Origin of the sequence: Vibrio sp. Vb2960, from assembly GCF_033337665.1 — a bacterium.
Classification (GTDB): domain Bacteria; phylum Pseudomonadota; class Gammaproteobacteria; order Enterobacterales; family Vibrionaceae; genus Vibrio; species Vibrio alginolyticus.
This window is the reverse complement of sequence record NZ_JAWORD010000003.1, coordinates 115,343-173,013: the sequence shown is the minus strand read 5'-3', so window position 1 is coordinate 173,013 and position 57,671 is coordinate 115,343. Positions and strand designations below refer to the sequence as shown.

At 45.1% G+C, this 57,671-nt stretch carries 50 protein-coding genes (2 of these 50 running past the window's edge); 25 read left to right on the top strand and 25 right to left on the bottom strand.

The genetic code is table 11. The annotated features are described in order from the left end of the window. Positions 1-1,768 carry the 3' portion of a methyl-accepting chemotaxis protein gene (locus R7O03_RS04095; protein WP_318131525.1) on the top strand. Its footprint begins 104 nt before the window's first position, so 1,768 of the gene's 1,872 nt are visible here — the last part of the coding sequence; the start codon falls outside the window, past its left edge; its stop codon occupies positions 1,766-1,768. A 138-nt stretch (positions 1,769-1,906) separates the two neighbouring features. Here the strand turns inward: R7O03_RS04095 and R7O03_RS04090 are convergent, their stop codons facing one another. The 3 genes from R7O03_RS04090 to R7O03_RS04080 all read right to left on the bottom strand — a co-directional run bounded on the left by R7O03_RS04090 (position 1,907) and on the right by R7O03_RS04080 (position 4,667). After that, positions 1,907-2,242 carry a hypothetical protein gene (locus tag R7O03_RS04090; RefSeq protein WP_080996217.1) on the bottom strand — a complete coding sequence of 112 codons (336 nt, stop codon included), beginning with the start codon at positions 2,240-2,242 and terminating at the stop codon, positions 1,907-1,909. A 232-nt stretch (positions 2,243-2,474) separates the two neighbouring features. Next, positions 2,475-3,632, bottom strand: coding sequence for an amino acid permease (locus R7O03_RS04085; protein ID WP_053307848.1), 1,158 nt, complete (start codon positions 3,630-3,632; stop codon positions 2,475-2,477). A 723-nt stretch (positions 3,633-4,355) separates the two neighbouring features. Further along, positions 4,356-4,667, bottom strand: a complete 312-nt coding sequence (locus tag R7O03_RS04080; protein ID WP_005375472.1) for a hypothetical protein — start codon at positions 4,665-4,667, stop codon at positions 4,356-4,358. A 141-nt stretch (positions 4,668-4,808) separates the two neighbouring features. On the opposite strand from R7O03_RS04080, the gene R7O03_RS04075 reads away from it, so the two are divergent. After that, positions 4,809-5,141 carry a helix-turn-helix transcriptional regulator gene (locus R7O03_RS04075; RefSeq protein WP_005375470.1) on the top strand — a complete coding sequence of 111 codons (333 nt, stop codon included), beginning with the start codon at positions 4,809-4,811 and terminating at the stop codon, positions 5,139-5,141. A 109-nt stretch (positions 5,142-5,250) separates the two neighbouring features. Here the strand turns inward: R7O03_RS04075 and R7O03_RS04070 are convergent, their stop codons facing one another. The 3 genes from R7O03_RS04070 to R7O03_RS04060 all read right to left on the bottom strand — a co-directional run bounded on the left by R7O03_RS04070 (position 5,251) and on the right by R7O03_RS04060 (position 7,163). Further along, positions 5,251-5,631, bottom strand: a complete 381-nt coding sequence (locus tag R7O03_RS04070) for a hypothetical protein (protein ID WP_005375467.1) — start codon at positions 5,629-5,631, stop codon at positions 5,251-5,253. A 167-nt stretch (positions 5,632-5,798) separates the two neighbouring features. Beyond that, the gene (locus R7O03_RS04065; protein WP_042521512.1) at positions 5,799-6,185 is read right to left on the bottom strand and encodes a GlcG/HbpS family heme-binding protein; all 387 of its coding nucleotides are present in this window, start codon (positions 6,183-6,185) and stop codon (positions 5,799-5,801) included. Between the two features lie 9 nt (positions 6,186-6,194). Beyond that, positions 6,195-7,163 carry an aldo/keto reductase gene (locus R7O03_RS04060; RefSeq protein ID WP_115386740.1) on the bottom strand — a complete coding sequence of 323 codons (969 nt, stop codon included), beginning with the start codon at positions 7,161-7,163 and terminating at the stop codon, positions 6,195-6,197. A 154-nt stretch (positions 7,164-7,317) separates the two neighbouring features. Here R7O03_RS04060 and R7O03_RS04055 point away from each other — a divergent pair, with 154 nt between their 5' ends. Next, entirely contained in the window at positions 7,318-8,193 is an 876-nt protein-coding gene (locus tag R7O03_RS04055; RefSeq protein ID WP_213965120.1) for a LysR family transcriptional regulator, read from the top strand. Positions 8,194-8,202: 9 nt separating this feature from the next. Here the strand turns inward: R7O03_RS04055 and R7O03_RS04050 are convergent, their stop codons facing one another. After that, entirely contained in the window at positions 8,203-9,960 is a 1,758-nt protein-coding gene (locus tag R7O03_RS04050) for an SgrR family transcriptional regulator (protein ID WP_064369142.1), read from the bottom strand. Between the two features lie 565 nt (positions 9,961-10,525). On the opposite strand from R7O03_RS04050, the gene R7O03_RS04045 reads away from it, so the two are divergent. Further along, positions 10,526-11,065, top strand: a complete 540-nt coding sequence (locus R7O03_RS04045; protein ID WP_005385152.1) for a redoxin domain-containing protein — start codon at positions 10,526-10,528, stop codon at positions 11,063-11,065. 512 nt (positions 11,066-11,577) lie between these two features. Continuing rightward, on the top strand, positions 11,578-12,267 hold the full coding sequence (locus R7O03_RS04040; protein ID WP_053307852.1) for a hypothetical protein: 690 nt from the start codon (positions 11,578-11,580) through the stop codon (positions 12,265-12,267). 189 nt (positions 12,268-12,456) lie between these two features. On the opposite strand, the gene R7O03_RS04035 is transcribed toward R7O03_RS04040, so the two are convergent. Together R7O03_RS04035 and R7O03_RS04030 are read right to left on the bottom strand one after the other, a co-directional pair. After that, the gene (locus tag R7O03_RS04035; RefSeq protein WP_005375456.1) at positions 12,457-12,822 is read right to left on the bottom strand and encodes a winged helix-turn-helix transcriptional regulator; all 366 of its coding nucleotides are present in this window, start codon (positions 12,820-12,822) and stop codon (positions 12,457-12,459) included. Positions 12,823-12,989: 167 nt separating this feature from the next. Then, on the bottom strand, positions 12,990-13,574 hold the full coding sequence (locus R7O03_RS04030) for an NAD(P)H-dependent oxidoreductase (RefSeq protein ID WP_017635228.1): 585 nt from the start codon (positions 13,572-13,574) through the stop codon (positions 12,990-12,992). A 270-nt stretch (positions 13,575-13,844) separates the two neighbouring features. Here R7O03_RS04030 and R7O03_RS04025 point away from each other — a divergent pair, with 270 nt between their 5' ends. Next, on the top strand, positions 13,845-14,186 hold the full coding sequence (locus R7O03_RS04025) for an ArsR/SmtB family transcription factor (protein WP_005375451.1): 342 nt from the start codon (positions 13,845-13,847) through the stop codon (positions 14,184-14,186). Positions 14,187-14,271: 85 nt separating this feature from the next. Then, a complete protein-coding gene (arsB, locus tag R7O03_RS04020; RefSeq protein WP_005385145.1) occupies positions 14,272-15,327 on the top strand; it encodes an ACR3 family arsenite efflux transporter in 1,056 nt (351 codons plus the stop codon). 36 nt (positions 15,328-15,363) lie between these two features. On the opposite strand, the gene R7O03_RS04015 is transcribed toward arsB, so the two are convergent. Together R7O03_RS04015 and R7O03_RS04010 are read right to left on the bottom strand one after the other, a co-directional pair. Next, complete coding sequence (locus tag R7O03_RS04015) at positions 15,364-16,143, bottom strand: helix-turn-helix domain-containing protein (RefSeq protein WP_285398780.1); 780 nt, start codon at positions 16,141-16,143, stop codon at positions 15,364-15,366. Positions 16,144-16,162: 19 nt separating this feature from the next. Continuing rightward, positions 16,163-16,696 (bottom strand): YbhB/YbcL family Raf kinase inhibitor-like protein, encoded by a 534-nt coding sequence (locus R7O03_RS04010; RefSeq protein WP_017635230.1) that lies wholly within the window; start codon positions 16,694-16,696, stop codon positions 16,163-16,165. Between the two features lie 187 nt (positions 16,697-16,883). On the opposite strand from R7O03_RS04010, the gene R7O03_RS04005 reads away from it, so the two are divergent. The 4 genes from R7O03_RS04005 (at position 16,884) to R7O03_RS03990 (ending at position 20,861) form a co-directional block, all read left to right on the top strand. Further along, positions 16,884-17,675 carry a PhzF family phenazine biosynthesis protein gene (locus R7O03_RS04005; RefSeq protein ID WP_285398783.1) on the top strand — a complete coding sequence of 264 codons (792 nt, stop codon included), beginning with the start codon at positions 16,884-16,886 and terminating at the stop codon, positions 17,673-17,675. A gap of 207 nt (positions 17,676-17,882) precedes the next feature. Further along, entirely contained in the window at positions 17,883-18,833 is a 951-nt protein-coding gene (locus tag R7O03_RS04000) for an HlyD family secretion protein (protein ID WP_373417492.1), read from the top strand. Between the two features lie 4 nt (positions 18,834-18,837). Further along, positions 18,838-19,764 carry an ABC transporter ATP-binding protein gene (locus R7O03_RS03995; protein ID WP_041056887.1) on the top strand — a complete coding sequence of 309 codons (927 nt, stop codon included), beginning with the start codon at positions 18,838-18,840 and terminating at the stop codon, positions 19,762-19,764. Then, positions 19,764-20,861 carry an ABC transporter permease gene (locus tag R7O03_RS03990; RefSeq protein ID WP_017635233.1) on the top strand — a complete coding sequence of 366 codons (1,098 nt, stop codon included), beginning with the start codon at positions 19,764-19,766 and terminating at the stop codon, positions 20,859-20,861. Before R7O03_RS03995 ends, R7O03_RS03990 begins: the two co-directional genes overlap by 1 nt. 109 nt (positions 20,862-20,970) lie before the next feature. On the opposite strand, the gene R7O03_RS03985 is transcribed toward R7O03_RS03990, so the two are convergent. Beyond that, entirely contained in the window at positions 20,971-21,342 is a 372-nt protein-coding gene (locus tag R7O03_RS03985; protein WP_248486213.1) for a hypothetical protein, read from the bottom strand. Between the two features lie 433 nt (positions 21,343-21,775). Next, positions 21,776-26,014, bottom strand: coding sequence for a formate dehydrogenase subunit alpha (gene fdhF / locus R7O03_RS03980; protein ID WP_318131521.1), 4,239 nt, complete (start codon positions 26,012-26,014; stop codon positions 21,776-21,778). A gap of 315 nt (positions 26,015-26,329) precedes the next feature. Between fdhF and R7O03_RS03975 the strand changes: the two genes are divergently transcribed. From R7O03_RS03975 to R7O03_RS03945, 7 genes are all read left to right on the top strand, one after another. Then, positions 26,330-26,752, top strand: coding sequence for a hypothetical protein (locus tag R7O03_RS03975; protein ID WP_285398789.1), 423 nt, complete (start codon positions 26,330-26,332; stop codon positions 26,750-26,752). A 135-nt stretch (positions 26,753-26,887) separates the two neighbouring features. Then, positions 26,888-28,279, top strand: coding sequence for a TolC family protein (locus R7O03_RS03970; RefSeq protein WP_318131519.1), 1,392 nt, complete (start codon positions 26,888-26,890; stop codon positions 28,277-28,279). 164 nt (positions 28,280-28,443) lie between these two features. Beyond that, on the top strand, positions 28,444-30,162 hold the full coding sequence (locus R7O03_RS03965; RefSeq protein ID WP_318131517.1) for an efflux RND transporter periplasmic adaptor subunit: 1,719 nt from the start codon (positions 28,444-28,446) through the stop codon (positions 30,160-30,162). Between the two features lie 2 nt (positions 30,163-30,164). Continuing rightward, positions 30,165-33,374: an efflux RND transporter permease subunit gene (locus R7O03_RS03960; protein WP_170893347.1), complete on the top strand. Its 3,210-nt coding sequence runs from the start codon at positions 30,165-30,167 to the stop codon at positions 33,372-33,374. 76 nt (positions 33,375-33,450) lie between these two features. Beyond that, positions 33,451-33,951 (top strand): copper-resistant cuproprotein CopI, encoded by a 501-nt coding sequence (gene copI / locus R7O03_RS03955; RefSeq protein ID WP_170893348.1) that lies wholly within the window; start codon positions 33,451-33,453, stop codon positions 33,949-33,951. Between the two features lie 327 nt (positions 33,952-34,278). Beyond that, a complete protein-coding gene (locus R7O03_RS03950) occupies positions 34,279-35,130 on the top strand; it encodes a carbenicillin-hydrolyzing class A beta-lactamase CARB-42 (protein WP_005375420.1) in 852 nt (283 codons plus the stop codon). Positions 35,131-35,412: 282 nt separating this feature from the next. Then, positions 35,413-36,462, top strand: coding sequence for a sensor domain-containing diguanylate cyclase (locus R7O03_RS03945; protein WP_025998663.1), 1,050 nt, complete (start codon positions 35,413-35,415; stop codon positions 36,460-36,462). Between the two features lie 112 nt (positions 36,463-36,574). Here R7O03_RS03945 and R7O03_RS03940 read toward each other — a convergent pair whose 3' ends face one another. After that, the gene (locus R7O03_RS03940) at positions 36,575-36,727 is read right to left on the bottom strand and encodes a hypothetical protein (protein ID WP_005375418.1); all 153 of its coding nucleotides are present in this window, start codon (positions 36,725-36,727) and stop codon (positions 36,575-36,577) included. 246 nt (positions 36,728-36,973) lie between these two features. On the opposite strand from R7O03_RS03940, the gene speG reads away from it, so the two are divergent. Continuing rightward, positions 36,974-37,513 (top strand): spermidine N1-acetyltransferase, encoded by a 540-nt coding sequence (gene speG, locus R7O03_RS03935; protein ID WP_005375417.1) that lies wholly within the window; start codon positions 36,974-36,976, stop codon positions 37,511-37,513. Between the two features lie 47 nt (positions 37,514-37,560). Here speG and R7O03_RS03930 read toward each other — a convergent pair whose 3' ends face one another. From R7O03_RS03930 to R7O03_RS03900, 7 genes are all read right to left on the bottom strand, one after another. Continuing rightward, a complete protein-coding gene (locus R7O03_RS03930; protein ID WP_005385112.1) occupies positions 37,561-38,358 on the bottom strand; it encodes a hypothetical protein in 798 nt (265 codons plus the stop codon). A gap of 176 nt (positions 38,359-38,534) precedes the next feature. Further along, complete coding sequence (locus R7O03_RS03925) at positions 38,535-39,644, bottom strand: OmpP1/FadL family transporter (RefSeq protein ID WP_256896123.1); 1,110 nt, start codon at positions 39,642-39,644, stop codon at positions 38,535-38,537. Between the two features lie 120 nt (positions 39,645-39,764). Continuing rightward, complete coding sequence (vmeQ, locus tag R7O03_RS03920; protein WP_213968298.1) at positions 39,765-42,905, bottom strand: efflux RND transporter permease subunit VmeQ; 3,141 nt, start codon at positions 42,903-42,905, stop codon at positions 39,765-39,767. A gap of 10 nt (positions 42,906-42,915) precedes the next feature. Further along, positions 42,916-44,058 carry an efflux RND transporter periplasmic adaptor subunit VmeP gene (gene vmeP, locus R7O03_RS03915; protein ID WP_005385108.1) on the bottom strand — a complete coding sequence of 381 codons (1,143 nt, stop codon included), beginning with the start codon at positions 44,056-44,058 and terminating at the stop codon, positions 42,916-42,918. Between the two features lie 90 nt (positions 44,059-44,148). After that, the gene (locus R7O03_RS03910; RefSeq protein WP_005385107.1) at positions 44,149-44,940 is read right to left on the bottom strand and encodes a hypothetical protein; all 792 of its coding nucleotides are present in this window, start codon (positions 44,938-44,940) and stop codon (positions 44,149-44,151) included. A 527-nt stretch (positions 44,941-45,467) separates the two neighbouring features. Then, positions 45,468-47,627, bottom strand: coding sequence for a prolyl oligopeptidase family serine peptidase (locus R7O03_RS03905; RefSeq protein ID WP_258480878.1), 2,160 nt, complete (start codon positions 47,625-47,627; stop codon positions 45,468-45,470). Positions 47,628-47,833: 206 nt separating this feature from the next. Beyond that, positions 47,834-49,405, bottom strand: a complete 1,572-nt coding sequence (locus tag R7O03_RS03900; RefSeq protein WP_137283091.1) for an ATP-binding cassette domain-containing protein — start codon at positions 49,403-49,405, stop codon at positions 47,834-47,836. Between the two features lie 445 nt (positions 49,406-49,850). Here R7O03_RS03900 and R7O03_RS03895 point away from each other — a divergent pair, with 445 nt between their 5' ends. The 3 genes from R7O03_RS03895 to R7O03_RS03885 all read left to right on the top strand — a co-directional run bounded on the left by R7O03_RS03895 (position 49,851) and on the right by R7O03_RS03885 (position 53,021). Further along, positions 49,851-50,276 carry a universal stress protein gene (locus R7O03_RS03895; protein ID WP_005375398.1) on the top strand — a complete coding sequence of 142 codons (426 nt, stop codon included), beginning with the start codon at positions 49,851-49,853 and terminating at the stop codon, positions 50,274-50,276. A 166-nt stretch (positions 50,277-50,442) separates the two neighbouring features. After that, a complete protein-coding gene (locus tag R7O03_RS03890; protein ID WP_005375391.1) occupies positions 50,443-51,060 on the top strand; it encodes an NAD(P)H-dependent oxidoreductase in 618 nt (205 codons plus the stop codon). Further along, positions 51,057-53,021: a monovalent cation:proton antiporter-2 (CPA2) family protein gene (locus R7O03_RS03885; RefSeq protein ID WP_005375390.1), complete on the top strand. Its 1,965-nt coding sequence runs from the start codon at positions 51,057-51,059 to the stop codon at positions 53,019-53,021. Before R7O03_RS03890 ends, R7O03_RS03885 begins: the two co-directional genes overlap by 4 nt. 92 nt (positions 53,022-53,113) lie before the next feature. On the opposite strand, the gene R7O03_RS03880 is transcribed toward R7O03_RS03885, so the two are convergent. Continuing rightward, positions 53,114-53,407 (bottom strand): hypothetical protein, encoded by a 294-nt coding sequence (locus R7O03_RS03880; protein ID WP_005375389.1) that lies wholly within the window; start codon positions 53,405-53,407, stop codon positions 53,114-53,116. A 245-nt stretch (positions 53,408-53,652) separates the two neighbouring features. Here R7O03_RS03880 and R7O03_RS03875 point away from each other — a divergent pair, with 245 nt between their 5' ends. Continuing rightward, a complete protein-coding gene (locus tag R7O03_RS03875) occupies positions 53,653-53,946 on the top strand; it encodes an ArsR/SmtB family transcription factor (protein WP_005375388.1) in 294 nt (97 codons plus the stop codon). Between the two features lie 108 nt (positions 53,947-54,054). Here R7O03_RS03875 and R7O03_RS03870 read toward each other — a convergent pair whose 3' ends face one another. Next, positions 54,055-55,404 carry an alpha-amylase family protein gene (locus R7O03_RS03870; RefSeq protein ID WP_053350526.1) on the bottom strand — a complete coding sequence of 450 codons (1,350 nt, stop codon included), beginning with the start codon at positions 55,402-55,404 and terminating at the stop codon, positions 54,055-54,057. A 520-nt stretch (positions 55,405-55,924) separates the two neighbouring features. Here R7O03_RS03870 and R7O03_RS03865 point away from each other — a divergent pair. After that, positions 55,925-56,281, top strand: a complete 357-nt coding sequence (locus R7O03_RS03865; RefSeq protein ID WP_318131513.1) for a MerR family transcriptional regulator — start codon at positions 55,925-55,927, stop codon at positions 56,279-56,281. Between the two features lie 58 nt (positions 56,282-56,339). Continuing rightward, positions 56,340-56,717: a carboxymuconolactone decarboxylase family protein gene (locus R7O03_RS03860; RefSeq protein ID WP_005375385.1), complete on the top strand. Its 378-nt coding sequence runs from the start codon at positions 56,340-56,342 to the stop codon at positions 56,715-56,717. A 77-nt stretch (positions 56,718-56,794) separates the two neighbouring features. Here R7O03_RS03860 and R7O03_RS03855 read toward each other — a convergent pair whose 3' ends face one another. Further along, positions 56,795-57,025 carry a PAS factor family protein gene (locus R7O03_RS03855; protein ID WP_005375384.1) on the bottom strand — a complete coding sequence of 77 codons (231 nt, stop codon included), beginning with the start codon at positions 57,023-57,025 and terminating at the stop codon, positions 56,795-56,797. Between the two features lie 282 nt (positions 57,026-57,307). Beyond that, a protein-coding gene (locus R7O03_RS03850; RefSeq protein ID WP_318131511.1) for a M9 family metallopeptidase crosses the window boundary here: on the bottom strand, positions 57,308-57,671 show its 3' portion. It continues 2,063 nt past the right edge of the window; only the last 364 of its 2,427 coding nucleotides appear in the window; the start codon falls outside the window, past its right edge; it ends in the stop codon at positions 57,308-57,310.

The following is a 57,671-nucleotide window of genomic DNA, read 5'->3' as shown; positions in this document are numbered from 1 at the left end:
GGAGCAAATCGACTCAAGTGTAAACGAGATATTGACCAGTGTTGGTAACACTGTGCAATCAGAAATGAATGCAAAGAAGGATCTCGCTCGCTCCATTACTGAAGTGATTGAGCTTGATCCCAGTTCACATAGCTATGTTCAAAACATACTTGAAAGACCGACGCCAAAAAGCAGCTTCCTTGCCATCGGTTTTGGTTATGAAAGTAATGGCTTTGTGATTGAAAATGACGACGGCTGGGATGCGGGTCCAGACTACGACCCACGTCAGCGTCCTTGGTTTATTGCAGCTAAGAGCAAAGGCGATTTGGTCGTAACCGATCCGTACGTCGATGCGTCTTCGAAAAACGTTATCATCTCTGTTGGTACGCCAGTAAAAGAAAATGGCCAGTTTTTAGCCGGTATGTTTTATGACCTCGAATTAACTACCCTTTCTGATCTGGTCAACCAAGTGAATCTGTTTGATGCTGGTTACTTATTTCTTATCACCGCTGATGGCACAACTATTGCTCACCCTCAAAGTAAGTATAACGGCGAGAAGGTCGGTAGCTACCTCCCGCAAATCGAACTTACGCAATCAGCACAACATGTTGAGATTGATGGCAACCGCTACATGGTTAACCTGACTCACATTCCTGGCGAGAACTGGTACGTAGGTTCGGTGATCGATGAAGCTATTGCCTATTCTGCCGTAGGAGAGCTTCGTAACAACGCTATTATTTATTCAATCATTGCCGTGATTGCATCTATTATCGCCCTAACTCTGTTGATTCGCACTCTCATGCGTCCTTTGGACACGCTAAACAATGCGATTAAAGATGTAGCATCAGGGAAAGGCGACCTTACACAACGCCTCGAAACAGATACTGACCAAGAGTTTTCTGAGCTTGCCACAAACTTCAATACGTTCATGGAGAACTTACAACAGCAAATCATTGAGTCGAAACGTATTTCTGATCAAATTTTAAACGGAACTCAAATCACCGCTGAGGGCGCAAAAGACTCGGCAGGCGCAATTCACACTCAGCTGCAAGAGCTAGAACAACTTGCTACCGCGATGCATGAGATGTCTGTCACCGCGACAGAGGTTGCTAATAATGCGCAAGGTGCGGCAAGTGCAGCCAAAGAAGCCGACCAAGCAACGGTTGAGGGGTCTTCTATCGTTGGTGAATCGACACAAACGATAAACATGCTTTCCGATAGCATTGACCTTGCAGTCGAAGAAGTACAAGTGTTGGAATCTGCTACCGCCAATATCGAAACGATTCTAAAAGTCATCAACGATATTGCGGACCAAACGAACTTACTCGCGTTGAATGCCGCAATCGAGGCTGCACGTGCGGGAGAATCTGGCCGAGGCTTCGCCGTTGTTGCAGATGAAGTACGTACACTGGCACAACGAACTCAAGAGTCGACAACAGAGATTCGTACTATGATTGAGCAACTACAATCTGGCGCTTCATCTGTGGCAAATGCCATGCATCAAAGCAAAGGTAGTGCTATAGAGGCCGTTGAAAAAGCGGGTTTAGCAAATAGTGCGTTACAACGCATTCGTGACGCGATTCAGCGTATTTCCGATATGAACTTGCAAATTGCCTCAGCAGCGGAAGAGCAAAGCCTTGTCGCTGAAGAGATCAACAACAATACGGTGAATATTAAAGACCTATCGACTCAAGTCGCCGAATCAGCAAATCGAACCAACGACGCGATGCAGGCGCAACAAGAAGATGTACATAAACAAGATCAAATCTTAAATAGATTTACTGTCTAACACTCATCTAAGCAAAAACAGCGAGCACCGGCTCGCTGTTTTTGTTTTTAACCCTAGTATTGGTCGATGTTACATGTGCCATGTTGGTGCTATTAAGCTTCAACATTACAAGAACGCCGACTATGTACCCTTTCAAGTTTAATTGAACTCGACATGGATATAGCGATCATTAGAACGACGATAATAACGGTCGTCCACTTTTAGATAAGTGAAATCTCCAATCTTTATGTAGGTACTATTCCGAGGAATTCGGTCATGGTAATAGTAACTGCGCCTTGGTCGTCGGGTCTCCACATAAATAACGTCACGATGTTTGTGTTTATGCTTGCGCTTGTGTTTATGATGGTGGTGATGCGCATGATGGTGATCGTACCGATGTCCATGCTTATGCTTCGGGTCAGCCACCGCTTCTGTACTCAACACACCTAAAGACAACATAACGCCAACCATGGCAAAAGATAATTGCTTTGACACAACAGAGCCTCTTATTCATATCAACATCGATATAATAGAAGGGTGAATCACTGTACATGTCAGCCTTTCGCTAAGGAGTTTTACTAAAAAGTCAGCGCTAACCGTGATTATCAGAGAAACGTCAAACACCACAAATGCTGATGACTTCGAGTGGCCTGGGTTCGGCTATGAATACAAAAAAGCCGCCCGTTTGACTACGAGCGGCTCAGTTTTTAAATAAGCTAGCGTGATTTTATACTGCTTGGGCAAACAGCAAGAAACAGCCGAATAGGAAGATCATGCTCATTCCCATTGCGCCGCCACCAGCTTCATAAATATTGTCATCTTCTACCGGCACTCGGCGCACTTTCATGGTCATTGATAATGGAACAAAGACCGCGAGAAACACAAGAATAATCCCCGCGTAGCTAAGAATAGCTAGGAAGTGTTCTGGCGCAAATACAGCACCTAATAGTGGTAGCACAAAAGTAGTAACAAAAATCACTGGCCTACTTGCTTTCAGTAGGTCTGCATTTTGATCGTATAGCGCCATTGCAACACCTAAGAACGACGTTAGTAGTGCCAAACCAGTAAACATGGATAGGATGAACTCTAAGCCCTCGTATTGCTGACCTAGTACCGAGATCAACTCTGTTACGTTGGAGTATTGAACAAGCTCATGAGGTGGTAGATTGCCGACAACCGCTAACAACCATAATAGGTAACAAACAAGCGGAATAGTTGAGCCCACGATAATCATATTACGCAGCTGTGTTTTACTCGCTTCTTTGTTGTAAGTTACAAGCGATGGGATCACGACCATAAAACCGAAACTGGTGAAAAGCACCGAACTGGTTTTGATAAGTGCCATTTTATCGTCGCTCACAACCTCATCAAGTCCTTCAAACGAGACGCTTGGTGCAAGCGCAAAAAGTGTCAGGATCAGCGCTACGATCATGCCTAGGAACAAACCGCGATTCAGCTTATCTACTACCCCTGTACCTGCCGAAACAATGATACCAACTAAAAGAGTAAAACCGACTTGGCTTGAGATCGTAGATGTTGGAAGCCCAATTGAGGCTGTTACTTTTTGTACGAGATCACCCGCACCAATGATGTAAGCCATTAATAGACAAACTAACAGGGCGTAAAGCAAGCTGTTGGTTACCAACTGGCCTCCTTTACCAAGCGTTTCGCGAGCAATTGCATTCATGCTCACACCACCACCTACTTTACAACTGGCTTCAAGAAGGAGCAGCGCAGCATAAGTTGTTCCAGCCCAGATGAACAACATAAGAAGAGTGCCCCAAAGGAGGCCAAATTGAGCAAGCACCATTGGTATAGCAAGCATACCAGCGCCAAGAGCAGTACCTGCAACGATCAGGGAGCTGCCGACAAGTTTTAGGTTCACGGTTAATACCTCTAAATTCAATCCGTTAATTTCTCACCAGTTGTGCTTTATCTAAAGCACACAACAAAACGCTCCGACTTAGTCAAAATTTGGTTACAAGAGCACTATGTTACAAGAGCCCTGTATGGCTAAGAAAACATGCAACAAAAGGTGGTTAATCATTTGCACATGAACACTTGAGAGTCATTTTTGGCGATGTCATCGCTGATGAAATGTGCGCAACTTTGGGTTCGAAGCAAAATTGTTCATCTTAATTCATCAACCCCATTCGTTATGAATGGATTTGGTTCGAAAAGATTGTAAGGCATAAGCAGGACGATTGAAAAGCAAAAGGTCAATCTTATAGCGATATATTTTAACAACTCTTATCTTTTACCTAAGATGTGTTGTTTTTTTCGTCACTAATTAGTCTTTTATCGCTTAAAAAGAAGGCAGAACGTGCTCAATGGCTCAATTTGGCTGGGTGTACAGATTAATTTACAGTTTAAGTGAAGGTGTTAGATTCCAAGGACGTAGCCTAGATCGGACAATATCGCTATTATTCGCTGCGTACCGACACTGTTCGGTTCACATACCTCTAAACACTGATTTACGGTTCGAAAATATAGGTAAATGAGTGTCCGAATGCTGGGTGTGGTTCCCCAGCATTTGCATCCTTTCTTTTAGATGTCATCAATTGATCGAAATTGCGTAAATCTTGTATCGCCCGACTTTACGACTGTGTTAATACGCTTTATCTAGCGCGCCAATGATATAAGTTAACACTGGAATACCCATATCGGCGACCTGCTTCTCAGTCTCACTCATATTTTCATGCGCCATCCGCAGCTCTACTTCACTTATCGATTCTTTGTGAAGGTAAAGCTCTTTGTAGTTCATCAATCGCTGTTGTGACTGTTGAATCAGTGTCACAACATTCTCTTTAGTCTCACGATGTTGCTGATCAATTTCACTAAATAAATGATCTAAAATGCGTTGCATTTTGCGAATAGAAGCTTTCGTTTCTATTGATTTGTATGATTGATACTTTTCCATTGAGTTAATAACTGACTAAAATATTTACGTTTTTATAAGACAGTTATTTTTATACTGATTGCAAAGCAGGTAAATATGTGGTGGTTAAACTGGTCCACTTCTTGCTCCGTTTAGGTCAAAACTGTCCTTTCAGGAGAGCACATGCAGGTAGACCCTATAATTCAAGCACTGATCGCAAGACGAAAATCGAATGGCCTCTCCCGTGAGCAAATGGCAAACATCGCTGGAATGAGCGTAAAAACATATCAAAGGATCGAGCGCGGAGAGTCCGATCTTAAACTCTCACAATATCGTGCCATATTGCGTTCGCTTCATTTGACTGACCTAGATATTGCCTTAGATGTACGTGATGTTCAGCATGTCACAGCAAATGACTTAACAGCCGTGGCGCGATTGCTCTCACCGGAAGCTCAGTCCCTGCTCGTTCGCCTGTTATCGTTAATCCTTGAACAAAAGAACAAGAAAGGTGATTAACGACATTGCTCATACCCAAACGATGAATGCCCTGTTGAGCGTTGAAACATGAACCGTTTAGACAAAAAAAACTCGTCAAATGACGAGTTTTATTCTTTATATCAGTCCGTTACTCTAGGCTTTTCAATTCCGATGTATCAACGCCTTTTATTGCATCTTTCGCCACTTTATCAGGATCAAAGACATCACGTTCTTCATACGAATTATCAATCATGCCTTGTCCTATCGCGGTCGCCTGCTTTTGTAACTTGTTACCCTCTACCTCACCAGCATCCCAGCCTTGTCGATAATCTGAGTCGGTTTGATACCTTGTTTCGTCCTTAATATAGTGTTCAAAATCATTCCCTGCCTCTTGCATACCACTATGCCGACCGTCATGAAAGCCTTGGATATAAGCTTCATCATAACCGCTCTCTTTTAACGCGCTGTCACTCGTACCACAGCCTGAGAGGAGAACAAAAAATAGCGAAACGAATACCTTATGAAACATATTTAGGCCTCAAAGCTTTCAAATAAATTAATCATAGTTCGCGATTTCAACTTCTGCTTACTTCAGGCTATTAGATAGCATTGTGACTCGACGAAGCCTGTGAACTTGAGTCCCTACAGTGAGTACAAAGCTGGACAAAGCATCACACCTACTGATAAACATTATACTCAACGCGCGTTTAATACTTCCATCGCAAGTGCTTCATCATCTTGCTCAGCCAAACCGCTAATGCCAATTGCACCGACGATTTTCCCCTCTTGTTCTATAGGCACACCACCCATAAAGCCTGTGATCTTCGGGTCAGTCCAATAACTCAACTGCTTACCCGTCTCACGAGCCCAAGCACCCAGATTGCCGCTAGGCTGACGGTCTCTAGCCGAGGTGTAAGCTTTGTTCTGTGCCAACAAACCTGCTTGCACACTCACATCATCCATTCGGGCAAAACCGAGCAATTCTCCATGTGTATCAACCACGGCAACCGCAATGTTTTGCTTGCGAGCAGTCGCAATTTCCAATGCCGTTTGAATTAGAGTTTGAACTTGTACGTATTTCATTTTTCTCTCCTACGGGATCTCATGACCAAGGGTTTTCTCGAACAAGCCATACCAATGGCTACGTGATAGCGTGACGCTCTCTACTTGAGCACAAGCGCGAATACGTTGTGGGTTTGCAGTACCAATAACAGGTTGAATTTGGCTTGGGTGACGCGTTAGGAAGGCTAAAACAATCGCCTCTGACGGCACGCCATATTCAGCTGCTAGCGCCATCACCATCTCCGCAATCTGTCTGGTGTTGTGATCATCAGAATGTAAACCACGCTCTGAGAATCTTCCCTGCGCCATACTGCCCCACGCTTGCAGTTGGATATTGTGCTTACGGGCATGTTCCAGTATTCCTGCAACGTAGTCAGATGCAGACGAAGGAAGCCCCATGCCTTGCTTGATGAAGTCAGACTTAGCCAGACTCATTTCCAACTGGTTCGCCACAACAACTTCGCCCGTAGCTTGTTGAAGAAGATCAATTTGAGCACTGTTCATGTTAGAAACACCGAAGTGGTTAACTTTGCCAGCTTGTTTCAGAGCTTTTAGCGCTGTGCCCAGTTCTTCAAATTCAACCAAAGGATCAGGACGATGCAGCATCAAAACATCAAGGTTTTCCACGCCAAGGCGTTCAAGAATGCCCTCAACAGAAGCCGTCACCCATTTAGCAGAGAAGTCATACTGCTTAACACCTTGCTCATCTCCTAGACGGATGCCGCACTTGGATTGCAAATAAATTCGTTCTCGTAAGGTTGAGTCATTGGCTAAGATGCGCCCAAACACTTCTTCTGCCTTACCGAATTTGTAGATATCCGCATGATCAAAGAGATTGATGCCCACCTCTAATGCTACCTCTACAGCGGCATAAGCTTGGTTTTCATCTTGGGCGGTTAATGGGTTGCGATTCCACTCCCCTCCAAGCCCCATGCAGCCGAAGACCAAGCGGCTAACGTTAGGTAAGGTTTTGGCGAGCGGTAGTGTTGGATTGTTCATCGTTATTCTCACTTTTCCGATTTCTGCATCTTCAATTTCTTAAGTTAACTCTAACCATCTTACCGTTCGTAAAAATTAGTTTAATACCGTAAAATCGAATTCATTATCCTCGTTACCGAACAATTAAAGCGAACAATAAAGACGAGCAATCAAGATGGCAGATTATAAGAGAATCGAAAAACTGATGCTGTTTGCCGAAGTGGCTCAAACACTTAACTTTTCTAGGGCAGCGGAGCAACTTGGCATTTCTAAAAGTTACCTGTCAGAACAAATCAAGCGATTGGAATCGGAACTCGCCACGCCTTTGATTGTTCGAACTACACGCAGCGTGAGATTGACGGCAGAAGGTGAATCGATCTTTGCACAAGCGGAAGATCTCAAACGCCGCGTAATGGAAATGGAAAAGAGTTTAAGTCAGCGATCTGAACAAATAGACGGTCTGATTCGGCTTACTGCTCCCAAGATGTTTGCCGAAGCGGTGCTGCATGATTTGTGTGTGGCGTTTCGCGCTTTACATCCAAACGTAGAGTTCGAGATTCTTTCTAGCTATCAAGCGTTTAATCTGACGGAAACCAGCGTCGACTTTGCGTTTCGAGCAACAAGAACGCCGCCCGAGAATATGATTGCGCATCACCTGCTGGACTACCACCACTGGCTGGTTGCCTCACCTCTATATCTGCAAGAAGAAGGTACGCCAGAGACGTTAGCGGATTTAAAACAGCATCAATGCTTAACCACGTTGCATCAAAAAGAATGGCCTTTAAAAACGGGAACAGTTCAAACCCAAGGCTGGCTTTCAAGCAATGAAAACCGCTTACTCAAAGAATCAGCCCTGTCTGGCAATGGCATTGCTCGGTTAGCAAGTTACTTTGTCGAACAAGACGTTGAACATGGTCGTCTAATGCAGGTTTTATCGGAAGAAACCGACCACCAGCACAACGCGGTTTACTTGGTGTACCCACAACTTATCTATCAATCGGCGAAAACCAGAGCCTTCATTGAATTCGTGAAGCAGCACTTTGCTAAATAACTAAGGTAGTTAATCTGCCGACCACACCGAGCGAATATCTGGCCAACCCCAGTTAGTGAGAGCGACGTCTTCTAAAACACCTTGGAAACGCAAAGTTTGTGTATGGTGGAACATGGGTGCAATCCAGTATTCGCTGATCAACGTCGATGCAATTGGCTCCAATGCATTAAGGTAGTCCTCAAGTGGAACGAAAGATCTGACTCTCTGTAGTTGTTCATCTAACCATTGTGCGTTCTTCTCTCCCAAAGTGTGGAATAGCACAGCGTTGCTGAAGAAGTTCGTGAACGCTGAGGCATGACGATTATCATCTAGGTTTATGTTCGTTACGACCATTGTCTCATTTAGCTCACCGTTCTTAGCCTTCTCGTTCAGCTCACGGTAGGAATACATAACAATTTCTACTTTACTGCCAACACTCGCCAAACGATTAGAAATAGCCCGCGCACAGCGACGCAACGCGGTATAGTTATATCCTGCTATCGTAATGTGTTTAGGTAACTTAAGCGGCTCACTGAACGGACGGAGCACTGGCTTCCAACCTGGTAGCAGGTTATAAGCGGGTATACTCCCAAATACAATATTCTCGCGGCGCATCACTTCGGCCAAGTGCTCAGGTTGAATTAGCTCACTAATATAACGGCGCTGCGCTAAAGAGAGTTTGTGCTTAGCGTGCTGATTAAATAAGGCGAATAAGCAACCATCTTCTATTCGACTACGCTTGCTCGCCGATGAGTTTTCTCGGTTTTGCGTCGACATATAGTGTCCACACAAATCCTCCTCGGGCGAAGTATCCCTTTGCAACGTATTTGCTGCCAATGACGGGTTCTCCATTTGCTCGTCATTAACAATCCAGATAGTCACCAAATCCGTTAGAACTCTACATGCATAGTAACCATTAAATGCTTGCAGTTTTAAACGACTTTCATTGTGCTCGACAACAGAGAATGGGCCACTTCCGACCACCAGCTTGTTATTCGCTACGTTAACTTGGCTTACTGGTTGAATGCCGTATTTCACACCAGAAATAAGTCCAGCAAAGCCCAAGTCAGCTCGATTAAGCTTAAAAACAACCTTCAATGGCGTTGGCGCAGTAATGTTAGCAACATGTGCCAACTCTTTTTCGTAATACTGTAGTGAACTCAATTTTGCAAACAAGCTAACCACTGTTTCTGCATCAATGGAATTACCATTATGAAAAGTCAGACCTGGACGAAGGTAGAAAGTCCATTCGTAGGTGTCTTCGTCATAACGCCAGTGATGTGCGAGTTCTGGTTGCACTTTCCCATTGTGATCACTCGAAACTAAGCAACAATAGATTTGCCTTAATAAGAAACGTTCGCTGCTACGCTGAAGTTGATGTGGAACGACGCGCTCAAACATTCGCTTATAGGTTAATTGAATATTGAGCTGTCCTTCTTGAACAGAAGCACCAGACGTTGTTTTTAACAAACGGCCAAATGCCATTTCGTCTTCATCTAATATCGCCAGTGCTTTTTCATACTTGCCTAACTTGATACGTTCAAGAGCCAAGCTCTCTTTTAAAACGTCTAACTCCATATTCAGAATAAGAGTCGATCGTTGATTCCGCCCAGCTTTCGGGTGCCAGCTCAACCACGCCTTCTGCTGCATCTGCGTTAGCAGGCTACGAGCATGCCGAGAAGAAGTGAACATGATGTCGGCAATGTCCTGTAACGTGGTTTTTGTTTCATCACCAACGCTAAACGAGAGTAATCGTTGGTAATAGCGAAACAAATTGAGATCAGACACTGAATCAACCTTAGATCTGTGAAGTTTGTGGATAGGAATAGTTTACTTAAGTTGGCGGTAATAAAATAAGAAAACTTCCTAATTATCTGTTCCCCTTTTCCACAATTAACCTCCAAATTCGGCTTTAAAGCCCCATATATTTACGTTATTAGGAAAAAAGCCAACAAAAGCACTCTCTTTTTTATATCCCCTTTTATACACATAATTTACTCGTCAGCGTAAAGGAGGAAGAAATGAAGAAGCCAATGATGGCGTACTTTTTTCAGCAACGCCTAGCTCAATCGAGTAATAAAATAGAAGTGATGACTCTGGTCTATCTTAACGATATGTTCCAGTGGTCATAGCCTAACCTCAAGCAGAACTTAGCTCCTGATACTACACCCCCACTTCGTTGTATCTTAAGTTCTGCTTTTTCATCTTTTGCACTCTACTACCTTATTGCAGGTTACTAAAAGTTAACTAGTTGAAACACCGCAAAACAGAGTCTACATTGAAGTCTCATCCCCCAATCGCTTTGTTGAGAAAGGGGCATTCATGGATATACACCACCAATTCGGGAGTCAATATGGCAACTTCAGTGAAACTTAAAGCGGGCGACAGCTTCCCTCATCTTCAAGCCACTTTGCTAGATGGTTCAAGCGTAACGTTGGGTCAGCCGCAAGGTGATGCGACTTGGCAAGCAGTATTCGTTTATCGTGGTAAACACTGCCCTCTTTGTACTAAGTACCTCAACGAGCTTGAGAGTTACAAACAGGCTTTCGCTGATGCTGGCGTCGATATTCTTGCCGTTTCTGGCGATTCAAAAGCACAGCTAGAGGGGCATCTAGAGAAACTCGAAATCAGCTTCCCTATCGCTTACGGCCTGACCGAAGAACAAATGAAAACGCTAGGCTTGTATGTATCTATTCCTCGATCTGAACAGGAAACCGATCATAATTTCGCAGAACCAGGTCTGTTTGTGGTGAATGAACACGGCGACTTACACGTGGTGGATATTTCAAACAACCCGTTTGTTCGCCCTGAGCTTGGCGCACTATCACGCGGATTGGCATGGATTCGCGATCCAAACAATAACTACCCTATCCGTGGCACATTGGATTACTAATATCTTCTACACCCAAGTAAACTTTCTATCCTTAAATAAGCTAGGATTCTTGCCTTGGTGAGAATAACTTAGAATGCATATCAGATCCGTGAGATCTGATATGTATCAACAAGTTGGAAATAGAGTCCTTGTTCATTATACAACGCCTTGATGAAAAACAAGATCAGTGAAGCCCAGGCTCCCCTCAAACAACGTTAGTTATTTACTTCTAAGTCACTTTCACGATAAATACATGAAATTAAGACTAAAAACTTAGACTTAACGGATATATAAATCATAACGGTACCTACACAAGTAGTTGGCTAGCGATTATTATCCTATTGCAACTCAAAATTGTGCAATTCTAATAATTCATACCATAAATGAAAACATAGATACCGTAAGAGACAAAATAAAAGCAAACGATTAAATTACTAATAAAACACCGTTCAATTAAAATAAAAAACATTTCACTTTATAAAAATGTAATTAATCGTTATTTGCAATCACACATCTTAATTGAGAAATACAGTATGAATAAAATCTCTTTGCTTTATATGGCCGTTTGTATCGGATTAGTTGGATGCGGTTCAGGAGGAAGCGACAACGATCCAGCAAAAGATATACATCCCACCATTTCAAATCCGGAACAAGTCAACGCAATGACGGTGGACAAAGGTCATTTCTATTGTTCTGTAAACCAACAAAAACTGGAACACGGAGGGACATCTGCAACTATGTCCTACCTGATTGAAAAGAAAAGAAATTCTACGGTTGTCGACGATTATGAATGTACCGAATACGGTTTAAAGAAAGGTGAGTCAATTATCGTCACTAAAAGTGCAATTGAAAACTTTTCATACTCAAAACATTATAAAAGCACGAAGAAGAATGACATTAATGGGTTTAAAATCATCTACCCTACAGGGCTTACGACTCCGATTAATAAAGATTATGAAAAAATTACGATCACGTATAATACGGAGAGACCTGACGTTAACATTAAGATAATTCAATATTTTGACGAAAAGTCTAAATTATATACCATCAAAAAATATGAAAGCCACGTTAACGACAACTCACCAATAGGTTTAGTTGAGAAAGAGGAATTCGATAAATATTCCGATTTTGAAAAGAAACTGGAATTAAATAGTGTTTTTTTAAATTCAACTGAAGTGAGTGATTTATTCTACAACTTACTAAGTATGACAAATAATAACTAAAAAATCAAAAAATTAAAAAGTACGATTATGCTCAAGTAGCCTCGATATGCCTGACTAGAAAGAGTACGTTGTTTTACGAAACAAATTACGATTTGAATGAAGCACATCTAAGTTACTTGGGTATAAACGGCGATGTATTGTTAATCAGCTTTCAAAAGAGAGTAACGTTTGCGATTAACTACTTTGGTCTTAACGAAGCTCAATTTGATGCTTTTCAGACCAAATTCGCAAATCATCAAGAATCTTAAGTGCGGTACGGCCGAACTCTGTTAGTTCATAGCTGACTGCAATTGGGCGGTCGCTGATCACTTTACGCACCACCATACCTTCCGCTTCTAGCTCTTTCAGGCGTTGGTCGATCATCTTTTTACTTGCACCGCCTAGCATGCGTGCTAAGTCATTGAAACGAACTGGGCCGTCTTTCAAATGATAAATCAGAGAACCTTTCCATTTACCACCAATTAAACGCATCCCTTTCTCGATAGCACATGGCTCCGCACATACGTTCGCCACTGACTTACGACCTTTGCTATCTACACTAATTCTGCTTTCCACAATACACCTCAAGATACGCACCTAATCTAGGTAACGAAAAGTAAGCTAGATACATTTAGTGCTTTAGAGTAATAAAAACGTCACCTCGCCGCAAACAAATAAAAATGGACCGCATGTAGCAGTCCATCTCAATTCATCATTCAGTTCGCACTATCTTTCTAAAAGGATTAGAAGTTTTCGTTAATGTGCGCTTCGAAACGAACAAAATCGTTTTCGATATCTGCGTTCTTCATCACGTCGTAACAAGCGAATGTAGGTAATGCTGACATACCAAAGAAGCGGAAGTTAGCGTGCATGTGGAACATCAAATCGTCCACGCCTTTACCTTGGAATAGGTATTCGCTCTCATCATCAAACGATTCTTCTGGCGCGTTGAATGTCAGTGAAAGCATGTATTTGCTGTTGGTTTGAGTACCGCCTGTACCATAGTTTTTCTTTGGTTCTTCTGCGCTACGGCCATCAAATGCACACAGTGCGCCGCCCATACCCGCAGTAAACACGTCGTCCATGTATTTTTTGAATGACCAAGGCACAGACATCCAGTTGATTGGGCTTTGGATGATCACGCGATCAGCCCATTCAAAGTGTGCGAGTTGCTCATCTACGTTGATCTCATCTTGCATTGTCACAACGCGAACTTCATGGCCTTTTGCTTGCAGAAGCGTCTGTGCTTTGTCGACAAGAGAAGCATTTAGACGACCTTCTGAATATGGTGATGGTTCGTGTGCATTGATGATCAGTACGTTGCTCATGGGATTACCTTTAAATAAGTTCACAAGATGACGCAGTAACCATTGTGCGTCGGATGTGGTTTATTATGGTAACCTAGAAATATAGTGCAATTAGTTAACTTTTAGTAACCTACTTAATTTTTAATTATATCACTGTTTTTAAAAGATATATTTTTTCAACTTTTTATCCATCGTTATTTCACGATTAATTTTTTCTTCGACTTGTTGCATCTTCCACAGAGCAGGCGTACACTTTATCGCAATTCGACGATTAACTATTAAGGCCAGCGAATGAGTGATAAGTGCAAGGACACGTGCGAAGTCGTTTTTCAGACAACGCAACAACAGCTCGAGAAAGAACAAACTCTAGCAGCGCAAGCAAAAGCTTTGTCGCATCCAGCACGTTTGCGCATTCTGCATATCCTGCACACGCTCGATACCATGGGCGGTTGTTTGAACAGTGATTTGGTTTCTGAACTGGGTCTTGCGCAATCTACTGTTTCCGAGCACTTGCGTATTCTAAAGCAAGCAGGCTTTATCAGCGCCGAGCCAAACCCACCTAAGGTGTGTTACCGCATTCAACGCGACGCGTTTGATCAGTTCAATCTAGGATTTTCCAAGTTATTTGATTAATGCCCTTTGCACGCTGTTCAGGCGTGCAGAGATAAACTATACCTTTAACTATCGCCTTTCGACGATAAACGAATAAGAGAACACTATGACTACTCAAGTTTTAAATAGTGCCAGCGACAAAATGAGCTTCTTGGACCGTTACCTAACGGTGTGGATTTTTGTGGCAATGGCAATCGGTGTAGGTATTGGCGCAGCATTCCCTCAAGTTGCTGAGTGGAACGAGTCAATGTCAGTTGGTAGCACAAACGTACCGCTCGCGATTGGTTTGATTTTGATGATGTACCCGCCACTCGCAAAGGTGAACTACAACTTGCTAGGCACAGTGACGAAAGATAAAAAAGCGATCACGCTGTCTTTGGTCATGAACTGGATTGTCGGCCCTATTTTGATGTTCATCCTTGCATTGACTTTCCTAGGTGATCATCCGGGTTACATGGTTGGTATCATTCTGATTGGTCTTGCTCGTTGTATTGCCATGGTATTGGTATGGAACGATATCGGTGGCGGTAACAAAGAATACGGTGCAGCCCTAGTTGCACTAAACAGCGCTTTCCAAATCGTGACTTACAGTGTGATGGCATGGTTATTCATCACTGTGTTGCCACCAGTCTTTGGTTACGAAGGTTTCGTGGTTGATATCTCGATGATGGACATCGCGGAAAGCGTTCTGATTTACCTTGGTATCCCATTCCTAGCGGGCTTCCTAAGCCGTAAATGGCTGGTCGCTGCGAAAGGTGAGCAATGGTACAACGACGTATTCATCCCACGCATTTCACCAATTACGCTTATCGCCCTGCTTGCGACCATCGTACTGATGTTCAGCTTGAAAGGTGAAATGATTCTTGAACTGCCAATGGATGTATTCCGTGTAGCAATTCCACTGGCTATCTACTTTGTGTTGATGTTCTTTGTCAGCTTCTTCGTTGGTAAGAAAATGGGCATCGACTACGACAAAAACGCGTCAATTGCTTTCACGGCAACAGGCAACAACTTTGAATTGGCAATTGCGGTTTCTATCGCGGTGTTTGGCCTAAACTCAGACCAAGCTTTTGCTGGTGTCATTGGTCCGCTGATCGAAGTGCCTGTGTTGATTGCTTTGGTGAATGTAGCATTGCGAATGAAAGCCAAATATTATGGCTAACCTAAAAAGCACAAAAAATACAAAAGCGGTAAAACATTAACTCACTACCGTTTTAATATACTCGCTGGGCGTTAGGCCGAACTTACTTTTAAAGCGTTGGCTAAAACGCCCCTCTGACTGATAACCACACAACTGTGCGAGCATAGCAACGTTATACGAGCCATTTTGCATCAAGTAAAGTGCGTGATTTAAGCGCACTTCTGCCAATACTTCACGATACTGGGTACCTTCTTGTTTCAGTTTTCGTATCAATGTTGCTCGGCTCATAGCAAAGTGCCCCGCGACCATATCTAATGGATGCTCCTCCCCTGGAGAGCGCGATAAGTAACGACTAAGTTTCTGACTAAAAGAGATATGTGAACTCGAGAACAACCGATGCAATAACCCTCTCTCAGCTAGCTGCTGATATAGGCCCATAATCCAATAGCGTTGTGTCGCTTCACTTAAGCTTTCCCGCTCAAACGAAAACAAAGCATTTAACGTCGCTTGCAATGCTTTATCTGTCTCAACAACGGGTACATAGTTTCCTAATGCGTTGCTCATGCTTAGCTCCAACATTTCATCGCTAGGCACACAGTGAAAACTGAACATTCGAGAAAGAAATCGCCCTTGTAGAGGAAGATTTTCAAAATTTAGGGATGCATTTGCTTCACAAAGCATGATATTTGGATGATGGATGTCGAGTACTCCATCTTTCCAGAAAAGATGTTTACTCCCCTTAACAATCTGAATAAGGCTTGGGGAGTGAATCCTGACATTACGAAGCTTCTGCTGCTGCTCCGCACGAAACAGCGTAACCTGATATTGGTGAGCCATTCTCTCCCCTTATATTCAATTATCGCGTGTAAGTCGTGGTTAATGTCGCTTTACCCAAAGCAACACTATTCAAAGTAAACCCTACAATGGCTGGTGGCGTGTTTTCATCCAAATTCAGTTCTTCAGTTGGCAATGCCCACACCGTAAACTGGTAACGATGCATCCCATCATTCTTTGGAGGACACGCGCCGCCGAACCCCGTTGTGCCGTAGTCAATACGAGATTCTTTGCCGCCTAACTTGTTCATATCAATGCCTCGAGGCAGCTCGCTAACGGTGGATGGAATATTAAACGCTATCCAATGCCAAAAACCACTGCCTGTTGGTGCATCGGGGTCATACACGGTGATCGCAAAACTTTTTGTGCCCTTTGGAGCTTCTTTCCACATCAATTGTGGTGATTGATTCCCGCCATCACATCCCCAACCAGAGTATTCAAATGTCTTCGCCATCGGGTGGCCTTCTTGAATATCTCTACTCACGAGTTCAAATGCATGGGCAGAACCGACCGCAAAAACACTCAATACCAAAACTGACTTGTATATCGCTTTCATGTTTTTCTTCCTTTCAATGAATTCAACACTAGTCTAAATACCCAGCAGTCCGAATCCTTGTCAGTAAGTATCAAAAACCACAAAATAATCTATAATTTTGACACTTTAAGATTCTAACACAAACTTCTTACTCTCTTAATTGCACTTGGTTTATGCTAATTAATCGCTCACGGAATAAGGAAGGAAAATGGAATTGGATATCTACGTGGTGGACGCCTTCACCGATACGCAATTCAAAGGCAACTCAGCAGCGGTGATACCGTTAGAGGAATGGCTAGCCCCAGAATTGATGCAAAATATCGCGACAGAAAACAACTTGTCGGAAACGGCTTTTCTAAAATCCATTGGCGCAAACCGATATGAGATTCGTTGGTTCTCTCCGATTACTGAAATCGATTTCTGTGGACACGCAACACTGGCCTCTTCGTTAGTTCTGTTTGATGAGTTTGGCATTAATGGCACGATTGAATTTCATACTCTGGAAGTAGGGACCCTCACCGTAGAGAAGAATGCGCAAGGTAAGATCGAGATGACGTTCCCTGCTCGTCCTCCAAAAGCCGTTTCTGATATTCCCTCGGCATTGATTGAAGGCCTAAGTTGCGATGTGGAACGCGTACTGCTTAGCCCTCAAGCGTATTTCGTGGTGGTCGGCAACCAGCAGGAGGTACTTGAGGTTCAATACCGTTCAGAGCACCTCAAGACACTCGCTCCTTACGATGTGGTCGTTACCGCGAAAGGCGATCAACAAGACTTTGTATCTCGTTACTTTTGGCCTGCAAATGGTGGTGACGAAGACCCCGTAACTGGCTCGATTCACGCTGGATTAGCACCGTTCTGGGCAGAAGCGTTAGGCAAAACATCACTGATCGCTTACCAAGCTTCTCAGCGCGGAGGTATTTTGCACTGTGAAGTTACTGGCGAACAAGTAAGAGTATCTGGCGACGGCGTGCTCTACATGAAAGGCCAGATTTTTGTTTAAATGATATTCATGTAATCAACTTAAAAGAGCCAAGTAAAGCACGGCTTCAGCAGGATAAAGCCAGCTTCAATAATTAATCAATTGATGAATATTGAAGGAATTAACTTCCTAGCCGGACAAAACTGACTCACGTTACACTGAATGCAGTCCCACACTCTTCTATAGCTTGATACGATTTCGAGCTCACCTTCTTAGAGGAAGCGTCGCATGATGAAGCGAATCATTCTTTGCACCCTAGCCCTGACTCTTTTAACTGCCTGTTCCAAAGATGACGGACAGCAAGCCCTTGGTACGCTTGAGCGTGACCGCGTAACTTTTACTGCAACCTCTAGCGAGATAATTCGTGCCCTACCCATTAAGGAAGGCAGCCAAGTCACCGAAGGAGAAGTGCTGGTTCAGCTCGATACAAAGAACCAAGAAGCCGTTTTAGCTCACGCCGTTGCCGAACAAGCCAAGGCTGACGCCTATCTTTTGAAATTGACCAATGGTGAGCGACCAGAAGACATTGCCGCAGCGCAAGCTCGCGTTGCCAGAGCGGAAGCTCAATTGATTGAAGCGCAAAAGAACTACCAACGTAAAGCGGAATTAGTTCGTAAAAAGCTCATCAGCCAATCAGAAAAAGACACCGCTTTAGCAGCCAGAGATTCTGCCCGTGCAGAGCTAGACTCCTCACAAGAAGAGTTCAGCAAACTGACCGCTGGCTCTCGTCCTGAAGATATTGAACAAGCGAAAGCCGCACTCATGGCAGCAAAAGCCGATGTGGCACTGCAAGAACAGAAACTGGCAGAACTCACCATCACGGCCACGCGAGATGGCTTGTTAGATAACCTACCGTTTAACCTTGGCGAACGCGTTCCTGTGAATGGTGTTGTTGCTGTAATACAAGCAAGCCGCGTCCCATACGCTCGTGTTTATGTTCCTGCCAACTATCGAGTCAACTTTGTGCCGGGTAAAACGGTTAACGTGCATGTAGATGGCGTTGAGCAACCGTATAGCGGCACCGTTCGTTGGGTAGCAACTGAGCCTTCATTCACGCCTTATTTCGCGCTTACCGAGGAAGAACGCTCGCGTTTGATGTACCTAGCAGAAGTCGACCTACAAGACTCCGCACAATCCTTGCCTTCGGGTATTCCAGCGCAAGTGGATTTGGTGGAGTAAGCCAATGACCGAATACGCGATTCAAGCTGAAAATGTGGTGAAAAAGTTTGGTGACTTCACCGCCATCAACAACATCACGCTCAATGTGCCCAAAGGCAGTATTTATGGTTTTCTTGGCCCGAACGGCTGCGGTAAATCGACAACCATTCGTGTGTTGACGGGTTTGCTTAGCCCAAGTGAGGGCAACGTGGACGTGCTTGGGTTAGAGATCCCAAAACAATCGGAACTGCTGCGCCTCAAGATTGGCTACATGACACAAAAGTTTTCCCTCTATGATGACCTGACGGTTCAAGAGAATCTTGAGTTTATTGGACAAATCTTTGGTATGGAAACCAAGGCCCTAAAGGCTCGCATCGAAGAACAACTAGCCACCTACGGTCTCGACCAACTGCGTAAACAGCGCGTCGGAGGAATGAGCGGCGGCCAGAAACAACGCTTGTCTCTCGCCGCAGCCACCATGCATAAACCAGAACTGTTGTTTCTCGATGAACCCACGTCTGCGGTTGACCCAGAGAACCGACGCGATTTCTGGGAGCAATTGTTTGACCTCTCTGACCAAGGCACGACGATTTTGGTCACTACGCACTACATGGACGAAGCCGAACGCTGTCATCGTCTGGCGATTATGGAAGCGGGCGAAATCCGCGCCGATGGTGAGCCAGAAGAACTCATGGCGCAAATGGGCGTTAACATCGTCGAAGTCAAAGCGGACAACCTACGCGAGCTAAAAGAGAAAGTCATTCAGCGCGAAGAAGTACGCTCAGCCGCACAGCTCGGCATTCGCTTACGCATTTTGATCCACCAGCACATCGAACAACCGATCGAATGGTTAACCCAAACCTTTCCTGAGCTTGAGGGCTGCGAGATGAACATTGCTCGCCCGAGCTTGGAAGATGTGTTTGTCAGTGTTACGGGAGAAGGTCGCCAATGATGAAATCTATTGCCCGTATGAAAGCGGTGATGATCAAAGAGATCCGTCAGCTTTCACGTGACCGTATTACCTTTGGCATGGTCGTGATGATCCCGCTAATTCAGCTTCTGCTGTTCGGCTTCGCTATTAATACCGATATTCGCAATATTCCCGTTGGTGTCGTTGATCAAAGTGGCAGTACCGCCGGGCGCGTGATTACCGAGTCCGTTAAAGTAACGCAAGTGGTCGATGTGGTTGAAACCTTTGCTACCGCTTCAGAAGCCGAGCAAGCCATTCAAGACGGTTTGGTGCGAGCGGCTTTAATTCTGCCTAGCGACTTAACCCAACGTATGGTGCAAGGTAGAGAGCTTGGACAATGGATTGTGGATGGTTCAGACACCATGATCAGCTCGGCAATTCTCTCACTACAAACCATGCCATTAACAGATTTTGATTTTGAGATACGCCCTGCTCCAACCAAAACCTTTGAAGTTGCGCTGTATTACAACCCGAGTCGGCGCTCGGCGGTGAACATTGTCCCCGGTTTATTGGGCGTGATTCTGACCATGACGATGATCTTGTTCACCAGTGCAGCCATTGTTCGAGAACGAGAACGCGGCAATTTAGAGTTACTGATTACTACGCCAATTCACTCCATCGAACTCATGGTGGCGAAGATCATTCCCTACATCTTTGTTGGTCTGATTCAGGTGTTTATCATTTTAGGATTGGGGCACTGGATATTTGGCGTGCCAATAAACGGCGCCATTAGTCAGATACTGTTTGGCACGCTGCTGTTTATCGCCGCGAGTTTAACCTTAGGTTTGGTGATATCCACCATTGCGACGACACAGCTTCAGGCCATGCAGATGACGGTGTTTATTCTTTTGCCATCGATTCTTCTGTCCGGATTTATGTTCCCTTATGAAGGAATGCCCGTCGCGGCACAATGGATATCAGAAGCCCTGCCTGCTACCCACTTTATGCGAATTATTCGTGGCGTGGTGCTGCGTGGTGCAGACCTAATGGAGCTATGGCGAGATACAGTTTGGTTACTTGGATTCACCGTTATCGGCCTTATTGTCGCTTCATTTCGCTTCAAAAAATCACTCGACTAATCCCACGATATTGCGTTCATTCCTTAAAAACAAAAATAGCCCCAACGAAGGGCTATTTTTTGTTTGTGTATTCATACACTGTGCTATCGAGCTCAACTCTCAGACAATATTAATAGTACTCACCGTAGGAACAATCTCGTAAATCGGAAATATCGTAGTTTTTCAAAGAGTTTATTTTAAAGTTGAACACTACCTGTTTACAGACAACGCCTTCGCGATCCGTGTACGTGATAATACCTTCACTGTACGCACGCTGACCATCAGAGGATGTCACGTCAGCAACAAGTTCCAAATGGCCCTTATGCGCGTCTACGCGATTCATCATCTCAAACACATCTACCCACTCTTCGCGATTTGCCATTTGTATTAGCATGGACTTCGCCTGTGTTTCCAACTGCTGGGGGTATACATAATAACGGTTGTAACCAAAGTATGCGCACATAAGTAATAAAACGAGTGCAAATGAGGTTGTTCTTGTCATACAAGCTTCCTCTTGTTGTTATAAAAATCTTGCTTCGTTAATTCAGTATAGGAAGCGAGCAAAGTTTAGGTTATAGAACTTGCCCAAATAACAGAGGACAGTCAGAGACAGTCAATTCTATGACAAGCTCAACAACAAACTTTATTGAACTCTCATCATGGGCTTGAACAAAAATACGCCACAGAGACAGCAAGAAGTAAGAAGTAAGAAGTAAGAAGTAAGAAGTAAGAAGTAAGAAGTAAGAAGTAAGAAGTAAGAAGTAAGAAGTAAGAAAGGAAAACTAACCGGAGCGCGGTGATAACAGAAAAGTAAAAGGAGTTTGAAGAAAAAGCCCCCCCGAGTGAATGTAGTGAGAGCGGAAATCAAGATTAGATTATCCGCCCATCAACTAGGCTCAAATTGTCAGTGACCACAACAACGTGACTCGCCGAATTTAAACGTGTTGGTAACTATCTTCGAGAGACTCTGTCTGCGTTGTTTTTTCGCTCACTTCCACTTTAACCGCAGCGACCTTGAACTCAGGGATCTTCGCATGCGGGTCAGTTGCCATTGTCGTTAGGCGGTTGACTGGCGATTCAACAAAGTGGAAAGGAATGAACACCACACCTCTTTGAATCCGCTTAGTCACAAAGGCATCAATCTCAATGCTGCCACGACGTGTAGACACCGTCAGACGCTGACCATTACTGATGCCAAGTGCTTCTGCGTCTTCCACGCTCACCATTGCGCGAGGGCCAGCAAGATTATCCAACCCTTTGGTTTTGCGCGTCATGGTTCCAGTATGGAACTGCTCAAGTACGCGACCCGTCGTTAACACAAGTGGGTACTCTTCATCTGGCAGCTCAGCCGCATAACGGAACGGTACACCCACCATTTGCCCTTTACCACGAGTAAACTGGGTTTGGTGCATGATGCGAGTACCTGCTGGGTTGTTCTTGTTGCTAGGCCATTGCACACCGTTTGGCGTAATCGCATCCCAACGAAGACCTGCGTATTGAGGCGTCACTCGTGCAATCTCGTTAGTGATATCAGACACGCAGTGGTAATCCCAATCACTGCCCATTGCATTGGCGATTTCTTGAATAATCCACCAATCTTCTTTCGCTTCACCCGGTGCAGTTACAACCGGATTCACGCGCTGAACACGACGCTCCGTATTGGTGAAGTGACCCGCTTTCTCTGCAAACGAGCAAGAAGGCAGGACCACATCCGCGTATTGTGCAGTCTCCGTTAGGAAGATGTCTTGAACCACCAAGAAGTCGAGTGCTTCTAAACCTTCAATCACATGCGCTTGGTTCGGGTCACTCAACACTGGGTTCTCACCCATGATGTACATACCACGAACGTCACGATGGCAAGCCGCATCAATGATTTCTGTCAGGGTTAGACCTTGCTCAGAAGGCAGATTTGGTGCGTTCCATTCAATAGCAAACTTCTGTCGCACAATTGGGTTGTATACCTTTTGATAGCCCGGGAAGCTGTTTGGCAACGCGCCCATATCACACGCGCCTTGCACGTTAGATTGACCACGTAGCGGGTTAATACCACCACCTTCAATACCGATGTTGCCACACAGTAATTGCAGGTTAGCGATAGAACGCACGTTGTCATGACCTGTCGTGTGCTGAGTAATACCCATCGAGTAGTACACAGCGGTACGATCTGCCGTGCCAATCATGCGCGCCATTGCTTGAATGTCTTCAGCTTTAACACCCGTAACCAACTCCACTTTATCGAGGTTGTAAGCTGGCGACATCACTTCTTGCAATAAGGTATCAAAGCCGTCGACACGTTCTTCGATGTACTCTTGATCGTACCAACCGTTCTTGATGATCTGCTGCATGACACCATTTAGGAGCATCACATCTGTACCCGGACGGTGCGCCATATACAGCTCTGCATGCTCTGCCATATCGACACGTTTCGGGTCAGCCACAATCAAGCGAGCGCCGTGGTGACGAATGGCTTGTTTGATATGTGAAGCGATGATCGGGTGTGCTGATGTAGTATCCGAACCGATAATAAAGATCACATCCGAGTGCTTAATGCTTGGAATGTCGTTGGTCATTGCACCACTACCCAGTGATGCCTCAAGACCGGTTACACTCGATGCGTGGCACAAACGCGCACAGTGGTCGACGTTGTTAGTGCCCAGTTCACGACGGACAAATTTTTGGAACGCGTAGTTGTCTTCGTTAGTGGTTTTCGCTGAAGAGAAGCCCGCCAATGCGTTGCTGCCAAAATCTTGCTTGATGCCAGAGAACTTACTCGCAATCAGTTGAATCGCCTCTTCCCAGCTTGCAGGCTGCAACCAACCATCTTTACGGATCAATGGCGTGGTAAGACGCTCTTCACTGCCAATGAAGTCAAAACCAAAGCGTCCTTTCACACACAGCATGCCTTGGTTCACTGGCGAGTCACCGCCCTTCACGTAACGAATCGTATTGGTTGCTTCGTCCACGAACATGGTCAACTTACAGCCCACACCACAGTATGTACAAATGGTGTCGACCGCTTTCAGATCTTCAGTACGACCTTGTGAACGGTCACGACTATCGACCATCGCGCCCGTTGGACACACTTGAACACACGCGCCACATTGTACGCAGTTCGAATCGCCCATTAGGGTTAAGCCATTCTTATTACTTCCAAAGTGTGGACGATCATCAGGACGTAATGCCGGACGACCTTGTTTATCGCACACGAAGTTCAGTACACCGTGTACGGCTTTGTCGCGGCACGCTTGGATGCACTGACCGCAGCTAATACAGCGGTTAGCATCAAACTCAATAAACTCAGAACTGCGGTCAACTTCGTACTTATGACGCAAGTCTTTAGCACGAAGATCTAACCAATCTTGATGCGATTTAATCTGCAAAGAGAAGTCAAAGCTTTGCTCAGCTTCATATTCGGTGGAGTAATCACGCAACGCACAGTCGGTATTTGCCTGACAACCACATTCTAGACAGCGCGCAGCTTCCTTCATCGCTTCTTCGTTATCAAAGCCCAACTCCACTTCAGCGAAGCTTTGCTCGCGTTGTGCTGGAGTCAGTTCAGGCATGATAGAACGAGCGACTTTTTGGATGTTCTCGAAGTGAAGCGGATCGACTTGAGAAAGTTTCTTCTCTTTTCGTGAGTTGAACGCCGCCTTTGGCATGTCTGCCATATCGCCATTCAAAAACAGATCAATGGCTTTTGCCGCAACGCGACCATCACCCACGGCTTCAACTGCCGTTGCTGGACCACGGCGGAAATCACCAATACTGAAGATGTTACCCGTGCCTGTGTGCATGGTCTTTTCATCTGCATCGGAGGTGTTCCAACGCGTAAGTGGAATCGACAAATCTTCGCCTTCGAGGAAGCTCAGATCTGGCTTTTGCGATACTGCCGCAATCACGGTGTCGAACTCTTCGGTAAAGAACTCGCCGGTTGGTTTAGGGCTTCGACGACCAGATGCATCCGGATCACCCAACGCCATGCGCTCTAGACGAATCGCACTCACGCGTCCGGTTTCATCGGCAAGGTTTTCTGCAGGGTTGGTCAAGAAGTGGAATTTCACCCCTTCGTGTTCCGCTTCGACAATCTCGTAGTCTTCCGCCGGCATTTCGTCACGTGTACGACGATAAATCAACGTGGTGTCTGCACCAGCACGACGCGCAGTACGAGCACAGTCAATTGCCGTATTACCACCACCAATCACCGCGACTTTCTGACCCGTGACGTAGTTTTGCTCAGTAACGTAATCTTTCAGGTAATCAGCGCCCAGGTAACAACCTTCAAGGTCGCTGCCTGTGTAATGCATTTCAACCGCTTGAGACGCACCGACAGCCAAACACACTGCATCGTATTCTTCGCTCAATTGAGAAAGCGTGAAATCCACACCCAGTTTTTGGTTGGTGCGAACCTGCATGCCATTGCGGCACATCAGTTCGATTTCTTTATCGAGAATGTCTTTTGGTAGGCGATATTCAGGAATACCATAACGCAACCAACCGCCCGCTTTTGGCATGGATTCAAAGACAGTGACGTCGTAGCCTTCATTCGATAAGTAGTAGCCAGCCGTTAGACCACCAGGACCACTGCCTACGACGGCAATGTTCAACCCTTTGCTTGATTTCTTTTCTGGTACATAGGCTTCATGCGCAGACAAATCCGCATCTGCGGCATGACGCTTAAGCTGACGAATTGCAATAGGCTCATCGACTAACGAGCGGCGACATTCGCTCTCACAGAATGCCGGACACACACGACCAATCGATAACGGCATAGGAAGCGTACGCTTAATCACTTCAATCGCTTTTTGATGATCGTTCTGTGCGATGTGATAAAGGTAGGATTGGATGTCTACACCCGCTGGACACGCGGTTTTACATGGCGCTTCACAATCGGCGTAATGGTCCGTCATGATGCGATTAAGTGCTTTTCTGCGGTGCTCGCTTAACTGCTCTGATTGCGTAACCACATTGAGACCACGGTAAACTTCGAGTTCACACGCACGCTTAGTACCGCCACTTTCGACTTCAACTACACACAAGTCACACGGTACTTTTTCATTACTTTTGTTCATTCCGCATAGCGATGGGATCTCGACCCCACACACTTTTGCTGCTTCTAAAAGGGTTAGACCCTCTTCTACAATTCTATATTTTCCATCGATGACAATTTCTATCATGCAACCCCCGCAGCAAAGCAAATCCAAATCTGCACAAGTAAAACCATGCATTCTATAAGGATAATCATTTGTAAGACAAGTTAGTGTGATGTAAAACTTATAAACCACATTTTTCACGTGTCATAAAAAGCGAGGGTTTCTTTCGCTAACTTTCAACACTCGGTGTTTAACAAACGTTTTACTCCCTCGAAAGTGCGAAAACTGAAGGGGTGGACTATTTTGATAATAAGAGTAATAAATGATTGACCTTACCCTTAGGTTAACCTTTAGAATCGAAGGGTTTTCATCATTTTCATCAAACACATGGGAAAGGGTATGCACTTAAAATCGCTGCATACAATCTGGTTAACTCTCTTCACGACGCTAGTACTATTGGTATCTAGTGTGGTGAACAGTGAACCGTTGATGAATATTCAAATGATGTCTACTGGCATGGCTCACCATCCTTCTATGATGAGTGACAGCGAACACTGCGGTATGCCTGACATGATGGACGTCTCCATGACTGACGGTTCTATGTCCGAAGATGGCGATGCAAGAGAAACCAGCATGAACTGTGGTGGAGGCTCCGGCATGGTTCATACCTGCTGTACTGCCGCGTGTACGATAGTTTTCGTCCCCCTACCGAATCCTGTCAATAGCCCGATGCCCGTCGTCTATCGCGCAACTATTACTCCTGAAGTTGCTTCCCCAGTCGTACACGTCAGCCGCGACCTGTACCGACCTCCTATAGCCTAAATCCGTCCTAGCATTCGACCCTGCACGTGTATCGCAGGTTGTTTTAATGCGCCTGAGCGATGAGGTAACAAGGCTTTACTGTTCCCGCAATAAAATCCGCACCTCCATCGATCCGGCGAACACTGGATTTAGATTATGGATATCAAACCATACCGCTTAGCTGCACCTATTTTTATGGTGGCTCTGGTCGCTGCGCCAACCTTGGTTAACGCCGCTGGTAAAGAGACGCACGCAGCACAAAATTCCGCATCAAGTGAGCGAGCTTCAACGACCAAGCTTGCCCAACTGATCAACGTCGCTTTGAGTAACGATGGCAATCGTATGCAATACTCAGCGCAATCTGCTGCCATGCGTGAAACGGGCGTCGCGAGTTCGACCTTAATGGACCCAAAACTGAAAGTGGGTTTTGGTGGCTTGCCTGTCGACAGCTTCAAATTCGATGAAGACCCAATGACCAACATCTCCGTTGGTTTAATGCAACAATTTGAGCGTGGCTCGACGCTTGATTTACAACAGAAGAAAGCCAATCAACAAGCTGACGGCCTTGGGCTTCAAGTCCATGCTCGTGAGCTTGAGGTAGCCAACAGCATGACTCAACTTTGGTTAGAACTTGGTTACCAGCAACGCGCGGAGCAAATCATGCTTGAGAACCGCAAGTTGATGAAGGAGATGGAAAGCTTTATTCAAACCAACTATTCGATTGGTAAGAGTGAAGCGCAAGACCTACTCAACGCTCAATTACAAGTCAGCAAGTTGGATGAGAAACTGCAAGCCAATGCACAAATGCAACGTCGTCTTATCTCTCAACTCTCCGAATGGTTGGGTTCAGATTGGTTGGCGAATGAACAGGCTCTGCACGCGAGCAACCAACTTAATTGGGACACACTGAACGGCAAACTTGCTGCTAGTCAGGGTTCCACCAAGCATTATCAACAACTCAGCCAACACCCGATGGTCAAGATGGCCGACGTCAGCATCTCTGCCAATAAAACTCAGGTGGAAATTGCTGAGCAAGCCTACAACCCACAATTTGGCGTCGAAGTAATGTACGCCTACCGCCAAGCCGACAATATGATGGGTGAGCCAGCATCAGACTTGGTCAGCGCTTACCTCACCATGGACATTCCGTTGTTTACGGGTGACCGCCAAGATCGCAATCTCGCGGCCGCTCAATACCAAGTTGGCGCGGCACAATCACAAAAGGACACCTTACTAACGCAGATGAATGCCAAGGTGAACACTTTGCTGGTTGATCGCGGCAACTTAACCCAACGCTTAGAACGTTATCAATCCACCTTATTGCCTCAAGCGAAAGCGCGCATCCAAGCCGTTGAGCGGGGTTATCAAAACAACACAGCGCAGTTTAACGATGTGATTTCCGCCACGACTGACGAGTTGGCTCTGCAATTGGAGCAACAACGTCTACTGACCGATCTCAACATCGCAAACAGCAATTTAGCCACCCTACTCGGTGGTTTCGACTATCAAGTGGCTTCACCGGAAGCTCGCTCTATTTCGACATATTAATTTGTGATTCCCCAAGACAGTTGGGGCTACAGCTAGGCGGCAAACGAGAGAATCCCATGAGCACTTTCCCTAACAAACTAAGGGATCTGCTATGTGATTTGGGTGAACGAGAGCAGGCAACAACGCTGTAGCGTCAAATGTGAAGGGGAAAATAAGGTAAAACAATGAAAACATTTAAAATTGCAACCATCGCGCTGATTGTTGGTGGTGCTTTAGGGTTTGGTGCTAATCATTTTCTTACGGGCTCGACTCACGACATGAGTGCGATGGGTGGCGAATCTGCTGCAAGCTCTAATGATCCGCTTTACTGGGTTGCCCCAATGGATCCGAATTACAAACGCGACAAGCCGGGTAAGTCCCCAATGGGCATGGATTTGATTCCGGTTTACGCAGAAGACCTATCCGGTGAACAAGACGCACCGGGTACAGTGACTATTGACCCTTCAGTAGAGAACAACCTCGGGGTTAAAACCGCAAACGCGACACTACAACAGCTATCACCACGCATCGAAACGGTTGGCTATATTGCCTTTGATGAAAGTCTGTTATGGCAAACCAACGTTCGTGTGGCGGGTTGGGTAGAAAAACTCTACATCAATGCCGTGGGTGAGAAAGTGAAGAAAGGCGATGTGCTTTTCACTCTCTACTCTCCTGAACTGGTTAAAGCACAAGAAGAATTGCTGAATGCGTACCGCACTGGCCGCAAAGGTCTGGTAAAAGGCGCGACCGAGCGTTTGGTAACGCTTGGGGTTGACCGTACTCAAATCAAATCCATTACTCGTAGTGGTAAAGCATCGCAAACCATTGAAATTAAAGCGCCTGCTGATGGTGTTATCGCGAGCTTAAACGTGCGTGAAGGTGGCTATTTGTCCCCTGCTCAAGCGGTGATCAGTGCAGGTCCCTTGGACAATGTTTGGGTTGATGCGGAGGTCTTTGAGCGTCAAGCACACTGGATGAAAGCAGGTTCTCAAGCCACGATGACCCTTGACGCGATTCCGGGCAATGAATGGCAAGGTGTCGTAGATTACGTGTACCCAATCCTCGATCCGAAAACACGTACGTTGCGTGTGCGTCTTAAATTCCCTAATCCAGATGGCGCATTGAAGCCGAATATGTTCGCCAATATTGCCCTGCAGCCTGTCACTGACGACGCAGTATTAACGATTCCTAAATCATCTGTTATCCGCTCTGGCGGTATGACTCGCGTTGTTCTGGCGGAAGGTGATGGCAAATACCGTTCTGCTCGAATTGAAGTTGGCCGTGAAGCTGGCGAACAAATCGAAGTATTACAAGGACTTAAACAAGGCGATAAGATCGTTACTTCATCTCACTTCTTGCTCGACTCTGAATCAAGCCAGTCGGCGGATCTGTCTCGCATCAATGGTGTAGAAGCAGCGGCAGAAACAGCATGGGCTAAAGGTGAGATAACAGACGTAATGAAAGATCACCGCATACTGACCATCAACCACCAGCCTGTACCAGAATGGGATTGGCCGGGCATGGTAATGAACTTCACTTTCGCAGATGGCGTTGAGATGGGTGACTTGAAAAAAGGTCAGGCTATCGAATTTGAAATGCAAAAGACGGAGTCCGGTCAGTACCAAATCATCGACTACAAGGCAGACAACAGCGTCATTGCCGCAGAGGTTTGGCTAACTGGTGACATTAGCATGCTGATGGCTGATTTTGGCATGATCACCTTAAACCACCTACCGGTTGCAGAATGGAACTGGGATGCTGGCGAGATGAACTTCTCTGTGGGTGAAGATGTTGATCTATCGGGTTTTGAAGAAGGACAGAAAGTTCGGTTTCTAGTTGAAAAACAAGGATCTGACTACGTTCTTAAACAGCTAGTTCCTGCAACAATAGCCGTCGAGGGTTAATTATGATCAATGCAATTATTCGTTGGTCACTGAGCAACCGATTCCTAGTGTTGGTCGCGACCTTAGCCCTTATATTAGGCGGACTTTACAGTGTAAAGAATACGCCTGTTGATGCGATTCCGGATCTTTCTGATGTGCAAGTGATCATCAAGACAAGCTATCCGGGGCAAGCCCCTCAAGTCGTTGAGGATCAAGTTACTTACCCACTCACCACCGCCATGCTTGCCGTGCCGGGTGCTGAGACGGTTCGTGGTTACTCCTTCTTTGGTGACTCTTACGTTTATATCATTTTCAACGATGATACCGACATGTACTGGGCACGTTCACGCGTGTTGGAGTACTTAAGCCAAGTAGCACCAAAGCTGCCACCGAATGCAAAACCAACCCTAGGTCCTGATGCAACGGGCGTGGGCTGGGTTTACAGCTACGTATTACAAGACAAAACCGGCAAGCATGATTTGGCGGATCTTCGCAGCCTGCAAGACTGGTTCTTGAAGTACGAATTGCAAACCGTGGATGGCGTTTCTGAAGTCGCTACCGTGGGCGGCATGGTGAAGCAGTATCAAGTGCAGATTGACCCTGCCAAACTGCGTGCGTACAACCTCACTCTGCAACAAGTGAACATGGCAATCCAAAACGGTAACCAAGAAACCGGCGCGTCCGTTATCGAAGTGGCCGAAGCCGAGCACATGGTTCGTACCACGGGTTACCTAACCAGCATTGAAGACATCAAGTCACTGCCGCTAAAAGTCACTGAGAAAGGCACGCCGTTGCTATTAGGAGACATCGCAGACATTAACCTTGGTCCACAAATGCGCCGTGGTATCTCAGAGCTGAATGGCGAAGGTGAAGCGGTAGGTGGCGTTATCGTGATGCGCTTTGGTGAAAACGCCAGTGAAGTGATTGCGAAAGTCAAAGACAAGCTAGCAGACCTACAACGCAGCCTGCCAGAAGGCGTGGAAATTGTAGCAACCTACGACCGCTCTACCCTTATCGATTCAGCGGTAGAAAACCTATGGAAAAAGCTTGCAGAAGAGTTCATCGTCGTCGCGATTGTGTGTGCGTTGTTCCTGTTCCACATTCGTTCTTCATTGGTTATCGCTCTGAGCCTACCGGTTGGCATTCTCACTGCGTTTATCGTAATGCATTGGCAAGGCATCAATGCCAACATCATGTCCCTTGGTGGTATCGCGATTGCCATAGGTGCGATGGTGGATGGTGCAATCGTTATGATTGAAAACGTTCATAAGCACATTGAACGAACGCCACTGACCGACAAGAACCGCTGGCAAGTAATTGGCAAAGCCGCAGAAGAGGTCGGCGCTCCGCTGTTCTTCTCATTGCTGATCATCACTCTTAGCTTCGTACCGGTGTTCGCCTTAGAAGGCCAAGAAGGCAAGATGTTCTCGCCGCTTGCGTTCACTAAGACTTACGCCATGGCAGCGGCAGCAGGGTTGGCAATCACACTCGTCCCTGTTCTTATGGGCTACTTCATTCGCGGTAAGGTGTTACCGGAGCACAAAAACCCGGTTAACTGTGGCTTGGTCGCATTGTACCGTCCGCTGTTGAACACCAGCTTAAAATACCCTAAGACCATGATTGTTATCGCATTAGGTCTGATGGCATCGGCTTACTACCCTACCAGTAAACTGGGTAGCGAGTTCATCCCGCCGCTGGATGAGGGCGACTTGATGTACATGCCAACGACCTATCCGGGTATCTCAATTGGTAAAGCGCGCGAGCTTCTACAACAAACCAACAAGCTGATCAAAACCGTTCCAGAAGTGAAAACCGTATGGGGCAAAATTGGCCGAGCTGAGACCGCAACCGATCCAGCGCCACTCACCATGATTGAAACCGTGATTCAGTTGAAGCCACGCGACCAATGGCGCGAAGGGGTAACAACCGAGTCACTGCGCAAAGAGTTCGACAAGTTGGTTCAGTTCCCTGGTCTTACTAACGCTTGGGTAATGCCTATCAAAACGCGTATCGACATGTTGGCAACGGGCATCAAAACCCCTATCGGCATTAAGATCGCCGGACCTGATCTGAAAGTGATTGAGAAGATCGGTTCTCAGCTAGAGCCAATTCTTAATGGCGTACAAGGCACGGCATCGGTTTATGCAGAACGTGTAGCAGGTGGTCGTTATGTCACGATCGACATTAAACGTCGTGCAGCAGCGCGTTACGGCTTGAGCATCAAAGACGTTCAGCAGGTGATCTCCACTGCGGTGGGCGGCATGAATGTGGGTGAAACCATCGAAGGCTTGGAGCGTTACCCAATCAACGTTCGTTACCCACAAGACTACCGTGATTCAGTGGTTAAACTGCAAAACCTACCATTAGTCACACCAAATGGTGCTCGTATTGCGCTGGCTGATGTAGCGGACATTCGTTACGAAGACGGCCCTCCGATGATCAAGACGGAAAACGCGCGTCCAAACGGCTGGGTATTTGTCGACATCGATGGTCGTGACCTTGGCTCTTACGTCGTGGAAGCACAGCAAGTCGTGGCTGATCAATTGGAACTTCCTGCGGGTTACTCACTGGCTTGGTCTGGTCAATACGAATACATGGAACGTGCGAAAGACCGCTTGAGTGTCGTGGTACCAATCACCATCGCCATTATTATGCTGCTGCTTTACTTCAGCTTCCGTCGCGTTGGCGAAGTGATGATCATCATGCTTACGCTACCACTCGCTATGGTTGGTGGTTTGTGGCTCATGCATATCCTCAACTACAACTTCTCGATTGCTGTTGGGGTCGGCTTTATTGCCCTCGCAGGCGTCGCGGTTGAAATTGGGGTCATCATGCTCGTCTACCTCAACCAAGCATGGCACTACAAAAAGCTGGATGCGGAAGAGAGCCAACAGAAGCTTGAGGCGAAAGACCTAACCGATGCCATTCGTGAAGGTGCAGGCCTGCGTGTCCGCCCAGTAATGATGACGGTACTGACGGTCATTATTGGTCTGATTCCGATCATGTACGGCGAAGGTACAGGATCAGAAGTAATGCAACGCATCGCCGCACCAATGATTGGCGGTATGGCATCGGCACTGCTGCTGACGCTGTTGGTACTTCCAGCCATCTTCAAGCTGTGGAAACAACGTGAGTTGCGCCCAAACAACTCAACTCCGAGCCAAACAAGCACGCAAACTGGCAACCAAATCGAAAACGCCGACAGCACAGATCGCACTGGCAACAAGGCTTAATCCCTACCTTCCCCTCAATCAATTCGTTTGGGGGGAAGCAACCAAGTTATTAATGAATTAAAACAAGGATATAAAAATGAAAAAGACACTAATCACTCTTGCTCTAGCCCTAACAACAACGACTGCGTTTGCCCAAATGGATCATTCAAACATGGACCACAGTAAAATGGACCATTCAAACATGATGGATATGCCGGGCATGTCGGCAGTAGGTATGCCAGCAAAAGGGGCAAAGCCAGACAAGGTGGTACACGTTATCTTGGGTGATGACATGACCATCAAGTTCAAAAAAGACGTTAAGATTGAGCCAAACGATGTGGTGCAGTTTGTAGTCATGAACACAGGTAAGATCAACCACGAGTTTACGATTGGTTCGGCTAAAGAGCAGCTAGAACATCGCGAAATGATGAAAACAATGAGTGGTGATCACATGCACGACTCGGGCAACTCTGTGACGGTCGAACCGGGTAAAGCGAAGCAGTTGTTGTGGCATTTCCACGGTGACAACAAGATTGAGTTCGCGTGCAACATTCCGGGCCATGCAGAAGCGGGCATGGTTAAAAAGATTGAACTGTAAGTAATTATCCAAATAGGCAAAAGGAGCTGATGATTCAGCTCCTTTTATTTCTCTGGATCAAACTATTCGTTAGCTCATGATAAGAAATTCTGAGCCAGTGTCTCACGCTAAGATATTTTTATGACCGAATCACCGACGTAATATATAAGCCAAACTACAGGCCTTGATAGCAACACTCTTCTCCCCATATTGAGACCGTTTAAGCGTATTGCAAAGAATCCTACATAAAATAGACATAGATTTAACAGTGTTTAGAGTATTGGCTCGTTATAGTTTACGTGACATCGCTACGGTGCGAACTAAAACTAAAATTGAAGAACACGATCCATGAAAAAGTTATTTTTGTTGGCTGGGCTAATGGTTTGCTCAACCCTAAGTTACGCGTCCCAATTGAATGAGGACATTTCTCTCCTCGAGCAACAAACCTCAAGCAGAATTGGGGTGTCAGTTTGGGATACTCAAGCAGACGAGCGTTGGGATTACCGTGGCGATGAACGCTTCCCACTCATGAGCACATTCAAAACCCTAGCTTGTGCCAAAATGCTAAGTGATATGGACAGCGGTAAGCTAAGTAAAAATGCGACCGCAAAAGTCGATGAGCGCAGTATCGTTGTATGGTCTCCAGTGATGGATAAGCTCGCAGGCCAAAACACACGCATAGAGCACGCGTGTGAAGCCGCTATGTTAATGAGTGATAATACCGCAGCCAACTTAGTATTAAATGAAATTGGCGGCCCTAAGGCCGTAACAATGTTTCTGCGAACAATTGGAGATAAAGCAACGCGCCTAGACAGAATAGAACCTCGCTTGAACGAAGCCACACCAGGCGACAGCCGCGACACAACCACACCTAACGCCATACTAAACACTCTTCGAACTTTGGTCGAAGGCGAAACGTTGTCTTATGAGTCTCGTGTACAATTAAAAATCTGGATGCAGGACAACAAAGTTTCAGACTCGTTAATGCGTTCTGTATTACCAACAGGTTGGTCTATTGCAGACCGTTCTGGTGCGGGAGGTCATGGTTCGCGTGGCATTAACGCGATTATATGGAAGGAAAATCATCGACCTGTTTACATTAGTATTTATGTCACAGAAACCGAGCTCTCACTTCAAGCTAGGGACCAACTCGTTGCGCAGATAAGTCAGTTGATTTTACAAAAGTACAAAGACAATTAAGTCACCACTCACCTGACCCTATTTGTATCCTTTTCTAGCCCTTCTCTTCCAGAAGGGCTCATTCTGTACTTCCATCTTAAAAACACCACTTATTGAGTAATGACTTACTTATAAATAGGTATAAGATTTACTTATTTAGGGTGAGTTAACGCCCACATTAAGCAACCAAATTCACACAAATGGCGATAATTAAACCATACTCTTACCAAGAAGCACATTTTCTACAAAATAGCTTCACGTAATTTATTGTTGTTATTTGCAACATTGCCAAGGAGATGTCTATTGAGACTTGAAAGAACTTTTAACCCTGATGACTTATCGATGCAAAACATGGAAAGTCCGATATGTATGCCGATAGGGTTTGTTCACTTTTTAGCTCAATCGGAAACACTACAGCAAGTACTTGATACGGTGGCAGAATGGATAAATCGTATATTTAATTCTGACCGTGCGAGTATCACACTTTATGAAAACAATGATCATTTAAAGGTCTACTCTTTCTCTGGTAGTAAAGCGATTCCCGCTGAATTTTTAGTGCCCATTCATCAAGCGTTTGTTGGCCGAGTGTTCAAAAAGCAACAACTGATGATCTGCGACGATGTTACGCAATCTGATGAGATCGATTGTGTGATGCTCGCATCCAATGGTATGGGGACGTGTATGGACGCGCCTTTAATGCACGGTAAAGTCTGCCTAGGAACGCTTAATGTTGCGCATCATCAAACGCACATTTACACAAACGAACAAGCGGCACAGCTTCAGTGCATCGCTAATTGGATTGCTTTAAACATTGCCCTTCATATACAGATTATGAAAATGGAACACCTCGCCACGACGGATGATCTAACAGGTATTCCAAACCGCAGAGAGTTCATGCGACAAATCGAAAGCCGCCTAAATGAATACCGAACCCTGGGCATTGACTTCCATGTTGCTATTTTAGATCTCGACAATTTTAAAAGCCTCAATGACCGATTTGGTCATGACGCAGGCGATAAATCACTGATCCATGCAGTCAATACTATTAAAAGTCATCTACTTGATTGTGACTTACTTGCCAGAGTTGGCGGTGAAGAGTTTGCCATCGTATTAAGAAGTCGCTCATCACAGCAAGCTCTAGACACATTAGAAACAATTCGTAATGCACTAGAAACGACGACCGTTCAACATTCAGGTTGTGATATGAGCTTCACCGCGAGTATTGGGGTAACTCAAGTCTGTCGTCTCGACGACTCATTTGAACCATTAGTTAAACGCGCCGACTTAGCACTTTACAAGGCAAAAGAAACTGGAAGAAATCGCGTTGAGTTTCATATTGGTGAAGAAAGGTAGAAAAAATAAAAAAAGGTAGCGACTCATTGCGCTACCTTTTATCGGTTCTAACCCGCTTAAAATAACTAATACGAACTTTAAGCCAGTTAAAAATAAGAATGAGCAAATTTAATTATGCTTTCTTAAGATCTTTAGCTGGGTAAGTTAGTGTTTTTTCGCCTGCTTTTACATGTGTGTAAAAACCGCCACTGCTTAAACCTGTAACAACCATTTCGCCAAGATCGATACCTTTAGTCGCTACTACTACGTCACCGATTGAAAACATATTGAATACCTTGTTTGTTTAGATTAAGACACTAAGTCGTTGCGCAGTATTTAATACGATATTAGGCAAAGCACCTAATCGAGTTTTTTATCGTAAAGATTAATTTATATTTGTCGTGAACTCTAAGTTTCCACATTGAAAATCACAGGATATTTTTCAAAAAAAGATGCGCTATTCTTGTGAAATACGGTAATATTTTCTAGCATCAAGTGCGGAGGTATTCTCCGCCCTCATTGGAGAAAAATGATGAAGAAAGGCCTAAAAATGCGTGCATTAGAGCGTTCTGATTTGCGCTTTATTCATGAACTGAATAACAACCGAAATATCATGGCCTACTGGTTCGAAGAACCTTACGAGTCTTATGACGAGCTCGAAGAACTTTATCGAAAACATATACATGATGACGCTGAAAGGCGTTTTGTCGTCGAAGATGAAGACGGCATCGTAATTGGCTTAGTTGAGCTGATCGAGATTAACTACATTCACCGCAGCGCGGAATTTCAGATAATCATCGCCCCAGAGCATCAAGGCAGAGGTTATGCGACAGAGATGATTAATCGTGCGTTAGATTACTCATTCTCAATTCTTAATCTACGTAAAATCTACTTATTAGTCGCAGTGGATAACGAAGTCGCTATTCACTTATACAAAAAATGCGGCTTTATCGAAGAAGGTCACCTTGTAGAAGAATACTTTATTAACGGCGCTTACAGCGATGTTAAGCGCATGTATATATTAAAACACCAATACCAGAAAAAGATCGAAGAAAACAACTCAATTCACTAGTTCATTCTATCAAAGTAAAAACGCAGCTATTTGGGCTGCGTTTTTATTTATTCAAATTGATATTGATATGATAATACGATGCGCTTGTCTGCTTCATCCAAATAGGTGTTGTTGTCCATGACAAACGTCATTACGTTAAATGAGTGGCGTTTGCTCACGAGGTAACCAAGACCAATACCACCAAAGAAGCCTTTGTAGTTCTCTCCTTCACTGTTTTCTGAGCCGTAAGTGCCTGCTGCGAAGCTGATTAACGTCAGCTCTTTGGTAAACGATTTCAGCGCAAATGCACCAACGTAACCGCTACTGCCTGAAGAGCTCATCATATTGAAGCCATTCTCTGCACTTGGCGTACCCGTAAAGTTAGGCTCGCTACAGAGACTACTTTCTGCACCGTCACAAACAGGAACATCACCAGTGTTGTACGTATAGCCTGCCATTGGGAAAATTTGGAAGCCTGCTGGCTCAATCCCGAAATAACTTAGCGGCATAAAGGTACCAACGCTGTAGTTGGTTTGATCCGCGCCGTTTACGTATTCATTTTTACCGAAGTTGAAGTTCACGATACCGACCGGAAACAACCACGAGCCACCAATACGCCACTCGCTCGCATCATCATTGATACGCAGGTTGATTTTGCGCGCTTGGTCAAGCGCAAGTGAGCCCGAGAATGAGATGTTTTGATCATCAAAATCGTAGTTGTTTGCGTACGAGGCGCCAAATTTCGTGATGACTTTTGTTGGGTCATCCGCCAACTTGTTTTTATTGTCTTTTACTCGATGCTCGGCACCATGAGCCAGCGTACTGACCAACAAAGTCGTACACACTAACGCTAGTTTATTTTTCATTTTTTAGTCCTTTGAGATGTTGAATACCCGCACTTAGCTGCGCAGATACTTTTTGAATCATCACTCACTGGATACGACAGAAGCTCCCTAACTACCTTAGATGGCATGACAGCATCCAGTGCAGGTAGTTAGGGTAGAATGGCCTGTAAGGAAGGCGTTTTAGCGATTAGGAATGATTAGTTTTTCCAGTTGTAGCTCATGCTCATGAAGTACAGAGCAGGCTCATCAAAACCAGCTTGTAAGCGTGGCGTTTCTGTTTCTGAAGACTCCATCAAGATCGCTTCAAACGCGAAACCAATTGAGTTTTCTGAATCCAATTTGTAATCAATGCCTGTACCAATGCGGTACGCCTTGCCAGTAGGAACGGTAATGTCACCGTTTGATTGGCTTTCATACATGCTGGTATCGAATGCAAAACCTGCATTCCACATCATTTTTTCATTCAGTTTGTACTGAGTACCCAATGCGATTTGGTAAGTGTCTTGTGTCTCTACATCGACCAATTCTGCAGCCTTAAGCGTGGTTGTGTATTCGCTCCAGTCTTGCCAGTTCACGTTCCACATCACCGCTAGGTCATCATTCACTTCATGGTAAGCACTGAAGATCAGTTGTTGCGGAGCAATGGAGTTGCTGTTGTCGAATTCAAATTCGGTTTCAGAAGAGTAAGACAGACCAAGACGAGTGCCTGGTGTTGCCTCATAAAGCACACCTACTCGACCGTTGACCTGAGTATCTTGGTCTTCGTCATTGAAGTTCAGGGCTCCCTTCGTTTCCACTTCATACATACCGTACTGAATGCCAAGCGCCGCACCCACAGACCAGTGATCATTGATGCGGTAAGAAGCGGAAGGTTGAATGGTCAACGCTTGTGTCGTTGCTGTAGGAATATCTAAATGATTATTCAAAAGACCTTCGTACTCGAGGCCAAGGCCGTAGTTGCCATACAGACCAATACCCAGCGTCCATTTGTCGTTCACTTGTTGGCTGTAAAATGCCGACGCCATAGGAACAAAACCAATCACGTTGCCCGCATCGCTAGTCATCGTGTCTAGTTGCGCGTCACCGTAAAGGCCAATCAGGTTACCAGAGAAAGATTTACCAGAAACATTCGCCAGACCAGCCGGGTTTGCTGCCATTACTGAGGCATCTTGCGCACGAGCCGCCATACCAGCGGATGCCAAACCAATATCCGATGCTGTAGTTTCATAAAGGTATAACCCACCCGCTTGCGCAGCAGCACACGTCAGTAGAGAGCTCGCTACGACGATTTTTGAAAGATTTTTCATGCTAAAACCTATTATTGTTAGGGGAACCCACGCTGCGACGGTGGTTGTATATCAATGAAAGGCATTGGCCAATCGCACACAGCGTGGGGGTGTTGTGGAGTCAGTCAGTTGAAATCAGCGTTATTGCTCGCTCACCTCAAGTTCAGTGGGTTTCTTTCGCTTAAACTTCTCGCGCAGAGATTGCATCATCACGAAGAACACTGGCGTCAGTAACGTGCCTACAAACGTAGAGAGAATCATGCCGCCGAATACTGCAAAGCCCAGTGAGTGACGAGATGCCGCACCGGCACCCGATGCAATCACCAACGGGAATACCCCCCAGATGAAGGCAAATGCGGTCATCTGTACTGCACGGAAACGGATTCGAGCAGCTTCTTTGGCAGCATCAATGATGGATAAGCCCTTTTCTTCTCGCAGAACTTTGGCAAATTCCACGATAAGAATCGCCACTTTGGCGGACATACCGATCAAGATGACCACACCAATCTGCACGTACAAGTCGAACGGTTGCCCCACCAGCAGTAGCGTGCCCATTGCGCCGAGAATCGCGACTGGAACCGCCATCATTACCGCTGCAGGAATGGTCCAACTTTCGTACTGAGCCACCAAGAACAAGTATGTGAACAGCAAAGACAATGCGAACGCGATCGGCGCCATGTTGCCTGCTTTCATCTCTTGGTAAGTCATGCCTGACCACTCGTATGAGTAACCACTTGGCAAAGATTCCGCAGCCAGTTTTTCAATGGCTTTTACAACATCACCCGAGCTGTAACCTGGCGCTGGCGCACCGTTCACGGTTGCAGAACTGAACATGTTGTAGTTCGACAAGGTATCAGGGCCAAAGATCGGCTTCACTTTCACTAGTGTTGCCAGTGACACCATTTTTCCAGAGTTTGAACGAACAAACAGATGGTCGATGTCGTCGATGTTGTCACGGTATTGTTCTTCTGCTTGCACTTTCACTTGATACGAACGGCCAAACAAGTTGAAGTCAGAAATGTATGCGCCGCCCAACTGCGCTTGCAGTGTGCTGAAGATTCCATTCAACGGTACGCCCATTGAAATCGCTTTATCACGGTCAATATCGATGTATCGTTGCGGAATGTTCGCACGGAAAATCGAGAACGCACGCGCCACTTCTGGCTGTTGGTTGATTTGGGCAACAAAATCAGCGGTTGTTTTTGCCAATTCTTGTGGAGAACGACCTAAGTTGTCTTGCAACACAAGGTTGAAACCATCCACCGCCCCCATACCTTTGATTGCCGGCGTCGCGAAAACGAACGAAGCGGCATCTGGCGTTGAGTTCAGCATTTGGTTAACTTTATTCATCAACGCGCGTTGGTGTAGCTCAGGGTCTTTACGTTTGCTCCAGTTATCCAGTTTGATGATCAACATGCCCGAGTTTGGAATCGACGCCATGTTAATTACCGAGAAGCCCGCAACCGAAACCACGTTCTCCACACCTTCCATCTGTTTTAGCTCATCAACGTACTTCTTCATTAATGGTGCAGTACGCTGCAATGCTGCTGCGTCTGGCAAACGCATTTCGACCATGAACACGCCTTTATCTTCGTTTGGTACGAAAGAGGAAGGTACGGTCATGAACGCAAATGCCAGCACCGCAATAAGCGCGCCATACACACCGATACTCAGCACAATACGACGGCTCAAGAAGCCAACTAAACCTTGGTATTTGCGCGTTATTGCTTCAAAACCTCGATTAAACGCACGCAAAGGCGCAATAGGTTGCGAGTGAGTAGATTTCAACATCAACGCACAAAGCGCTGGCGTTAACGTTAATGCGTTGATCGCAGAGATCAGCACCGACACACAGATGGTGACTGCGAACTGGTTGAACATTCGACCGGAAATACCCGGCAATAGCGCAACCGGTACGAATACTGCCAACAAAATAAGCGTTGTTGCCAATACTGGCCCCGTCACTTCTTTCATAGCTTGGATCGTGGCCGGAATCGGGTCTAAATGCTCTTCATGGATAACCCGCTCCACGTTCTCTACCACGATGATCGCATCGTCCACCACGATACCGATGGCGAGGATCAAGCCAAACAACGAGATGGTGTTAATGGTCATGCCCATCACGCCCATGATTGCGAAAGTCGCAATGATGGAAACCGGAATCGCTAAGGTTGGAATGATGGTCGCTCGCCAGTTCTGCAAGAAAACGTACACAACGAAGGTGACAAGAAGTACCGCAATCACCAGCGTCTCGTACACTTCATCAATCGATGTCTCTACGTATTCGGTAGAGTCATACGCGATGTCATAGACCAAATCATCTGGGAACGATTTCTCGTACTCTTTCATGGCCTCTTTCACCCGCTCCATCACGTCTAGCGCATTCGCTGTCGGCAACTGGTACAAGGCCAGAACGGCGGCTGGTTCGTTATTCATACGACCATCAGCTTCGTAACCTTGTGCGCCAACTTCGACACGAGCCACATCTTTCAAGCGAATCAGAGAACCTTTCTTGCTCGCACGGATGATGATGTTCTCGAACTCTTCCGCAGAAGTAAGGCGGCCTTTGGTTTGCAAAACATATTGATATTGCTGATCACCCGGAGCTGGCATACCACCGATCTTACCCGCCGCCACTTGGATGTTTTGCGTTTTAATTGCGCCAATAACATCGCTAGCAGAAAGCTTCAAGGTAGCCAGTTTATTTGGGTTCAACCAAATACGCATTGAGTAGTCTTTCTTACCCAGCAGCGTAATGTCACTCATACCTTCGATACGTTTTAGACGCTCGACAATATTGAGATCCGCGTAGTTAGAAAGGTAGATACTGTCGTGAGACTGTTTCGGAGAACGCAGTGTGATAACGCCCAGCATGTCGGAAGATTTCTTCTTAACCGTCACACCGATTTGGTTTACTTCTTGTGGTAGAGACGACGTCGCCTGTGCCACCAAGTTGTTCACACGAACCTGCGCCATATCGCCATCTGCGCCCACTCGGAAGTAAATACGCAATGTGTATGAGCCATCGTTACCAATCACAGAAGACATGTAAATCATGTCTTCAACGCCGTTGACTTTGGCTTCTATCGGTTGTGCTACGGTCTTTTTAACCACGTCCGCGTTTGCACCCGGATACATGGTGCTCACCGTAATTACCGTTGGAGAGATTTGAGGATACTCAGAAATTGGCAAGACTTTCAGGGCGATCATACCCATCAATGTCATCGCCAGTGAGATCACCAAAGCAAACTTCGGCCGGTGAATGAAAAATTTACTTAACATCAGTACTCACTCAGCCTTGTTCACTCTGTAGCTCAACGTCTTTCACCGTTGCACCCGGACGCACTTTTTGTAGACCATTGACGATGACTTTTTCGTTAGCCGCCAAACCAGTCAGCACAGCACGTTTCACACCGTAGGTCTGACCGAGTTCAACGTTACGACGAGACACCACGTGATCATCACCAACCACCATGACGTAGTCACCCGCTTGGTCTTGTTGAACAGCCGCCGATGGGATAAGCAAACCATCAATGGTTTTGTTGCGCAGCTTGATGGTCAAGTTGCCATATTCACCCGGCATAAGCGCGTAAGTTGGATTATCGAATTGTGCTTCTGCTCGAATTGAGCCTGTTTCTAAATCGATCTTATTGCCAACGGCGTAGATCTTGCCATCAAGCGGATACAATGAACCGTCTGAAAGCGTCAGTGTTAAATCAACATCCAGTTTGTCATCGTTACGATGAGCTACATCAATCGCACTTCTTACGCGGCGGTAGAGCTTCTCATCCACATCAAAGCCAAAGTGAATTGGGTCTACTTGAGTGATCGAAACAAGAGGAACGAGTTGAATTTTCGAAATACGGTCACCCACTCGGAAGTTGCTGAAACCCACGCGACCAGAGAAAGGAGCACGCACAGAGCTAAATTCAAGATCGAGCCTTGCTGAAACCAGCGTCGCCTTCGCCTCTTCTACCGAAGCAATCGCTGCGGCTTGCGCGGCAATGGCGTCATCGTATTGCTGCTCACTGATGCTTTTATCTTTGATGAGTTTCTTCACACGTTCTGCATCACGCGTAGTTTGAACGAGTTGCGCTTTTGCTTTTTGCAACGACGCTTTTGCATACGCCAGTGCCGCTTTGTAAGGACGGTCGTCGATTTCAAACAACAATTGGCCTTTTTCGACCATATCGCCATCTTTAAAATGAATCGCGGTTAATTCGCCACCGACTCGCGGCATAATATCAACGTCATTTACCGCTTCAGTTCGACCGATAAAATTATGATAAGGAGTGATTTTTGTTTCGGTTAGGGTAACGGTTTCAACAGAGGGTGCTTGGGCTGTTTTCGTTACGATATCGCCAGTTTTGCATCCTGATAGTAATGCAGAAGATATAGCAATAGATACCAACGCAAATTTATATTTGGCTTTCATGATAAACCTACTTTATGTAGAAAGTGCTTTGGCCTAAATATTTAAATATATGGATAAACACACTTTCCATTCTGGAAATAAACGAGGGAGTTAGAATTGGTAGTTAAATTCGATGCGGTGATCACCATCACCGAAATTAACGTGCTCATTCCAGTTTGCAAAGTAACGAATATTTGCGCGAGGATTAATTTGATAAGACAACGCAAACTCATGAGTCAAGATATTATCTTCACCCGCATAATAAGTATCTTTATATTGACTAGACCCTGACAACGTATGCATATACATTGGGTTGTAGTTAATCCAGATTTTATCGGTTAATTCAATTTTTGAGTACATACCCACAACAGTGAAAGTACCTGGAATTTCATAACCTTTGTCATCACCACTAAAATCATTAGCAATAGTGACACCCGCACCAGCTAAAGGAAATAGCTGCAACATACCAAACTTAGGTAGACCTTGAATAAAGCTATAAGATGCATCTAATTTATCGTTATCAACGTCGTAGTTTACATCTAATTGACGGCCTAGACCTTTTGCGACTTCTACTTGGAAATTACGTAGTCGGAAAGAGTCAATGCTGTCATCAACGTTGGCATATATTGGATCGTCATTGTCGCGAATGCCAAATAGCTCACCACCAATGCCTTTCATTTCAATGATGTTCATCGCCATGGTACCAGGCTGGCTAGATTGGTAAGTTTGACCGATTTTGATGTTCGCACCTTTATCAGTAATACCAAAGCCAGCTTGGGTGTATACCGCAAGTGGGTCAGACATATCTTGAAGTTCTTCGTTATTGTTTGTCTGCGCATAGGCAGAAGACGCGAGTTGTAGGGCTGCAACCACAATGGCAACAGACGGTTTCACTAAATTCATAAAACTGTATCCATTTTAATGATTATAAAATTATTCACGTCATGAGGTCATCATAAATAGCAAGCAACACAACTCGCTTTGGATAACATAAATTATCAAAGCAAATTCAATAATGACGAAACATTCGACGTTTTAATTAAAATAAAATAAAGCATCGTAAAAGTTCAATCACCGCTACTTATATCTTATATAACTTGAAATTTGGTAATAACAATGAAGAAGGAAATATTAAAACTTATGAAAATTCAATTATCATTAGAACGAATGATTAATTAATTTTACCATATAAATAGAGAGTGCAATGGATTTAGGTGATCGCGATCAATGTTTCATTTCGACCGTACAACACTCTTCAGATTAATTAGAACATTATAATAATTTAAAAAACCTTAGTTTGATTAGCCTAGCATCAGATTAGAATAGTAGGCCTATAATAAATAAAAGGGAATCACTCTCTGTGATTCCCTTTTATTATCGAGCGATAAAGCGCCGATGCGTTTCGATAACTAAAACGCAAACAATTCGCACTATTGCAGTTTCTCTATTCCCATATTGAACAGTGCAAAACTATAAATATCTGCATTTGTCTCAATTATTTTACGCGTTGGTGTGCCTGCACCATGTCCTGCATTGGTTTCGATGCGAATTAAGGTCGGATTTGAACCCGCTTGCTTCGATTGCAACTCAGCAGCAAATTTGTATGAGTGAGCAGGAACAACACGGTCATCATGATCACCCGTTGTAATCAATGTTGCTGGGTATTCCACCCCTGCTTTTACATTGTGTACCGGCGAATAACTTTTCAGATATTGGAATATCTCTTTACTTTGCTCTGCCGTGCCGTAGTCATACGCCCAACCAGCACCTGCGGTAAAAGTATGGTAACGCAGCATATCCAGTACGCCGACTGCTGGCAGCGCCACTTTAAACAGCTCTGGACGTTGCGTCATAACGGCCCCTACTAACAAGCCACCATTCGATCCACCGTTAATGGCTAACTTGTTTGATGACGTTACCTTTTCATCAATTAGGAATTCAGCCGCAGCAATAAAGTCATCAAACACATTTTGCTTTTGCATTTGAATGCCAGCGTTGTGCCATTCTTTGCCATATTCCCCACCACCACGAATGTTCGCTACCGCGTAAACACCACCAAGCTCTAACCAAGCCGCACGTGTCGGGCTAAAAGATGGCGTGAGGCTAATGTTGAAACCGCCATAACCATATAGGATGGTTGGTGCACTGCCGTCCATCGGTGTCCCTTTTTTATAGGTGATGATCATCGGCACTTTTGTTCCGTCTTTTGAGGTGTAAAACACCTGGCGAGATTCATACAAAACAGGGTCAAATGGCGCTTTAGATTTGTAGTACACCTCGCTATCACCATCTTTGATGTTCAGACGATAGGTAGTGCTTGGCATCTTGTAGTTGGTGAAAGAGTAGTAGACTTCGGTTTCTTCTTTTTTCCCCGAGAAACCGTATGCGCTGCCAATATCAGGCAATTTGATTTCTCGGATGAGTTTGCCGTTCATGTCGTATTGCTTCACCATCGAGATCGCATCAACAATATAGCTCGCAAACAAATTGCCACCCGCGGTAGAAACACGTAACACGTTCTTTGTTTCAGGAATCAAATCTTTCCAGTTTTTGGGCTGCGGCTGACTTGCATCCACCGTCACGACGCGTTTGTTCGGCGCATTAAGGTTCGTAACCAAGTACAGTTTCGTGCCTTGGTTGTCTATCACCCAAGTATCAGAACTGGTGTTATCTAAAATGGTTTTCAGCGGGCTATTTGGCTTACTCAGGTCTTTGAAGAACAGTTTGTTGCCCGACGTCGATACGCTGGCTGAGATAAACAAGTAGCGTTCATCTTCCGACGTGTAACCCCCAACGTAGCGATACTTTTCGTCCTTTACACCACCGAAAATTAATTGGTCTTCACTTTGTTTCGTCCCTAGTTTATGAAAGTAGAGCTTGTGTTGGTCTGTCTTCGCGGAAAGTTCACTCCCTTTTGGCTTGTCATAACTTGAGTAATAGAAGCCTTGATTGCCGAGCCAACTGATGCCACTGAACTTAATATCCACCAGCGTTTCACCGACGGGCTTTTTGGTTTCTGTGTCTAACACAATGACTTTGCGCCAATCGCTACCGCCTTCCGAAATGCTGTATGCAACCAAAGATCCATCTCGTGAAAAGCTCACTCCCGCTAACGATGTGGTGCCATCTTCACTAAAAGTATTTGGATCGAGGAAAATTTCTGCTTCGCCATCACCTAACTGCCGATAAAGCACATCTTGGTTCTGTAACCCGTCATTTTTGTAGAAGTAAGTGAACTTACCCTCTTTGAACGGTTGGCTTTGCTTTTCGTAGTCCATGAGCTTAGTGATGCGCTCTTCAATCTGCTCGCGGTAAGGGATTTTCGACAGATAATCAAACGTCACTGCATTTTGTGCCTTAACCCATTCTGCGGTTTCTGGGCTGAGATCGTCTTCCAACCAGCGATAAGGATCACTCACTTTTGTACCAAAGTAGTCATCGACAACATCCACTTTTTGTGTGGTTGGATACGTGATGGTTTTCGGGGTTACCTGTTCAACCGACGATTGCGCCGCTTCATTTGCATACGCCACAGACAACACACTTCCGAGTGCGAGAGCCGTTGTGAGTGCTAGGGTGTTCTTTTTCATGAAATTCCTTTTTATTTTTCTGTTGTCTTTTTGTGCAATACATCAGAACTCTACTATATATCGACAAAATGAATCTAATTTCATTAAACGAGTTGTGAAAGCCATCCTAACTCCCTCATTTCCTTCCAGTTCTACAAACTAGTAAGTGGAAGTGTAGAACTTGGGAACAATACTGAAGAGCTACGATGACGTTTACTCTCTTTCGTCTAAGTCAGCTCGATTTGGCGCAAAACCCCAGACTCAGAAGCGAAATCTTGGTCGTGACTAATCAGAACAAATCCACCTTTGTATACATTTAACGCCTGACTAAGCATTATTTTTGACTCCAGATCGAGATGATTATCTGGCTCATCAAGCAGCAGCAAAGGCTGAGAGTTTTGGTGGCTGACTATCAGCATCGCGAGCTTCATCTTCTCGCCACCGCTCAGTAGGCGCCCCAACCGAAACACAGCATCTCGACGAAAACCGATCCCGGCCAATAAGGTCCTCGCTTCACTTTCCGTCATCTCTTGGCAGCTCTCCATTACGTTTTCAAGTAACGAAAGATTTGGATTCACTGCGCCAAAATGTTGGTCGAGATAATACAAAGACGTATTCACTTGCAACTCACCACTCTGCAACGATAACTCGCCAAGCAATGCCTTTAACAAGGTTGATTTTCCGCAGCCATTTTTCCCTTTGAGATGGACTTTGTCGTTCGCAAAAATCTGCAACGTGATAGGTGTAGAATTCCCAAAAGGTAATATACCTTCTTGTATCGACAATACTTTTCGCGAACGGTTCGGATTATCTGTAAGATAAAACTTTTGCGCCTTGAGCTGCTCATGTCGCGATTGCAACGCCTGTTCTTTGGCTTGTAAATGCGCTTGTCTGAGTTGCTCATTCTTATTGCGATTTGAGGCACTGGCGGTCGCGCTATCCTTTTTTCCATCAAGCAAAATTTTGGGCTGACTGCCGTCTTTGCGCAGTTTGTTCCCTTGCGCGGCGCGTTGGTCTGCTTTTTCGCGATTTTTCTGGGCTTGCTCGGCTAACCGTTTTTTCTGTTTATCGACTTGCGCTAACTGCCTCTCGACCGCTTGCAGTTCAGTGCGTTTTTTCTCGGCGTACACATCGTAATTTCCACCAAAAGCCTGTAAACCTAGGCCCGATAGCTCCCAAATTTCCTCCATCTCTCGCAGCAGCTCACGATCGTGACTGATGAGTAAAATCGCGCCGCTGAAGTGCGTCATAGACTCTATCAACCATTGTTTCGCCTCGGTATCGAGGTGATTGGATGGTTCATCGAGAATCAAAAGCTCCGTTTCGTTTTCAAATAACTGCCATAACTGCAAACGCGCCAACTGACCACCACTGAGCCGAGCACAAGAGAAATCAGGATCTTGCGGTAATCCCATCGCAGCGAGCTGCTGTTTGAGTTTTAATTCAATATCCCACTGCTCGCCAACCAGTTCGAACCAATGTTCAGAAACATCACCTTGTTCAATCTGCTTTAAAGCATGCAAGACCGCATCTTTGCCCAGAAACTGGGCGATCGATTGCTGACCTGAAAGCAGATCAGACGGCTGCTGGCGATACATCATGAAAGAAGAGGGAGCAGTCACAACACCGCTGGCAGGCTGAGTTTCGCCCGCCAAAATGGAAGCCAAAAGCGACTTGCCGATGCCATTGCGCCCAACCAAACCAACACGTCGTTTAGTCATGGAACAAGAAATAGACTGGAATAGCGTATCGCCATTATCAAACTGATGGCTAACATTAAAAGCTTGTAAAACTGGCATAATTTGCCTCCTGTATGACAGGGACAACAGCCGTAGCTATGATTTGAAATGGCAACAAAACGCGTGCACAAACGCATTAAGCTCTATGTAAAGCTCGACGATATACGTCAAATCAAAAAGTCGTCTTGTTGCAAAGAAATATCGGAAAGTGAGCTACGCCTACTAACCCTGCAGATCCAAAAAATAAGTAAAAATATGGATGACAGGTTTAGTTCTTCATGTTGGCGTAATCTCCTAGAGAAATGATGCACAGAGTGTAGCCGCTTTTTTGTTCAAAAAGCAAGCTTTCTAACCAAATGTGAACAAAAAGAAAGTTTCACAGTAAGTTGTTATATCACATTAACTTTTTAACAAGTCTTTGAACAATTTCGAGATCTTAGCAACACAATTTTTATCCAAGCCATACTATGCTTAGGGTAAAGATAATCCACATAAGGGCGTGGTTATGAAATACAAACATATCCTTGTTGCACTCGAACTGTCAGATGAAAGCACCGTGCTTATCGACAGAGCGGTATCAATGGCAAACTATCTCGACTCCGATATCTCCTTTATTCATATTGATGGTACGCACGGAGAAATCTATCGTGAGCTTGTAGACATTAAAGAAAACCCGGATCAAAGGCCGTTGAATGAGCATTCAATGGAATGTTTAAAAACATTTAGTGATTACATGGATTACCCACTTAAACATTTCTTCGTAGGTACTGGCGACTTAGCTGATAAATTAGAGGTCACCATTAAAGAGCAAGAAGTGGATCTTCTGATTTGTGGCCACCACCAAGATTTCTGGAGCAAGATTATTTCTTACTCCAGACACTTAATTAACAAGTCACCGGTGGATATTCTAGTCGTCCCTATTCATGATTAGTAAAACGTAACACTTCCCAAAACCACCAATTTATTTGGTGGTTTTTTATTGATATTGAAACAGCTTAAACAGTTTTCCAAACTAGCTTGGCGATCATTTATGAGTTACATTTTCTAACCAACCCGCGCTCCTACTGGGCATGGTTATTTAGATAGCAAGGATCCCTATGGCAAATAAAAAAGTACTCATTCTCTTTGCTCATCCTTCCCAGCATCGTTCAGAAGTGAATACTCCACTTTTCAAAGAAGCTCAAAAAATTGAAGGCGTGACATGTGTTGATCTCTATGGCGAATACCCTCGTTTCGATATTAATATCGACCGTGAGCAGCAACGCTTACGTGAGCATGACGTGGTGATTTTCCAATTCCCACTATATTGGTATTCAACGCCTGCGATTTTAAAAGAGTGGCAAGATCTGGTTTTGGAATATGGCTTTGCTTACGGTACAGATGGCACAGCACTGCAAGGCAAGACCATGCTTTGTGTGCTGTCTGCAGGGGGCAAAGAAGAAGCTTATAAGGCAGAGGGCTACAACCACTTTACGATTCGTCAACTGCTTGCGCCTATTGAACAAATGTCCGCACTGACCGGCATGAACTACATTGCCCCTCTCGCGATGTTTGGCGCACGTACAGCAGATGAAGAAGGGCGAATCCCTCGTCATGTTGAGCGGTACAAGAGCCTGCTAACAGCTTTAGTCGAAGATAGGTTGGATGTTGAAGCTGCGGCGTCATTAATCAAGCTTAACAGCGCATTGCCAGAGCTCATTAAGGAGGCTTCATGACAGGGATATTCTTACAAGCCTTCGTATATTTGATTGCTGCTGTAATTGCAGTCCCACTTGCTAAGCGTTTGGGACTTGGGTCCGTTTTAGGCTATCTCATCGCAGGTGTGGTCATTGGCCCAATTATCGGTTTAGTCGGTGAAGAAACAACAACAATCCAGCACTTTGCCGAGTTTGGCGTGGTGATGATGCTGTTTCTCGTTGGCTTAGAGCTCGAACCCAAAATGTTGTGGGCGATGCGCAATCGCTTAATGGGCTTAGGAGGTCTGCAAGTCGGCGGTACCGTCGCGGCGATTATGGGTATTGCCTTATACTTTGACCAGCCTTGGACCATAGCCTTAGCCATAGGTTTGATCTTCGCCCTCTCTTCTACTGCGATTGTTTTGCAAACTTTTAGCGAAAAAGGATTAACGAAGACGGAAGGTGGACAAAACGCTTTCTCCGTGTTGCTTTTTCAAGATATTGCAGTGATACCAATGTTGGCGTTCATTCCCCTATTGGCCTTACCTGAATTAATTGAACAGGCACAGTCCGCAGCACAAACAGCCGCAGCGCACCATGAAGAATTAAGCCTCGTTGCGGGGTTGCCCGGCTGGGCATACGGCATCGTAATCACAGCATCGATTGCAATCGTCGTCGTTGGTGGACACTTTTTAAGTCGACCGCTGCTCAATTATGTGGCTAGCTCTGGTTTGCGAGAAATCTTTACCGCAACTGCACTCATGCTTGTCATTGGTATCGCTGCACTGATGAGTTTAGTGGGCTTATCTCCTGCCTTAGGAACCTTCTTGGCTGGCGTTGTATTGGCGAACAGTGAATTCCGCCACGAGTTAGAATCCAATATCGAACCATTTAAAGGCCTATTGTTAGGTCTGTTCTTTATTACCGTTGGCGCAGGGATCAACTTCTCGGTCCTTTTTGGTGATTTCTGGTTGGTCATGGCATTGACCATTGGCGTGATGGTTTTGAAAGCCTTGGTGCTGTTTATTCTTGCACTGATATTTAGGGTGAAAGGAAGCAACCGCTGGCTGTTTACCCTAAGCTTGGCTCAAGCAGGTGAATTCGGCTTTGTGCTTCTAAGCTTTTCAGTGCAAAACCACGTCATCCCATTTGAACTTTCACAAACTCTTGCGTTAGTGGTTGCGATTTCGATGTTCCTGACACCAGGTTTGTTTATTCTGTTTGATAGAGTGATTCTGCCGCGCTTTGAAAGCCAGTCAAATGAACGCGAAAGCGATACGATTGAGGAAACAGGCACGGTGATCATCGCCGGCATCGGCCGCTTTGGACAAATAGTGAATCGCCTATTGGTATCAAACGGCGTGACTACCGTGGTACTTGACCATCAATCTGACCAAGTCGATAACATGCGCCAGATTGGCACTCGCGCCTATTTTGGCGACGCGACTCGACCAGATATGCTACATACAGCCGGCATTGAGCACGCCGCTGCGTTGGTTGTGGCGATTGATAACCAAGAATCGAGTGTAGAACTGGTGAAGTACGTTAAGCACACGTACCCAAAAGTAACAGTGATTGCACGTGCCTTTGACCGTGGACATGGCTATCTTTTGCGTCAAGCGGGAGCTGATATTATTGAATCAGAGACCTACCATTCTGCATTGGAGATGGGCGGTCACACAATGAAAGCACTTGGCATTCACCCCTTCTTTGTTGAACAACAGAAGGCGACATATAAGCGTGTTGAAGCACGTAAGTCAGAAATACTCTACAAAGCTTGGGAAGATGATTCTGAAGGTGAACGCTATGACAACAATTTCCGACAACTGTTTATTCAGTTAGAGGAGAAAATGGCGGAAGAGATGCAAAAAGATCGTCATGACAAACTATCGCGGTCAGAACGTGGTTGGACACCGCCACCTAAAGGTTACGCCGATGACTTTAATGAAGATAACGTCCAAGAGCTAACACCACCAAGAGAAGAGCCTATCCAACGATAACGCACTCCATATTAAAAACCTCCCGCTTGGGAGGTTTTTATTTTTTCAGTACAGAGCCACACGCCGTGCAGGATAAAATGATCTTCTCGATATTACATAAGATCATTCATTAAAATCTCATACTCTTCGTTTGCTTCTTCCACTAAATGAGAAAGCTCTAACGCATCAGTAACTGCAAGATTGAACTGCCACGGAGTTGTGTCTTCTTTACCACAGATTCGAGTTTCACACCCACGACTCTCAAAAGACAAATCATCAAACTCTGTGGTGTGGCGCTCTTGAAGTTCAACAATCTCAACTTCTAATTTACCGACAGGATTGACTTTAACGTGGGCATGTAACTCCGAACTGTTAGACAAACAATAATCTCTATGAACCGCAATCATGGCCGCCTCCTTGGTCTGCCAACTGACAACTCAACATTGAGTGTAGACGAGGGATTTTGAACGTGGCGTGAAATAATAATGAAGATTGATCTGTCTCATTAGAACAGACAATTGTTGTCATGAAGGCATGAGCCAGTATGAATCTCATCTGATTTAAATTGTTCTGAGATCGTAATAGTTGGCATTTACCGAGACTTTCCCTATTATCGAAACAAAATTACTGTGGTCATTCTTTAGAGGTCAGTATGGAGCTTGAAGCCGTTGCTAAAGCACTAAAAGAGTTAGGGCATCCGACTCGTTTAAGTATTTACAAAGAAGTCGTCAAAGCGGGATACAAAGGTATCGCGGTAGGCGGCGTACAAGAAAAGCTTGGCATTCCAGCATCCACTCTCTCTCATCATATCTCGAGCCTTGCTTCAGCTGGTCTTCTCACCCAGCGCCGCGAGGGTAGAACCCTTTTTTGTGTTGCAGAGTATCAGTGCTTAGATGACGTAATTGGTTTTTTAAAAGCAGAATGTTGCGTTAACGAGTGCTCATAAATTTCTAGCAAAAACGAGAGAGTTTGAGTTTCTATTGAACTTCAGCAGAACGTGAATGACGATGAAAAACATACACACCGAAGTTGCTAACCTCGGTGTGTACATCTTCTAGTTCGCGACGAGTAACATTGACGACTTAGATGGTACGATTAACTTACCGTCAGTTGGAATGATTTGTTCTGTCATCAAATCAACCCAATTACCATCGATTTTTAATGTCAAAGACTGTTGACGCTGTGATTTATTAAGCACCACAATACCTTTGTCACCTCGCTTAAGTACGAGCATGTCATCGTTACCTTCAAGAACACTCATCGGCTCGCCATGCGTCATATTATGGAACTGGATCATTTTTGCCATTCTCGGATCGCTCCATGCACCTTGCCATCTTGGCTGACCATTTTTACCTTTAATACCGCTGGTGTTTAAGTCGGTATAAATCAACGGCACACCACCATCTCGGCCTAGAATATAGGCATAAGCTAACCATTCGTTTTCCTCGTCCATGATGAGATCAAGAAAGACATCATTGTTAGGAATATCATGTGTGATAGCAAATGTAATCGCACGACCGGGGGACAGAGCCTGACCAAAACAATAGGGATCAATCAGAGACTTGAAGCTGCCCTTTTTAGCAAACGCCTTAAACATGGTTGAGAACAAAGGGAAATCGTACGCACCTAGGCGAGTTTCCTGTAGATACGGCTCAAGAAACAGCTGATACTCTTCTTCCGTCGCACCGCCATCGGTAATAATTTCACCAAATATATGCACATCCCGCGTGATGTCGTCTGTCCAAACACGCTTAAGATGCTCTAACGTCATGTGTTTCGCAGCGTCAATACGAAAACCTTTCACACCAATAGCTTTCAGCGCCGTTAGGTACGCTCGCTGCTGTTCAACGACATGGTCACAAACACGAAGAGTTGGCAAGCCAGGGTCGGTTGGCCCACCTGTGATACGTCCATTTTGAACCTGCCACTTATCTTTCCAGTCTTTAATGCCGAATGCTTCAACAAAGTCCTCTTCATCAAAAAGTGGTTGAGATAGATCGCCAAACAACGCTAGCGACTGATATTTCTGCTTGTTGTTCTGGTATTCCTCCAAGACCTCTTGTCTTGGGTACTGAAGGTCTCTGCGAAGGTGGGCCTCATTTGCCATATGGTTAAACACTACGTCGGCATAAACCCACACACCAACTTGCTCCAGTTCACGAACCATATGAATAAAATCTTTGGTATCACCCAAGGCATTATCGATAACACGATAATCTTGTGGTTGATAACGCTGCCACCAGCGCTCATCGTGTGCGCTTTTCATTGGTGGCGAAACCAACACAGAGCCATAACCAAGCTTGCGGATTTCTTTTGCTCGTTGGGCAATGTCAGCATACTTCCAATCAAACGCATGTAAGATAACGTTTGCACCGAATGATTGTGTTTCCTGTGAGCCACTCATGTTGTTCTCCTGCTCGTTTCCACTCACGATTACTTGTTTGCATTTTTTTGTGAGTGAATTCAATAATCGAAATTATAAAAGCTATTCATCAGAGGCACTCACCCTTTTAGCACTAACTCAAGGCTGAAATCGAAGGCGTAGCGACTCATCCATTGCACAGCGATAAATCGTTCTGAGTGAATAACGGGCACACAACATACACCCCAAACAGCCCAGAACAAACCTAAGACATTGTTTTATTTAGCAAAAATATCAATCAAAAAAGATGCAACATAAGACCTACGTACGCCCTAAAATAGGCCCAAAGGATAAAAATAGCCAAGCCAACCCGTTGAGTAATCAATTGTTAATAAAACGAAACTGGCAGATGGATCACGTTTGGCGCGTTTCAAAAATCCAGTAAATCACCATACCTAGCGTTAAAAGACTAAAGATTTCTGTTTGTATCTGTCCCGAAATGACTTCAAAATGCGAAACTTAGCTTGTCTCTATGGGGTATGCTCTACCTTGGAGGATAATAATGAATATCAAAGAATTTTCTGACCTCGTCGGGCTATCTGCTCATACACTTCGATACTATGAAAAAATCGGTTTACTTAAACATGTCCATAGAAACGCGAGTGGACATCGAATGTATAGTTCGAAAGATCTAAACTGGATAAGCTTTGTTAAGTGTTTAAAAGAAACTGCAATGCCACTTGAAGAGATTCTAGAGTATGCCAAATTAAGGGAAGTCGGCTCTCAATCTGTACCACAACGTCAAGCCCTGTTAGAACAACACCAAGAAAACCTCAAACGCCACATTGAGCAACAGAAAAAGCACTTATCGGCTCTAGAAGAAAAAATTGCCTTGTATAAAAGCGGAAAAGTTCGTTGACTTAGAGTTAACTCTAACGATTAAGGTGTGTTTACGTTTATTCACTAGGAACATACCGATGGAACAATCACGCTTTAACAAAGGATTAGAACTACTCTCTCAAATTGATGGCGACGCTGGTCATAATGTCATCGAAACCTTACAAGATATTTGTCCAGATTTAGCTCAGTACACCATTGAGTATCCGTTTGGCGATATTTATGCTCGCCCGGGCTTAGACCTAAAATCGAGAGAAATCGCAACCGTCGCCGCGCTAACGGCAATGGGGAATTGCGCGCCGCAACTAAAAGTGCACTTAAATGCAGCGCTGAATGTAGGCTGTAGCGAGGATGAGATTAAAGAGATCATTTTGCAGATGTCCGTCTACGCAGGTTTTCCCGCGGCATTAAACGGCATGTTTGCATTCAAAGAAGTGCTAGCGGAAAGAGCAGAGTAATAACGACGTTGAAATCAATTTAACCGCAATTAAAAACGGCCCTTGGGGTTCGGGCCGTGATTAAAACAACGAGTGAATTAGCGCTCAGGAGTTTCAAGCAGTTTAACCGCGCAATCTACCGCGTTGTTAATGCCTTGACTGCTCTCCAACTTGCCTGAACTTGCAGGACCAAGGGCACAAGAATACAAAGCCAGCTGCTTATCGAACGGCAGATCCAACTGTTCATAGAGATTTTGTCGGATTCTTGCATGTTGTTCTGGTTCTTGGTTAGCAAGGCTAATCAACGTTTCATAAATAAGCGTTTTCATGTCTTTCCCTTTTCACTTTATTGCACGGGGTGCATATATATTGTATCCATTTGGGAAGCACAAATCAGAAGCTAGGTCACAGAACGCGTCGCTAAAAAAGTTTATGTGCGCGGTAAATTGCAATACAAACCTAAAGCCGTTTAGAAAAAGGGCAACTGATAACTCGATAAACCAGCCGATTAACTAGCATTCGCCGCTGTTTGTTTATAATCGTGTCCGATATAAACAAAAACGTCGCTGTATCAGCGACGTTTTATCTCGACTTTAGTTAATCGAACCTGTTTAGTTGAAGTGCACTAGCATTTCAACGTCATCGCCTTGCTCTGGAGCCTGAAGAGCGAAGTGCACGTACCCTGCTTCAGTAACAGGAATCGCAAGGTATTCATTGCTGCCTGCATAGTTGGACGCATACTCGTGCTGCTCTACTGTAGGCCAATGCTCCCTACTCGCGTATAGATCGACATTACCAGTTTGAGAGTGAGCCGTTAGCCATACACGAACCTCTTCAACACCTTCAGGCACATAAACTGCTGCATAACGCTGCTTGTGAACGGTAAGCATTTTGGCTTCACCAGACTCTAATACCACAGGTGCTAAATCATCTTGCACTTGGGTTGGCGGTGTTTGCGCTTCCACTTCTAACGCA

Coding starts and splice junctions, on each gene's coding strand:
- R7O03_RS04080 (WP_005375472.1), bottom strand. CDS start 4,667: ATGGAAAAGTATCAATCATACAAATCAATAGAAACGAAAGCTTCTATT.
- R7O03_RS04075 (WP_005375470.1), top strand. CDS start 4,809: ATGCAGGTAGACCCTATAATTCAAGCACTGATCGCAAGACGAAAATCG.
- R7O03_RS04070 (WP_005375467.1), bottom strand. CDS start 5,631: ATGTTTCATAAGGTATTCGTTTCGCTATTTTTTGTTCTCCTCTCAGGC.
- R7O03_RS04065 (WP_042521512.1), bottom strand. CDS start 6,185: ATGAAATACGTACAAGTTCAAACTCTAATTCAAACGGCATTGGAAATT.
- R7O03_RS04060 (WP_115386740.1), bottom strand. CDS start 7,163: ATGAACAATCCAACACTACCGCTCGCCAAAACCTTACCTAACGTTAGC.
- R7O03_RS04055 (WP_213965120.1), top strand. CDS start 7,318: ATGGCAGATTATAAGAGAATCGAAAAACTGATGCTGTTTGCCGAAGTG.
- R7O03_RS04045 (WP_005385152.1), top strand. CDS start 10,526: ATGGCAACTTCAGTGAAACTTAAAGCGGGCGACAGCTTCCCTCATCTT.
- R7O03_RS04040 (WP_053307852.1), top strand. CDS start 11,578: ATGAATAAAATCTCTTTGCTTTATATGGCCGTTTGTATCGGATTAGTT.
- R7O03_RS04030 (WP_017635228.1), bottom strand. CDS start 13,574: ATGAGCAACGTACTGATCATCAATGCACACGAACCATCACCATATTCA.
- R7O03_RS04025 (WP_005375451.1), top strand. CDS start 13,845: ATGAGTGATAAGTGCAAGGACACGTGCGAAGTCGTTTTTCAGACAACG.
- arsB (WP_005385145.1), top strand. CDS start 14,272: ATGACTACTCAAGTTTTAAATAGTGCCAGCGACAAAATGAGCTTCTTG.
- R7O03_RS04015 (WP_285398780.1), bottom strand. CDS start 16,143: ATGGCTCACCAATATCAGGTTACGCTGTTTCGTGCGGAGCAGCAGCAG.
- R7O03_RS04010 (WP_017635230.1), bottom strand. CDS start 16,696: ATGAAAGCGATATACAAGTCAGTTTTGGTATTGAGTGTTTTTGCGGTC.
- R7O03_RS04005 (WP_285398783.1), top strand. CDS start 16,884: ATGGAATTGGATATCTACGTGGTGGACGCCTTCACCGATACGCAATTC.
- R7O03_RS04000 (WP_373417492.1), top strand. CDS start 17,883: ATGATGAAGCGAATCATTCTTTGCACCCTAGCCCTGACTCTTTTAACT.
- R7O03_RS03995 (WP_041056887.1), top strand. CDS start 18,838: ATGACCGAATACGCGATTCAAGCTGAAAATGTGGTGAAAAAGTTTGGT.
- R7O03_RS03990 (WP_017635233.1), top strand. CDS start 19,764: ATGAAATCTATTGCCCGTATGAAAGCGGTGATGATCAAAGAGATCCGT.
- R7O03_RS03985 (WP_248486213.1), bottom strand. CDS start 21,342: ATGACAAGAACAACCTCATTTGCACTCGTTTTATTACTTATGTGCGCA.
- fdhF (WP_318131521.1), bottom strand. CDS start 26,014: ATGATAGAAATTGTCATCGATGGAAAATATAGAATTGTAGAAGAGGGT.
- R7O03_RS03975 (WP_285398789.1), top strand. CDS start 26,330: ATGCACTTAAAATCGCTGCATACAATCTGGTTAACTCTCTTCACGACG.
- R7O03_RS03970 (WP_318131519.1), top strand. CDS start 26,888: ATGGATATCAAACCATACCGCTTAGCTGCACCTATTTTTATGGTGGCT.
- R7O03_RS03965 (WP_318131517.1), top strand. CDS start 28,444: ATGAAAACATTTAAAATTGCAACCATCGCGCTGATTGTTGGTGGTGCT.
- R7O03_RS03960 (WP_170893347.1), top strand. CDS start 30,165: ATGATCAATGCAATTATTCGTTGGTCACTGAGCAACCGATTCCTAGTG.
- copI (WP_170893348.1), top strand. CDS start 33,451: ATGAAAAAGACACTAATCACTCTTGCTCTAGCCCTAACAACAACGACT.
- R7O03_RS03950 (WP_005375420.1), top strand. CDS start 34,279: ATGAAAAAGTTATTTTTGTTGGCTGGGCTAATGGTTTGCTCAACCCTA.
- R7O03_RS03940 (WP_005375418.1), bottom strand. CDS start 36,727: ATGTTTTCAATCGGTGACGTAGTAGTAGCGACTAAAGGTATCGATCTT.
- speG (WP_005375417.1), top strand. CDS start 36,974: ATGAAGAAAGGCCTAAAAATGCGTGCATTAGAGCGTTCTGATTTGCGC.
- R7O03_RS03930 (WP_005385112.1), bottom strand. CDS start 38,358: ATGAAAAATAAACTAGCGTTAGTGTGTACGACTTTGTTGGTCAGTACG.
- R7O03_RS03925 (WP_256896123.1), bottom strand. CDS start 39,644: ATGAAAAATCTTTCAAAAATCGTCGTAGCGAGCTCTCTACTGACGTGT.
- vmeQ (WP_213968298.1), bottom strand. CDS start 42,905: ATGTTAAGTAAATTTTTCATTCACCGGCCGAAGTTTGCTTTGGTGATC.
- vmeP (WP_005385108.1), bottom strand. CDS start 44,058: ATGAAAGCCAAATATAAATTTGCGTTGGTATCTATTGCTATATCTTCT.
- R7O03_RS03910 (WP_005385107.1), bottom strand. CDS start 44,940: ATGAATTTAGTGAAACCGTCTGTTGCCATTGTGGTTGCAGCCCTACAA.
- R7O03_RS03905 (WP_258480878.1), bottom strand. CDS start 47,627: ATGAAAAAGAACACCCTAGCACTCACAACGGCTCTCGCACTCGGAAGT.
- R7O03_RS03900 (WP_137283091.1), bottom strand. CDS start 49,405: ATGCCAGTTTTACAAGCTTTTAATGTTAGCCATCAGTTTGATAATGGC.
- R7O03_RS03895 (WP_005375398.1), top strand. CDS start 49,851: ATGAAATACAAACATATCCTTGTTGCACTCGAACTGTCAGATGAAAGC.
- R7O03_RS03890 (WP_005375391.1), top strand. CDS start 50,443: ATGGCAAATAAAAAAGTACTCATTCTCTTTGCTCATCCTTCCCAGCAT.
- R7O03_RS03885 (WP_005375390.1), top strand. CDS start 51,057: ATGACAGGGATATTCTTACAAGCCTTCGTATATTTGATTGCTGCTGTA.
- R7O03_RS03880 (WP_005375389.1), bottom strand. CDS start 53,407: ATGATTGCGGTTCATAGAGATTATTGTTTGTCTAACAGTTCGGAGTTA.
- R7O03_RS03875 (WP_005375388.1), top strand. CDS start 53,653: ATGGAGCTTGAAGCCGTTGCTAAAGCACTAAAAGAGTTAGGGCATCCG.
- R7O03_RS03870 (WP_053350526.1), bottom strand. CDS start 55,404: ATGAGTGGCTCACAGGAAACACAATCATTCGGTGCAAACGTTATCTTA.
- R7O03_RS03865 (WP_318131513.1), top strand. CDS start 55,925: ATGAATATCAAAGAATTTTCTGACCTCGTCGGGCTATCTGCTCATACA.
- R7O03_RS03860 (WP_005375385.1), top strand. CDS start 56,340: ATGGAACAATCACGCTTTAACAAAGGATTAGAACTACTCTCTCAAATT.
- R7O03_RS03855 (WP_005375384.1), bottom strand. CDS start 57,025: ATGAAAACGCTTATTTATGAAACGTTGATTAGCCTTGCTAACCAAGAA.